The sequence below is a fragment of the Pseudorhodoferax sp. Leaf274 genome (genome assembly GCF_001422445.1).
Lineage (GTDB): Bacteria > Pseudomonadota > Gammaproteobacteria > Burkholderiales > Burkholderiaceae_C > Pseudorhodoferax.
In genome coordinates this window covers 1-54,202 of sequence record NZ_LMNA01000007.1, presented here as the reverse complement: position 1 = coordinate 54,202, position 54,202 = coordinate 1, and the positions used below count along the sequence as shown (strand labels likewise).

Annotated in this window: 56 protein-coding genes, 2 pseudogenes and 1 riboswitch (1 of these 59 cut by a window edge); of the genes and pseudogenes, 36 read left to right on the top strand and 22 right to left on the bottom strand. The window is 71.1% G+C overall.

Features of this window, described 5'->3' with window-relative positions; translation table 11 throughout:
* On the top strand, positions 1-603 hold the 3' portion of the coding sequence (locus ASF44_RS11470) for a malonyl-CoA synthase (RefSeq protein ID WP_056899361.1). The gene continues 948 nt to the left of window position 1, outside the view; the window shows 603 of its 1,551 coding nt (coding positions 949-1,551); the start codon falls outside the window, past its left edge; its stop codon occupies positions 601-603.
* Positions 604-657: 54 nt separating this feature from the next.
* Here ASF44_RS11470 and ASF44_RS11465 read toward each other — a convergent pair whose 3' ends face one another.
* On the bottom strand, positions 658-2,202 hold the full coding sequence (locus tag ASF44_RS11465) for a transporter associated domain-containing protein (RefSeq protein WP_056899450.1): 1,545 nt from the start codon (positions 2,200-2,202) through the stop codon (positions 658-660).
* Between the two features lie 236 nt (positions 2,203-2,438).
* A pseudogene (locus ASF44_RS32840) lies at positions 2,439-3,047 on the bottom strand (aminotransferase class I/II-fold pyridoxal phosphate-dependent enzyme); the annotation flags it as partial.
* Between ASF44_RS32840 and ASF44_RS32835 the strand changes: the two are divergent.
* Positions 2,976-3,473, top strand: a pseudogene (locus ASF44_RS32835) (AraC family transcriptional regulator); the annotation flags it as partial. The pseudogenes ASF44_RS32840 and ASF44_RS32835 sit on opposite strands and share 72 nt — an antisense overlap.
* A gap of 52 nt (positions 3,474-3,525) precedes the next feature.
* Positions 3,526-4,293 (top strand): SDR family NAD(P)-dependent oxidoreductase, encoded by a 768-nt coding sequence (locus ASF44_RS11450; RefSeq protein ID WP_056899360.1) that lies wholly within the window; start codon positions 3,526-3,528, stop codon positions 4,291-4,293.
* A 15-nt stretch (positions 4,294-4,308) separates the two neighbouring features.
* On the opposite strand, the gene ASF44_RS11445 is transcribed toward ASF44_RS11450, so the two are convergent.
* The 3 genes from ASF44_RS11445 to ASF44_RS11435 all read right to left on the bottom strand — a co-directional run bounded on the left by ASF44_RS11445 (position 4,309) and on the right by ASF44_RS11435 (position 7,795).
* Complete coding sequence (locus ASF44_RS11445; RefSeq protein WP_056899359.1) at positions 4,309-5,493, bottom strand: helix-turn-helix transcriptional regulator; 1,185 nt, start codon at positions 5,491-5,493, stop codon at positions 4,309-4,311.
* A 218-nt stretch (positions 5,494-5,711) separates the two neighbouring features.
* Positions 5,712-6,782, bottom strand: coding sequence for a maleylacetate reductase (locus tag ASF44_RS11440; RefSeq protein ID WP_056899358.1), 1,071 nt, complete (start codon positions 6,780-6,782; stop codon positions 5,712-5,714).
* Entirely contained in the window at positions 6,779-7,795 is a 1,017-nt protein-coding gene (locus tag ASF44_RS11435) for a tripartite tricarboxylate transporter substrate binding protein (RefSeq protein ID WP_082524698.1), read from the bottom strand. Before ASF44_RS11435 ends, ASF44_RS11440 begins: the two co-directional genes overlap by 4 nt.
* Before the next feature lie 98 nt (positions 7,796-7,893).
* Between ASF44_RS11435 and ASF44_RS11430 the strand changes: the two genes are divergently transcribed.
* A complete protein-coding gene (locus ASF44_RS11430) occupies positions 7,894-8,829 on the top strand; it encodes a LysR family transcriptional regulator (protein WP_056899357.1) in 936 nt (311 codons plus the stop codon).
* Positions 8,830-8,868: 39 nt separating this feature from the next.
* Here the strand turns inward: ASF44_RS11430 and ASF44_RS11425 are convergent, their stop codons facing one another.
* Positions 8,869-9,312 carry a universal stress protein gene (locus ASF44_RS11425; protein WP_056899356.1) on the bottom strand — a complete coding sequence of 148 codons (444 nt, stop codon included), beginning with the start codon at positions 9,310-9,312 and terminating at the stop codon, positions 8,869-8,871.
* Between the two features lie 102 nt (positions 9,313-9,414).
* Between ASF44_RS11425 and ASF44_RS11420 the strand changes: the two genes are divergently transcribed.
* Entirely contained in the window at positions 9,415-11,751 is a 2,337-nt protein-coding gene (locus tag ASF44_RS11420; protein WP_056899355.1) for a cation-translocating P-type ATPase, read from the top strand.
* Positions 11,751-11,885, top strand: a complete 135-nt coding sequence (gene ccoS / locus ASF44_RS11415; protein WP_056899354.1) for a cbb3-type cytochrome oxidase assembly protein CcoS — start codon at positions 11,751-11,753, stop codon at positions 11,883-11,885. Before ASF44_RS11420 ends, ccoS begins: the two co-directional genes overlap by 1 nt.
* Before the next feature lie 9 nt (positions 11,886-11,894).
* Here ccoS and ASF44_RS11410 read toward each other — a convergent pair whose 3' ends face one another.
* A complete protein-coding gene (locus ASF44_RS11410; protein ID WP_056899353.1) occupies positions 11,895-12,152 on the bottom strand; it encodes a DUF2442 domain-containing protein in 258 nt (85 codons plus the stop codon).
* Complete coding sequence (locus ASF44_RS11405; RefSeq protein WP_056899352.1) at positions 12,124-12,363, bottom strand: DUF4160 domain-containing protein; 240 nt, start codon at positions 12,361-12,363, stop codon at positions 12,124-12,126. Before ASF44_RS11405 ends, ASF44_RS11410 begins: the two co-directional genes overlap by 29 nt.
* Positions 12,364-12,533: 170 nt before the next feature.
* Between ASF44_RS11405 and ccoN the strand changes: the two genes are divergently transcribed.
* The 7 genes from ccoN (at position 12,534) to ASF44_RS11370 (ending at position 18,009) form a co-directional block, all read left to right on the top strand.
* Positions 12,534-13,970, top strand: a complete 1,437-nt coding sequence (gene ccoN / locus ASF44_RS11400) for a cytochrome-c oxidase, cbb3-type subunit I (protein ID WP_056899351.1) — start codon at positions 12,534-12,536, stop codon at positions 13,968-13,970.
* Between the two features lie 16 nt (positions 13,971-13,986).
* The gene (gene ccoO / locus ASF44_RS11395) at positions 13,987-14,610 is read left to right on the top strand and encodes a cytochrome-c oxidase, cbb3-type subunit II (protein WP_056899350.1); all 624 of its coding nucleotides are present in this window, start codon (positions 13,987-13,989) and stop codon (positions 14,608-14,610) included.
* 10 nt (positions 14,611-14,620) lie between these two features.
* On the top strand, positions 14,621-14,758 hold the full coding sequence (locus ASF44_RS11390) for a CcoQ/FixQ family Cbb3-type cytochrome c oxidase assembly chaperone (RefSeq protein WP_056899349.1): 138 nt from the start codon (positions 14,621-14,623) through the stop codon (positions 14,756-14,758).
* A gap of 9 nt (positions 14,759-14,767) precedes the next feature.
* Positions 14,768-15,667: a cytochrome-c oxidase, cbb3-type subunit III gene (gene ccoP, locus ASF44_RS11385; protein WP_056899348.1), complete on the top strand. Its 900-nt coding sequence runs from the start codon at positions 14,768-14,770 to the stop codon at positions 15,665-15,667.
* Between the two features lie 250 nt (positions 15,668-15,917).
* On the top strand, positions 15,918-17,321 hold the full coding sequence (ccoG, locus tag ASF44_RS11380) for a cytochrome c oxidase accessory protein CcoG (RefSeq protein ID WP_056899347.1): 1,404 nt from the start codon (positions 15,918-15,920) through the stop codon (positions 17,319-17,321).
* 174 nt (positions 17,322-17,495) lie between these two features.
* Positions 17,496-17,753, top strand: coding sequence for a hypothetical protein (locus ASF44_RS11375; protein ID WP_082524697.1), 258 nt, complete (start codon positions 17,496-17,498; stop codon positions 17,751-17,753).
* A gap of 10 nt (positions 17,754-17,763) precedes the next feature.
* Positions 17,764-18,009: a hypothetical protein gene (locus ASF44_RS11370; RefSeq protein ID WP_156374456.1), complete on the top strand. Its 246-nt coding sequence runs from the start codon at positions 17,764-17,766 to the stop codon at positions 18,007-18,009.
* Here ASF44_RS11370 and fnr read toward each other — a convergent pair.
* Positions 17,987-18,706 (bottom strand): fumarate/nitrate reduction transcriptional regulator Fnr, encoded by a 720-nt coding sequence (gene fnr / locus ASF44_RS11365; protein ID WP_056899344.1) that lies wholly within the window; start codon positions 18,704-18,706, stop codon positions 17,987-17,989. The genes ASF44_RS11370 and fnr overlap by 23 nt on opposite strands.
* 113 nt (positions 18,707-18,819) lie before the next feature.
* On the opposite strand from fnr, the gene hemN reads away from it, so the two are divergent.
* The 4 genes from hemN (at position 18,820) to ASF44_RS11345 (ending at position 22,791) form a co-directional block, all read left to right on the top strand.
* The gene (gene hemN / locus ASF44_RS11360; RefSeq protein WP_056899343.1) at positions 18,820-20,232 is read left to right on the top strand and encodes an oxygen-independent coproporphyrinogen III oxidase; all 1,413 of its coding nucleotides are present in this window, start codon (positions 18,820-18,822) and stop codon (positions 20,230-20,232) included.
* A 10-nt stretch (positions 20,233-20,242) separates the two neighbouring features.
* Positions 20,243-20,953, top strand: a complete 711-nt coding sequence (locus ASF44_RS11355) for a sulfite exporter TauE/SafE family protein (RefSeq protein ID WP_056899342.1) — start codon at positions 20,243-20,245, stop codon at positions 20,951-20,953.
* Positions 20,954-21,097: 144 nt separating this feature from the next.
* Entirely contained in the window at positions 21,098-22,393 is a 1,296-nt protein-coding gene (locus ASF44_RS11350) for an HD-GYP domain-containing protein (protein ID WP_056899341.1), read from the top strand.
* A gap of 65 nt (positions 22,394-22,458) precedes the next feature.
* Positions 22,459-22,791, top strand: a complete 333-nt coding sequence (locus ASF44_RS11345; RefSeq protein WP_162243801.1) for a hypothetical protein — start codon at positions 22,459-22,461, stop codon at positions 22,789-22,791.
* Between the two features lie 60 nt (positions 22,792-22,851).
* Here the strand turns inward: ASF44_RS11345 and ASF44_RS11340 are convergent, their stop codons facing one another.
* From ASF44_RS11340 to ASF44_RS11300, 9 genes are all read right to left on the bottom strand, one after another.
* A complete protein-coding gene (locus ASF44_RS11340; protein ID WP_056899339.1) occupies positions 22,852-23,343 on the bottom strand; it encodes a flavodoxin family protein in 492 nt (163 codons plus the stop codon).
* Entirely contained in the window at positions 23,258-24,802 is a 1,545-nt protein-coding gene (locus tag ASF44_RS11335; RefSeq protein WP_156374455.1) for a UdgX family uracil-DNA binding protein, read from the bottom strand. The genes ASF44_RS11340 and ASF44_RS11335 overlap by 86 nt, the downstream gene beginning before the upstream one ends.
* Positions 24,789-26,063 (bottom strand): putative DNA modification/repair radical SAM protein, encoded by a 1,275-nt coding sequence (locus tag ASF44_RS11330; protein WP_056899338.1) that lies wholly within the window; start codon positions 26,061-26,063, stop codon positions 24,789-24,791. The genes ASF44_RS11335 and ASF44_RS11330 overlap by 14 nt, the downstream gene beginning before the upstream one ends.
* Before the next feature lie 58 nt (positions 26,064-26,121).
* Positions 26,122-27,081: a glycerophosphodiester phosphodiesterase family protein gene (locus tag ASF44_RS11325; RefSeq protein WP_082524695.1), complete on the bottom strand. Its 960-nt coding sequence runs from the start codon at positions 27,079-27,081 to the stop codon at positions 26,122-26,124.
* Positions 27,082-27,118: 37 nt separating this feature from the next.
* The gene (locus ASF44_RS11320) at positions 27,119-28,090 is read right to left on the bottom strand and encodes a choice-of-anchor A family protein (protein ID WP_056899336.1); all 972 of its coding nucleotides are present in this window, start codon (positions 28,088-28,090) and stop codon (positions 27,119-27,121) included.
* Between the two features lie 203 nt (positions 28,091-28,293).
* The gene (locus ASF44_RS11315) at positions 28,294-29,136 is read right to left on the bottom strand and encodes a cyclopropane-fatty-acyl-phospholipid synthase family protein (RefSeq protein ID WP_056899335.1); all 843 of its coding nucleotides are present in this window, start codon (positions 29,134-29,136) and stop codon (positions 28,294-28,296) included.
* Positions 29,133-29,942 (bottom strand): sulfite exporter TauE/SafE family protein, encoded by an 810-nt coding sequence (locus ASF44_RS11310; RefSeq protein ID WP_056899334.1) that lies wholly within the window; start codon positions 29,940-29,942, stop codon positions 29,133-29,135. Before ASF44_RS11310 ends, ASF44_RS11315 begins: the two co-directional genes overlap by 4 nt.
* 271 nt (positions 29,943-30,213) lie before the next feature.
* Complete coding sequence (locus tag ASF44_RS11305) at positions 30,214-30,519, bottom strand: cell division protein ZapA (protein ID WP_056899333.1); 306 nt, start codon at positions 30,517-30,519, stop codon at positions 30,214-30,216.
* A complete protein-coding gene (locus ASF44_RS11300) occupies positions 30,516-30,764 on the bottom strand; it encodes a hypothetical protein (RefSeq protein WP_056899332.1) in 249 nt (82 codons plus the stop codon). The genes ASF44_RS11305 and ASF44_RS11300 overlap by 4 nt, the downstream gene beginning before the upstream one ends.
* Before the next feature lie 56 nt (positions 30,765-30,820).
* A riboswitch (cobalamin riboswitch) is annotated at positions 30,821-31,060 on the top strand.
* Between the two features lie 67 nt (positions 31,061-31,127).
* On the opposite strand from ASF44_RS11300, the gene ASF44_RS11295 reads away from it, so the two are divergent.
* The 8 genes from ASF44_RS11295 to cbiB all read left to right on the top strand — a co-directional run bounded on the left by ASF44_RS11295 (position 31,128) and on the right by cbiB (position 39,133).
* Positions 31,128-32,996 carry a TonB-dependent receptor domain-containing protein gene (locus ASF44_RS11295; protein WP_056899331.1) on the top strand — a complete coding sequence of 623 codons (1,869 nt, stop codon included), beginning with the start codon at positions 31,128-31,130 and terminating at the stop codon, positions 32,994-32,996.
* On the top strand, positions 32,981-34,318 hold the full coding sequence (locus ASF44_RS11290; RefSeq protein WP_056899330.1) for a cobyrinate a,c-diamide synthase: 1,338 nt from the start codon (positions 32,981-32,983) through the stop codon (positions 34,316-34,318). Before ASF44_RS11295 ends, ASF44_RS11290 begins: the two co-directional genes overlap by 16 nt.
* Positions 34,306-34,866 carry a bifunctional adenosylcobinamide kinase/adenosylcobinamide-phosphate guanylyltransferase gene (locus ASF44_RS11285; protein WP_056899329.1) on the top strand — a complete coding sequence of 187 codons (561 nt, stop codon included), beginning with the start codon at positions 34,306-34,308 and terminating at the stop codon, positions 34,864-34,866. The genes ASF44_RS11290 and ASF44_RS11285 overlap by 13 nt, the downstream gene beginning before the upstream one ends.
* Positions 34,863-35,726: an ABC transporter substrate-binding protein gene (locus tag ASF44_RS11280; RefSeq protein WP_056899328.1), complete on the top strand. Its 864-nt coding sequence runs from the start codon at positions 34,863-34,865 to the stop codon at positions 35,724-35,726. The genes ASF44_RS11285 and ASF44_RS11280 overlap by 4 nt, the downstream gene beginning before the upstream one ends.
* Positions 35,727-35,746: 20 nt before the next feature.
* Positions 35,747-36,730 carry an iron ABC transporter permease gene (locus tag ASF44_RS11275; RefSeq protein ID WP_056899447.1) on the top strand — a complete coding sequence of 328 codons (984 nt, stop codon included), beginning with the start codon at positions 35,747-35,749 and terminating at the stop codon, positions 36,728-36,730.
* Positions 36,727-37,488 carry an ABC transporter ATP-binding protein gene (locus tag ASF44_RS11270; RefSeq protein WP_056899327.1) on the top strand — a complete coding sequence of 254 codons (762 nt, stop codon included), beginning with the start codon at positions 36,727-36,729 and terminating at the stop codon, positions 37,486-37,488. Before ASF44_RS11275 ends, ASF44_RS11270 begins: the two co-directional genes overlap by 4 nt.
* Before the next feature lie 170 nt (positions 37,489-37,658).
* Complete coding sequence (gene cobO, locus ASF44_RS11265) at positions 37,659-38,228, top strand: cob(I)yrinic acid a,c-diamide adenosyltransferase (protein ID WP_056899326.1); 570 nt, start codon at positions 37,659-37,661, stop codon at positions 38,226-38,228.
* Positions 38,225-39,133, top strand: coding sequence for an adenosylcobinamide-phosphate synthase CbiB (gene cbiB, locus ASF44_RS11260; RefSeq protein WP_056899325.1), 909 nt, complete (start codon positions 38,225-38,227; stop codon positions 39,131-39,133). The genes cobO and cbiB overlap by 4 nt, the downstream gene beginning before the upstream one ends.
* 62 nt (positions 39,134-39,195) lie before the next feature.
* On the opposite strand, the gene ASF44_RS11255 is transcribed toward cbiB, so the two are convergent.
* Positions 39,196-39,801 (bottom strand): helix-turn-helix domain-containing protein, encoded by a 606-nt coding sequence (locus tag ASF44_RS11255; RefSeq protein WP_056899324.1) that lies wholly within the window; start codon positions 39,799-39,801, stop codon positions 39,196-39,198.
* Between the two features lie 75 nt (positions 39,802-39,876).
* Here ASF44_RS11255 and ASF44_RS11250 point away from each other — a divergent pair, with 75 nt between their 5' ends.
* The 9 genes from ASF44_RS11250 (at position 39,877) to lpdA (ending at position 48,769) form a co-directional block, all read left to right on the top strand.
* Positions 39,877-40,653 (top strand): aldolase, encoded by a 777-nt coding sequence (locus tag ASF44_RS11250; protein WP_056899323.1) that lies wholly within the window; start codon positions 39,877-39,879, stop codon positions 40,651-40,653.
* A gap of 43 nt (positions 40,654-40,696) precedes the next feature.
* Positions 40,697-41,773, top strand: coding sequence for a TRAP transporter substrate-binding protein (locus ASF44_RS11245; RefSeq protein WP_056899322.1), 1,077 nt, complete (start codon positions 40,697-40,699; stop codon positions 41,771-41,773).
* 69 nt (positions 41,774-41,842) lie between these two features.
* Positions 41,843-42,823, top strand: a complete 981-nt coding sequence (locus ASF44_RS11240) for an aldo/keto reductase (RefSeq protein WP_056899321.1) — start codon at positions 41,843-41,845, stop codon at positions 42,821-42,823.
* The gene (locus ASF44_RS11235) at positions 42,820-43,218 is read left to right on the top strand and encodes a cytidine deaminase (protein ID WP_056899320.1); all 399 of its coding nucleotides are present in this window, start codon (positions 42,820-42,822) and stop codon (positions 43,216-43,218) included. The genes ASF44_RS11240 and ASF44_RS11235 overlap by 4 nt, the downstream gene beginning before the upstream one ends.
* A gap of 11 nt (positions 43,219-43,229) precedes the next feature.
* Entirely contained in the window at positions 43,230-43,595 is a 366-nt protein-coding gene (locus tag ASF44_RS11230) for a 5-carboxymethyl-2-hydroxymuconate Delta-isomerase (protein ID WP_056899319.1), read from the top strand.
* Positions 43,596-43,724: 129 nt separating this feature from the next.
* Positions 43,725-44,960 carry a 3-methyl-2-oxobutanoate dehydrogenase (2-methylpropanoyl-transferring) subunit alpha gene (locus tag ASF44_RS11225; RefSeq protein WP_056899318.1) on the top strand — a complete coding sequence of 412 codons (1,236 nt, stop codon included), beginning with the start codon at positions 43,725-43,727 and terminating at the stop codon, positions 44,958-44,960.
* Positions 44,961-44,962: 2 nt separating this feature from the next.
* Positions 44,963-46,033, top strand: coding sequence for an alpha-ketoacid dehydrogenase subunit beta (locus ASF44_RS11220; protein WP_082524693.1), 1,071 nt, complete (start codon positions 44,963-44,965; stop codon positions 46,031-46,033).
* A 1-nt stretch (position 46,034) separates the two neighbouring features.
* The gene (locus ASF44_RS11215; protein ID WP_056899317.1) at positions 46,035-47,357 is read left to right on the top strand and encodes a dihydrolipoamide acetyltransferase family protein; all 1,323 of its coding nucleotides are present in this window, start codon (positions 46,035-46,037) and stop codon (positions 47,355-47,357) included.
* A 2-nt stretch (positions 47,358-47,359) separates the two neighbouring features.
* On the top strand, positions 47,360-48,769 hold the full coding sequence (lpdA, locus tag ASF44_RS11210; protein ID WP_056899316.1) for a dihydrolipoyl dehydrogenase: 1,410 nt from the start codon (positions 47,360-47,362) through the stop codon (positions 48,767-48,769).
* A 35-nt stretch (positions 48,770-48,804) separates the two neighbouring features.
* Here lpdA and ASF44_RS11205 read toward each other — a convergent pair whose 3' ends face one another.
* On the bottom strand, positions 48,805-49,035 hold the full coding sequence (locus ASF44_RS11205) for a DUF1653 domain-containing protein (RefSeq protein WP_056899315.1): 231 nt from the start codon (positions 49,033-49,035) through the stop codon (positions 48,805-48,807).
* A gap of 253 nt (positions 49,036-49,288) precedes the next feature.
* Here ASF44_RS11205 and ASF44_RS11200 point away from each other — a divergent pair, with 253 nt between their 5' ends.
* A complete protein-coding gene (locus ASF44_RS11200) occupies positions 49,289-51,067 on the top strand; it encodes a methyl-accepting chemotaxis protein (protein ID WP_056899314.1) in 1,779 nt (592 codons plus the stop codon).
* An 84-nt stretch (positions 51,068-51,151) separates the two neighbouring features.
* Here ASF44_RS11200 and ASF44_RS11195 read toward each other — a convergent pair whose 3' ends face one another.
* Together ASF44_RS11195 and ASF44_RS11190 are read right to left on the bottom strand one after the other, a co-directional pair.
* Positions 51,152-51,961 carry a THxN family PEP-CTERM protein gene (locus ASF44_RS11195; protein WP_056899313.1) on the bottom strand — a complete coding sequence of 270 codons (810 nt, stop codon included), beginning with the start codon at positions 51,959-51,961 and terminating at the stop codon, positions 51,152-51,154.
* A 306-nt stretch (positions 51,962-52,267) separates the two neighbouring features.
* On the bottom strand, positions 52,268-53,194 hold the full coding sequence (locus ASF44_RS11190) for a ketopantoate reductase family protein (RefSeq protein ID WP_235579194.1): 927 nt from the start codon (positions 53,192-53,194) through the stop codon (positions 52,268-52,270).
* Positions 53,195-53,316: 122 nt separating this feature from the next.
* Here ASF44_RS11190 and ASF44_RS11185 point away from each other — a divergent pair, with 122 nt between their 5' ends.
* The gene (locus ASF44_RS11185) at positions 53,317-53,985 is read left to right on the top strand and encodes a YceI family protein (protein WP_056899312.1); all 669 of its coding nucleotides are present in this window, start codon (positions 53,317-53,319) and stop codon (positions 53,983-53,985) included.
* The last annotated feature ends 217 nt before the right edge of the window (positions 53,986-54,202 follow it).

Sequence of the window (54,202 nt, the reverse complement as noted above, 5' to 3'; positions counted from 1 at the left end):
GCCATGCTGACCTCCAACCCCTACCGTGCCGAAGACGGCGAGCGCCGCGGCGGCACGGTGGGCTTCCCGCTGCCGGGCGTGGACCTGCGCGTGGTCGGCGATGCCGGCCAGGCCATGCCGCCCGGCGAGATCGGCGGCATCCAGGTGCGCGGTCCCAACGTGTTCCAGGGCTACTGGCGCATGCCCGAGAAGACGGCCGAGGAGTTCACGGCGGACGGCTTCTTCAAGACCGGCGACGTGGGCCGCGTGGATGCCGCCGGCTACGTGACCATCGTGGGCCGCAGCAAGGACCTCATCATCAGCGGCGGCTACAACGTCTACCCGGCCGAGATCGAGGGCTTCCTGAACGACATGCCCGGGGTCGCCGAGAGCGCCGTGGTCGGCGTGCCGCACCCGGACTTCGGCGAGGTCGGCGTGGCCGTGCTGATCGCCAAGCCCGGCGCGGCGCTGGACGGCGATGCGCTGCTGGCCGCGCTGCGCCAGCAGCTGGCCAACTTCAAGATCCCCAAGCGGGCCTTCGTGGTGGAGGCGTTGCCGCGCAACACCATGGGCAAGGTGCAGAAGAACCTGCTGCGCGACCTGCACCAGGGCCTGTTCGGCTGAGCGGCGGCAGGGCGCCATGCGCCCGCGCCCCGGTCCGCGCCGCGGCCGGCCCGCTCAGGCCGCCGCCTGCGCGCGCGCGACCACCGCGCTGCGGATGCGTTGCGCATCGACCTGCTCGACCGTGAAGGTGTAGCCCCGGTGCGCATGGGCTTCGCCGTGCAGCGGCAGGCGGCCGAAGGCCTGCAGCAGGAAACCGGCGACCGTGTCGGCCGCGCCGTCGCGCACCAGGCCGTCGACCGCCAGCTGGCGCTCCAGCAGGTGCAGGTCGGCCGTGCCGGCCACCTTCCAGCGGCCGTCGTCCAGCGGCTGGATCTCCAGCGTCTCGTCCTCGTCGGGGAATTCGCCGGCAATGGCTTCCAGAACGTCGATGGGCGTCACGATGCCGGTCAGCAGGCCGTGCTCGTCGGTGACCAGCAACAGCTGGCCGCGCGCGCCGCGCAGCACGGCGATGGCGTCCAGAACTGGCATGGCCTCGGGCACGAAGACCGGCTGGCGCAGCCAGCCATTGGGTTCCAGCCAGCCCTTCTCGGCGATGGCGCCCAGCAGGTCCTTGGCCCGCGCCACGCCCAGCACCTGGTCCAGCGCGCCGCGGCACACCGGGTAGATGCCGTGCGGCGCGGCCAGCAGCTTGCGCCGGTTGGTCTCGCCGTCGTCTTCCACGTCCACCCAGGAGATGTCGGCGCGCAGCGTCATGATCGAGCGCACCTTGCGCTCGGCCAGGCGCAGCACGCCGCCCACCATGTGGCGTTCTTCGGCCGCGAAGGCCGGGGCGGCTGCGGCACCTGCGGCATCGTCCGGCTGCGCCGTGGCCTGCGCCGGCGTGCGGTGGCCCAGCAGGCCCAGCACGCGCTCGGCCGTGCGCTGGCGCAGCGGCAACCGGGCCTCGTGCCGGTCCGCACTGCGGCGCGCGCGCTGGTTGAAGAACTCGATCAGGATGGAAAAGCCGATGGCCGCGTACAGGTAGCCCTTGGGCAGGTGGAAGCCCAGGCCCTCGGCCACCAGGCTCAGGCCGATCATGAGCAGGAAGCTCAGGCACAGCACCACCACGGTCGGGTGCGCGTTCACGAAGCGCGTGAGCGGCCTGGCGGCCAGCAGCATCACGCCGATGGAAATGACCACCGCGGCCATCATCACGGGCAGCTGGTCCACCATGCCCACGGCGGTGATCACGGCGTCCAGCGAGAACACCGCGTCCAGCACCACGATCTGCGCCACCACCAGCGAGAAGCTGGAGTAGGCGACCGTGGCCGTGGCCCGGTGCTGCACGCCCTCCAGCCGCTCGTGCAGCTCGGATGTGGCCTTGAACAGCAGGAACAGGCCGCCGAGCAACAGGATCAGGTCGCGGCCCGAGAAGCCCATGCCGAACACGCTGAACAGCGGCGTCGTCAGCGTGACCAGCCAGGAGATCACCGACAGCAGGCCCAGGCGCATGAGCAGCGCCAGCGACAGGCCGATCACGCGCGCGCGTTCGCGCTGGTGCGGCGGCAGCTTCTCCGCCAGGATGGCGATGAAGATCAGGTTGTCGATGCCGAGCACGATCTCCAGCACGACCAGGGTGGCCAGCCCGATCCAGGCGGCCGGATCGGTCAGCAGTTCCAGCATGGCGTGCTCCGGCCACGGTGTTCAGCCGTGCCGTCGGGGCGTGGGGAGGGAAGGGGGAGGGGAGCCGCGACGCGGGCGTCGGGCGGTGTGGCCGGTGCGGTCAGGGGCCGACTGGGAGGCTCCGGATCGCAGGGCTCTGAGGCTGAGTCCATGCGGGCACTCTAGCGGGCAACGATGGCCAACGCCCGCATTCCGCCCCGCACGGCAGGGCGATGCCGCGCGTCAGCCGCAGGTCAGCCAGGCTGTGCGTCGATCACGCGGCGCACCGTGGCCAGGGCCGTGCCCAGCGCGTCCAGCGGCACCGAGCCCAGTGCGATGCGCAGGGCATGCGGCACCTGCGCGGAGGTCGCGAAGGGCTCGGCCGTGGACACCGCCACTCCTGCGTGCAGCAGCGCCTGCGCCACCTTGTCGGCCCGCAGTTCCGGCGCCAGCGGCAGCCAGACGAAGTAGCCGTTCGGATGCCGCACCGGCTGCAGCCCGGCGAAGGCCTGGCCGGCCAGCGCCTGGCGCGCGGCGGCATCCACGCGCTTGCCGGCTTCGAGCCGCAGCACGGTGCCGTCCGCGATCCAGCCGCAGGCGATGGCCGTCATCACGCCGGGCGTGTTCCAGGTGGTGGCGCGGATGGCGCGCTCGATGCGCGGCATCCAGTCGGCGGGCGTGGCGACGAAGCCCACGCGCAGGCCGGTCGCCACGCTCTTGGACAGGCCGCAGACGTAGACCGTGCACTCGGGTGCCAGCGCGGCCAGCGGCGCGGGCGCGTCCGGTGCGAGAAAGGCGTAGGCGGCGTCCTCGATGAGCAGCAGGCCATGGCGGCGCGCGGTGGCCACCAGCTGCCGGCGCCGGCCGATGCCGTGGTCATTGGCAGCGGGGTGCGCACGCGCGAGGTGGTGGCCGATGCCGCGCTGATGGCGCAGCTGCGGCTGGACCCTGCGCGCCAGCTGCTGGCCGCGCAATGCTCGGGCACGCTGGTGCTGGCCAGGCTCGGCCTGCTGCAGGGCCTGCCGGCCTGCACCGACCTGACCACCAGGCCCTGGGTGCAGGAAGCCGGCATCGCCGTGCTGGAACAGGCCTTCGTTGCGCGCGGCAACCTGGCGACGGCCGGCGGTTGCCTGGCCTCGCAATACCTGGCGGCCTGGCTGATCGCGCGGCTGCAGGGCGAGGCCGCCGCGCGTGAGGCCATGCACTACGTGGCGCCGGTCGGCGAGAAGGAGGACTACGTGGAGCGCGCCATGCGCCACGTCGCACCGTCGCTGGCCCCGGCTGCGTGACGCACAGATGGCGTCGCTATCATCGCCGCCACTCCAGAGACAAGGACCTGCGATGACAGCGCCAGCCAGCCTCGATCGATTCCGTGTGGACGGCCAGGTGGCCGTCGTGACGGGCGGTGCCAACGGCATCGGCCTGGCCTGCGTGCAACTGCTGGCCGCGGCCGGCGCGCGCGTGGTGGTCGTCGACCGCGATGCCGAGGCGGCCGCCAGGGTGGCGGCCGGCATCGCGGGCGCACGGGCCTTCGGGCTGGACGTGGCCGATGCTGCGGCCGCGGCACAGGTCTTCGGCGCCATCGCGCAGCAGGCCGGGCGCATCGACATCCTCGTCAACAACGCCGGCACGGCGATCCGCAAGCCCACGCAGGAACTGGACATCGCCGAGTGGAACCAGGTCGTCGCCGTCAACCTCACGGGCGCCTTCGTCTGCGCGCGAGAGGCCGCTCGCCACATGCCGGCGGGCAGCGGCAGCGTGGTCAACATGGCGTCGATCATGGGCCTGTCGGGCGGCGGCCTGTACCCCAACATCTCCTACCAGACCACCAAGGGCGGGCTCGTGAACATGACGCGCGCGCTGGCGGTGGAGTGGGCCGGGCAGGGCATCCGCGTCAACGCGGTGGCGCCGACCTGGACGCGCACCAACTTCATCGGCCCGCTGGCGTCCTCGCCCGAACTGATGGACCGCATCCGCGCCGTGACGCCGCTGGGCCGGCTGGCCGAGCCCGACGAAGTGGCGCATGCCGTGCTGTTCCTGGCCAGCCCGGCAGCGTCCATGGTCACGGGCCACGTGCTGGCGGTGGACGGGGGCTTCCTGGCGCAGTGAGCGGCGGGCGCGGCCTCAGCGCCACAGGTCGGCCGGGCGGGACAGCGCCGCCGGCCCCAGCAACACCGTGCGCACCAGGTCCACCTGCCGGCGTGCGCCCACCTTGGCCGTGGCGGTCCTGATCTGCGTGCGCACCGTGGAGATGGACACATCGGCCAGCGCGCAGTATTCCTTGGGCGACAGGCCGTTGACCAGCGCCTCGGTCAGGCGGCACTCGGCCGGCGTCATCTGGTAGACCTGCCGCAGGGCCTGGGCCAGCGATCCGGCGTTGCCGTCGGGCCGGCTCAGGAAGACGGCCGCGGCGGCGCGCAGCCCGAACGGCCCGGACCACGAGGGCAGGGGCGTGACGAACAGGTGCAGCGTGTCGCCGCTGGAATGCTGCAGCCGCACGGCGCCACCGGCACCGCCGTCGCCGCCAGGCTCGGCCAGGCCCGTGCGCAGGGCAGCGCGCAGCAGCGCGGCCAGCTTGTCGTTCTCCCGCGGGCGGCTGCAGACCAGCCGGCCGCCGCGCACGGCCACCATGTCGGCCGCACCGTCCAGCAGCTGTCTGGCGCGCGCGTTGTGGTGGACCATGGTGCCGGACTCGTCGAACAGCGCGACGCCCAGCGGCATCCGGTCCAGCACGGCGGTGGAGGCGCCGGCCAGCACGTTCAGGTCGCGCAGCCTGCGGTGCAGCGCGAAGCCCGCCTGCAGGTGCGGCATCAGTTCCGCGAGGATGCCCAGTTCCCCTTCGCTGTAAGGGCCGGCGGCCTCGGGCCGGCACACCGTGGCGTTGAGCGAGCGGTCCGGCGTGCGTTCGACGATGGCGGCCGAGGTGTGGAAGATGTCCTGCGGCCGCAGCCAGTCGGTCCAGTACTCGGTGTTCTTGAGCCGGCTATTGGGGAACATCATCTCGCCATGGACCACGGTGCCGCCGACGTGCCGGGCCGGGTCCTGCAGCCAGACGTTCAGCGCGCCGTAGTGGGCCTCGAACTGCGCCAGGGCCTGGCCGGAGAAACCGACGGAGCAGAACAGCGTGTCGCTGGTCTGGCCCGGCACGGTGACGGTGCGCTGGCTGAAGTCGTGGCCCCAGATCATGCCGGCGGTGGAGCCCATCGCGAACACCAGTTCCGACAGGAAGCCGCTCCAGCGGGAGGGTTCGAGCGCGGCGTCGTACACGCTCGCCACCAACTGTGTGCGCTGCAGACCCAGAACCGGCATGCCCGTGGACTCCTTGTACCGCCACGGTGGCGGACGCGCCCGAATCTAATGCAGCCGCATGGCATCCAGGCGCCGCGGCCGCGGCGCCGCACGGCCGGCCGATGGCGATCCGTCCACCAAACAGATGAAAGCGCGGGCGCTGCCGGGGAACGCCTGGCGGTCGGGCGGGTGCTGCGTTCCTGCGGCTGCGCGAGAAGGCCCAGTGCCTGCCGTGCAGGTCAGGCCGCCGGCGGTGCGCCGTCGAAGGCGTTCTGCAGCAGCTGGCGCAAGGCCTTGGCCTCGACGGGCCGGGGGTTGGGGTACTCGTTGGCCAGCGCGATCGCGCAGGCGCGGTCGAGGTCGCCGGCCTGCAGGCCGATGTCCTTCAGCGCCAGTGGCGCCCCGTTGTCGCGGGCCAGCGCGTACACGGCCTGCGCGGCGTCGGTGGCGTCCAGCGCGCGGGCGATGCGTTGCATCGCGTGGGCTGCGGCGCCGGCGTTGTAGGCCAGCACGTGCGGCAGCACGATGGTGTGCGTCTCGGCGTGCGGCAGGTTGAAGCTGCCGCCCAGCGTGTGGCACAGCTTGTGGTGCAGGCCCATGCCCACGCTGCCCAGCACCTTGCCGCACAGCCAGGTGCCGTACAACGCATCGGCGCGCGCCTGCACGTCGCCCGCATCGCGCCGGATGGCCGGCAGCGCGCGGCCCAGGGCGGCGATGCCTTCCTCGGCCAGCAGGCTGGCCACCGGGTTGCCGTCGGCCGCATACAGGCCCTCGGCCGCATGCGCGATGGCATTGATGCCGCTGACCACCGACATGCGGACCGGCAGCGCCAGCGTGAGCTGCGGGTCGTAGATCACGGTGCGCGGCAGCACGCGCAGGTCGCGCCCAGTGCGCTTGATGCCGGCCTCGGTCAGTCCGTAGATCGGCGTCATCTCCGAGCCGGCGTAGGTGGTGGGGATGGCCAGGATCGGCAGGCCCGAGTCGAAGGCGATGGCCTTGCCCAGGCCGACGGTGGAGCCGCCGCCGATGGCGACCGCGCAGTCAGCGCCGTGCTGCGCGGCGAAGCGGCGCGCCTCGCGGGCGGTCTCGATCGGCACGTGCATGACGGCCGCGTCGAAGATGCCGGCCGCGCGCCCGCCCAGCAGCGCCGCCACCTGCTCGGCCTGCGCGCGCTGGTGCGGCGTGCACAGCACGATGGCCTTGTGTGCGCCGATGGCGTCGAGCTCCGGTGCGGTGCGCTGCAGCGTGCCGGCGCCGAACAGCACGCGCTGTGCGTGGCTCTGGAAGGTGAAGGCTTGCACGGCGGTCATTCCGCGACGATGTTGCGGGCCTTGATCACACGGCCCCAGCGTTCGCTTTCGGACTGGATGAGCTGGTTCATCTGCGCGCGCGAGCCGGCCACCACCTCGAAGCCGCCTTCGGTCAGGCGCCTGGCCACGTCGGGGTCGTGCAGCGTGGCGGCCATGTCGGCGGCCAGCCGGTCGAGCACGGGCGCCGGCGTCCTGGCCGGGGCCACCATTCCGACCCACGAGTACACCTCGAAGCCCTTGTACGACTCGGCCACGGCGGGCACCTCGGGCAGGGCGGCGGCGCGTTGGGGCGAGGTGATGGCCAGGGCGCGCAGCTTGCCGGCCTGCACCTGCGGCAGCACCAGCGGCAGGCTGGCGATCATCGAGTCCACATGGCCGCCCAGCAGGTCGGTGATGGCCGGGCCGCCACCCTTGAACGGCACGTGCGTGCCGCTGGTGCCGGCCGTCTCGTGGAACAGCTCGGCCGCCAGGTGGTTGGAACTGCCGGCGCCGACCGAGGCATACGACACGGCGCCCGGCTTCCTGGCGGCGGCCACGTAGTCCTGCAGCGTCCTGTAGGGCGAGGCGGCCGGCACCACCAGCACCATGGGCGAACGCGCCACGTACGAGACGCCGGTCAGGTCGCGCAGCGTCACGTAGGGCAGCCTGGGGTAGATGTGCTGCTCGGTGGCGTAGGAGTCGAACACCAGCGCCACGGTGTAGCCGTCGGGCGCAGCCTTGGCCACGGCGGCCATTCCGATGGTGCCGCCGGCGCCGCCCTTGTTCTCGATGACCAGCGGCTGGCCCAGCCGGGCGCGCAGCGGCTCCTGGATCTGGCGGGCCACCTTGTCGACCGTGCCGCCGGCCGCGAACGGCACCACCAGCGTCACGTTCCTGGAGGGGTAGTCCTGCGCCATGGCGGCGCCCGCCCAACAGGCGCACAGCGCCAGGGCGGTGCGCAGCCGGCGCAACGTTGCGCCGGCGTGGCGGCGCAGCGGACGGGCGGGGGGCCTGAGGGTGGCCTGCGGGTGCATCGTCGTCTCCTTGGTGGGGCGTTGCGCCGATGGTATGGTTTGCGTGGCGACGGTGGAATCACCGTCGTTTGCCAAACGCCTTTGCGCAGGTTGCACAGATGGAATCGATCAAATTTGCCGAGAACCTGGCCATGTTCGTGGACGTGGCCCAGGCCGGGAGCTTCTCGGCCGTGGCCCGGCGCAAGGGCCTGGTGGCCTCGTCGGTGGCGCGCCAGATCGGCGCGCTGGAGCAGGACCTGCAGGTGACGCTGTTCACGCGCTCCACGCGGGCGCTGGTGCTGACCGACGCGGGCAGCCTGCTGTTCGACCGCGCAGTGCGCATCCTGCACGACATGCGTGCGGTGCGCAGCGAAGTGGTGGCCGCCGAACAGACCGTGCAGGGGCTGCTGCGCGTGAGCTGCGTGCCGGCCTTCGGCCGGCGCCATGTGGTGCCGCACCTGGGCAGCCTGGCCGAAAAGCACCCGGGCCTGCGCGTGGAGCTGGAGCTGACCGAACGCGCCGTGGATGTGGTGGTCGAGCGCGTGGACCTCGTCATCCGCCTGGGCCAGCAGCCCGACAGCAGCCTGGTGGGCCAGCGCATCGGCTACCAGCGCTACATCATCGGCGCGGCACCGGCCTACCTGCAGCGCCACGGCCACCCCAGGCGCTTCGACGAACTCGCGCAGCACCGCCTGATCGACCGCCAGCACAGCACCAGCACGCGCGGCTGGCGCGAGATCAGCGGCGCGCAGGCCTGGCTGCCCGAGCAGTTCGCCTTCGAGTGCGACGACTGCGATGCGCGGCGCCTGTCGGCCGCGCAGGGCCTGGGCATCGCGCTGATGCCGAACTGGGCGATCGGCGAAGACCTGGCCGCAGGCCGGCTGGTGGCGCTGGACCTGCAGGGCGCGCCGCCGCTGGAGGCCACGGGCATCTACCTGTTGCGCGCCGCGGCGCGTGCCAACAGCAAGACGCGGGCGTTCACGCAGCACCTGATCGACAGCATCGGCCGGTCGGCCAGCTGGGTGCAGGACGCCGAAACCGCCATGCCGGCCTGAGACGGCTTGCCAGCGCCGGCGCCCGCGCCGCGCGGGGGCTCAGCGCAGCACCAGCACCGGGATGTGCGAGTGCGTCAGCACATGCTGCGTCTCGCTGCCCAGCAGCAGGCGGCTGACACCGCGGCGGCCGTGCGAGGCCATCACGATCAGGTCGCAGTGGTGCTTCTGCGCGGTGGCGATCAGCGCCTCGGAGACCTGGTCGCCGCGCACCACCACCGGGGTGACCGTGACCTTCTTCGGCAGCGCGGCGGCCTGCACCGTTTCCAGCTCCTTCAGCGCGGCGGCGCTCCAGTTCGCCTCGGTGCGCTCGACCTCCTTCAGGTCGATGGCCATCGCGCCATCGAAGTAGCTCTGCGGGTAGGGCGGAACGACCTTCACGGCGACCACGGACGCGCCGAGCTTGGCGGCCAGGTCCAGTGCGCTGTTGACGGCCTTTTGCGACAGCTCGGAACCGTCGGTGGCAACCAGGATGCGGTGGTACATGGTGATCTCCTTGGAAGTGGTGGATTCAGCATAGGCCGGCTGCGCCGGATTGCATTGATATACGTCAAGGTGGTGGGGGCAGGCGCTGGATACGCTCGTGCCATGCAAGCCAGCCTTCCTTCCGCCGAGCCCGCGCCGCACGGGGCCGCGCGCGGCCTGGACTGGATCGACGACCCCGAAGAATGGGCCGCGTTCAGCCGCCCGTCAGCCGAACATGGCAGCGGGGCGTGGGCGTCGAGCATGGCCGTCGAAGGGATGACCTGCGCCGCCTGCGCGCTGACGGTCGAGGATGCGCTGCGCGCCGTGCCCGGCGTGCTGTCGGCCGAGGTCGGCGCCGCCAGCCGGCGCGCGCGCGTGGTCTGGCGTGCAGGCCAGGTGCGGCCCTCGCAGTGGCTGGCGGCGGTGCGGCGGGCGGGCTACCGCGGCCTGCCGCTGGCCGACCTGGCGTTGCGTGCCGAGCGCCGCCGCCAGGCCCGCCTCGTGCTGTGGCGCTGGCTCGTGGCGGGCCTGTGCATGATGCAGGTCATGATGTACGCGTGGCCCGCGTACACCGCCGCACCGGGCGAGATCTCGGCCGACGCGCAGGCGCTGCTGCGCTGGGCCTCCTGGGTGCTGAGCCTGCCGGTGATGCTGTTCTCGTGCGGGCCGTTCTTCCGCGCTGCGCTGCGCGACCTGCGGCTGCGCCGCGTGGGCATGGACACGCCCGTCACGCTGGGCATCGGGATCACCTTCGCCATCAGCAGCTGGGGCACCTTCGAGCCGGGCGGCATCTTCGGTGCCGAGGTCTACTTCGATTCGCTGACCATGTTCGTGTTCTTCCTGCTCGGCAGCCGCTGGCTGGAAGAGCGCCTGCGCGGCCGCACGGGCGGTGCGCTCGACCTGCTGCTGCAGCGCCTGCCCGACGGGGTGGAGCGCGAAGCGGCCGGCGGGCGCCGCGAGCAGGTGGCCGCGCACCGCGTGGCCGTGGGCGACGTGCTGCATGTGCGCCCTGGCGAGGCCTTCGTGGCCGACGCGCTGGTGCTCGACGGCGAGACGCTGGTCGACGAGGCCCTGCTGTCGGGCGAGTCGCGGCCCGTGGCGCGCGGCCCGGGCGCGACCGTGCTGGCCGGCAGCCACAACCTCGCGGCGGCCGTGCGCGTGCGCGTGACGGCGGCCGGCACCGACACGCGCTTCGCCGAGATCGCCGCGCTGATGGACGAAGCCGCACGCGCACGGCCGCGGCTGGCGCAACTGGCCGACCGCATCGCGCGGCCCTTCCTGCTGGGGGTGCTGCTGGCGGCCGCGGGCGCCGCGCTGTTCTGGTGGCGGCACGACCCTGGCCATGCGCTCATGGTGGCGGTGGCCGTGCTGATCGTCACCTGCCCTTGCGCGCTTTCGCTGGCGACGCCGGCCGCCATGCTCGCATCGGCCGGCATGCTGGCCCGCCACGGCGTGCTGGTGCGGCGGCTGCAGGCGCTGGAGGCGCTGGCCAAGGTCGACACCGTGGTCTTCGACAAGACCGGCACGCTGACGCGCGATGCGTTGGGCTTGGGCGAAGTGCGCACGCGCGCCGGCGTCGACCGCGCCCAGGCGCTGGCCATGGCTGCGGCACTGGCGGCGCACTCGCTGCACCCCGCTGCGCGCGCCATTGCCGCTGCCGGCCGCGACGGCGCGAACGAAGTGCAGTGGCAGGTGACCGAACTCGTCGAGGAGGCCGGCCTGGGCCTGCGCGGCCGCCTGTCGCGCGACGGCCGGCCCTGGCCCGGCCAGCTGCGCCTGGGCTCGGCCGCCCACTGCGGCCTGGTTGGCCCGGACGGCAGGGGCACCACGGTCTGGCTGGCCGACGGCCAGGGCATGCTGGCCTCGTTCGCACTGCAGGAGGATCTGCGTGCCGATGCTGCCGCCACCGTGCGCAGGCTCGCGCAGATGGGCGTGGCGGTGCGGCTGCTGTCGGGCGACGCCGACGCGGCTGTCGCACGCGTGGCGGCGCAGCTGGGCATCGCGCAAGCGCGCGGCGGCTGCTCGCCCCTGCACAAGCTGCAGGCGCTGCGCGCGTTGCAGGAGCAAGGCCGCCACAGCGCCATGGTCGGCGACGGCCTCAACGACGGCCCGGTGCTGGCCGGCGCCGACGTGTCGTTCGCCTTCGGCCAGTCCGTGCCACTGGCGCAGGCACAGGCCGACTTCGTGGTGCCGGGTGGCGCGCTCATGCGCGTGGCCGACACGTTGGCGCTGGCCCGCAAGACCATGGCCGTGGTGCGCCAGAACCTGGCCTGGGCCGCGCTCTACAACGCCGTCAGCGTGCCGCTGGCCGTGGCCGGCTGGATGCCAGCCTGGCTGGCCGGCCTGGGCATGGCGGCGAGTTCGCTGCTGGTGGTGCTCAACGCGCTGCGCCTGTCGGCCGCGCTGCCTGCCCGCGGGACCGCTGCGGTCAGCGTGCGGCTGGCCACCGAGGCCGCCTGATGGACATCCTGTTCCTGCTGATCCCGCTGTCCGTGGTGCTGGTGTTCTGCATCCTCGGCGGCCTCTGGTGGGCCATCGAACGCGGCCAGTTCGAGGACATCGAGGCCGAGGGCGAGCGCATTCTGCGGGATTGACCGGACGCGTCAGGCGTCCAGTACCGAGACGCGGGGAAAGTCCTGCGGATTGCGCAGCGATTCGACGGACAGGTCGATGTCCAGCAGCGGCCAGTACAGGTGGTTTTCCGTCGGCCGTTCCACAGCAACGATCTGCTCGATCGTGGCCTTCTTGAACCAGGGGAACTCGGCGTAAGGCACAGCAAGCTCCTCGTCGCCGAGCAGCAGCCAAAGGCCGTGGGCCGAGACATGGGTGACTTCAACCGCCAAAGTGTCGGTACCAGGCATCTTGGATCTCCTGCAGATGTGCGCTGACGACGGCCTGCGCTTGCCGGACCTGGGTGGGTGACAGCCCGATGTTCACAGCGAGGTGCACTTCCGGCGTGAGCCAGAACTTGGCCTCTCCCGCGGGATGGGCCACATGCACATGGATGCGCGACTCTTCGCGTGAAAAGAAGAACAGCCGGAATGGACCGTCGCGGACGATGGTGGGCGCCATCGGTGCACTGTAGCCGATGGTCCGAGACCACAGCCCTTGACGTGGATGGGGGACGTCCCGTCGCGCGGTGTGCACGCCCCAGCACCCCGCTTGACCTGCATCAAAGCGCGCTTGCCACCCCCGTCCGACACTGCCTTCCAGTGCTGATAAAGCTTTCAACAGAGGCAGCGATGAACCAACCGAAGAGCCCGGCCACGGTCTACAACGACGCCGTCGTGCGCCAGTTTTCCGTGATGGCCGTGGTGTGGGGCGTGGTGGGCATGCTGGTCGGCGTGGTCATCGCCGCGCAGCTGACCTGGCCCGAACTGAACCTGGGCATTCCATGGCTCAGCTACGGCCGCCTGCGGCCGCTGCACACCAACGCGGTGATCTTCGCGTTCGGCGGCTGCGCGCTGTTCGGCACGGCCTACTACGTGGTGCAGCGCACCTGCCAGGTCCGGCTGTTCGGCGGCTGGCTCGCGTCGTTCACGTTCTGGGGCTGGCAGGCCGTGATCGTGGCGGCCGCCATCACGCTGCCGCTGGGCTACACCACGGGCAAGGAATACGCCGAGCTGGAGTGGCCCATCGACGTGCTGATCGCCGTGGTCTGGGTGTCCTACGCCATCGTGTTCTTCGGCACCATCGGCACGCGCCGTGTGCGCCACATCTACGTGGCCAACTGGTTCTACGGCGCCTTCATCATCGCCGTGGCGCTGCTGCACATCGTCAACAGCGCGGCCATGCCGGCCAGCTTCTGGAAGAGCTATTCGGCCTACGCCGGCGTGCAGGACGCCATGGTGCAGTGGTGGTACGGCCACAACGCGGTGGGCTTCTTCCTCACGGCAGGCTTCCTCGGGATGATGTATTACTTCATCCCCAAGCAGGCCGAGCGCCCGGTCTACAGCTACCGGCTGTCCATCGTCCACTTCTGGGCGCTGATCTTCACCTACATGTGGGCCGGCCCGCACCACCTGCACTACACGGCGCTGCCGGACTGGACGCAGTCGGTCGGCATGGTGTTCTCGCTGATCCTGCTGGCGCCTTCGTGGGGCGGCATGATCAACGGTGTGATGACGCTGTCGGGCGCCTGGCACAAGCTGCGCGACGACCCCATCCTGCGCTTTCTGATCGTGGCCCTGTCGTTCTACGGCATGAGCACCTTCGAGGGCCCGATGATGTCGATCAAGACCGTCAACGCGCTGAGCCACTACACCGACTGGACCGTGGGCCACGTGCACTCCGGCGCGCTGGGCTGGGTCGGGCTCATCACCATGGGCAGCCTGTACTACCTGATCCCGCGGCTGTTCGGCCAGAAGCAGATGTACAGCGTGAGCGCCATCGAGCTGCACTTCTGGAGCGCCACCATCGGCATCGTGCTCTACATCGCCGCGATGTGGATCGCCGGCGTGATGCAAGGCCTGATGTGGCGCGCCGTGAACCCCGACGGCACGCTGACCTACACCTTCGCCGAGTCCGTCAAGGCCACCTGGCCGTTCTACGCGGTGCGCCTGCTGGGCGGCCTGCTGTACCTGGGCGGCATGCTGGTGATGGCCTGGAACATGGTGATGACCATGCTCAACGCGCGGCCCGCCACGGTCGTGATTGCGCAACCGGCCGCGGCCCACTGATCCCACGAGAACCACCATGTCGCACAACCTCGACAAGCCCGGTGCGCACGAGCGCATCGAGACCAACAACTTCCTGATGATCGTGCTGATCCTGCTGGTGCTGCTGGTCGGCGGCCTTGTGGAGATCGTGCCGCTGTTCTTCCAGCGCACCACCACGGTCGCCATCGAAGGCGTCAAGCCCTACACCGCGCTGCAGCTGGCCGGCCGCGACGTCTACCTGCGCGAGGGCTGCTACAACTGCCATTCGCAGATGGTCCGCCCGCTGCAGGCCGAGACGCTGCGCTACGGCCACCACTCGCTGGCCGGCGAGTTCGTCTATGACCACCCGTTCCAGTGGGGCAGCAAGCGCACTGGCCCCGACCTGCACCGCGTGGGCGGCAAGTACAACGACGAGTGGCACCGCATCCACTTGATGAACCCGCGCGACGTGGTGCCCGAATCCAACATGCCGGCCTACGCCTGGCTGGACAAGGCCACCATCGATGGCGAGCAACTGGCCGCCAACATGCGCGCGCTGCGCCGCCTGGGCGTGCCCTACACGGATGAGGAGATCGCCAAGGCGCCTGCGGACGTGAAAGGGCGGACCGAGATGGAGGCCACGATCGCCTACCTGCAGTCGCTCGGCCTGGCCGTCAAGTGAGGAGAGCGCCATGGACATCAACGTACTGCGCTCCCTGGCCACGGTGGTCTCGTTCATCACCTTCATCGGCATCCTGGCCTGGGCCTGGTCCCGGACCAACAAGCAGTCATTCGACGAGGCAGCGCAGCTGCCCTTCGACCAAGAGTAAGAGGACACCATGAGCGATTTCACAAGCGGCTTCTGGTCCATCGCGATCATGGCCGTGACCCTGGGTGGCATCCTCGGCTGCGTGCTGCTGCTGTGGGGCGCCGGCAAGGCGCGCGTCTCGCCTGCCGGCGACAACACCACGGGCCATGTCTGGGACGGCGACCTGCGCGAGATGAACAACCCGCTGCCGCGCTGGTGGGTCTGGATGTTCGTGATGACCGTGGTGTTCGGTGTGCTCTACCTGGTGCTGTACCCGGGCCTGGGCGACAAGCCGGGCACGCTCCGCTGGAGTTCGGTGGGCGAGCACGCGGCCGATGTGGCCAGGCACAAGGAAGCCACGGCGCAGGTCTACGCGAAGTACGCCGCGATGCCTGTGCCCGAGATCGCGAGGGACGCCCAGGCCCGCGCCATCGGCGAGCGCTTGTTCATGAACAACTGCGCCCAGTGCCATGGCTCGGACGCGCGCGGCAGCAAGGGCTTCCCGAACCTGGCCGATGGCGACTGGCTGTGGGGCGGCGAGCCCGAGAGGATCGCCGAGACCATCGCCAAGGGCCGCACCGGCACCATGCCGCCGATGGCCGCGGCCGTGGGCACGCCTGACGACGTGCGCAACGTGGCGCACTACGTGCTGAGCCTGTCGAACGGCCCGCACGACTCGGTGCGCGCTGCGCTGGGCAAGTCGAAGTTCTCGGCCTGCGCCGCCTGCCACGGCAGCAACGGCAAGGGCAACCCGCTGCTGGGCGCGCCCAACCTGACGGACGACATCTGGCTGCACGGCTGGGGCGAGGAGGCCATCGTGGCGATGGTCAACAACGGCAAGAGCAACCAGATGCCGGCGCAGGACGCCAAGTTCAGCGCGGAGCAGATCCGGGTGTTGGCCTCGTATGTCTGGGGTTTGTCGAACAGGTGATGCGGTGGTGAAGGCCAGCTGTTCCATCGTCGTGGGGTCGGGCTTGAGGGGCGTCAAGGCGGCGGCAGCGTGCCTGCGTTCTCCGGCCCACGCTCGCGAAACCGGCAGTGGCGATGCCGCCAGCACGCCCTTGACCGCCCGATGCGAAGGTGGCGCGCCAGTGCGTGCGCGCGGGTTGTGCGCCTTCGCATCTGCGCCGCCTGCCGTCTGGGCCGCAACGCTCGCGCACAGCAACAATTGAAACCATGACATGAGCGCCGAACGCAAGGTCATCGAGCTGGTCCCGCTGTTCGAAGCCCAGAAGACGGTCTACCCGCGCACCGTCGCCGGCCTCTTCCAGAACTGGCGCTGGGCGTTGGTCTGGCTCACGCAGCTGGCCTTCTACGGAACCGCCTGGCTGCAGTGGGGCGAGCGCCAGGCGCTGCTGTTCGACCTGGAGGCGCGGCGTTTCTACATCTTCGGCCTGGTGCTGTACCCGCAGGACTTCATCTACCTGGCGGGCCTCTTGGTCATCTCGGCCCTGGCGCTGTTCCTGTTCACCGCCGTGGCCGGCCGGCTGTGGTGCGGCTTCAGCTGCCCGCAGACCGTCTACACCGAGATCTTCCTGTGGATCGAGCGCCGGATCGAGGGCGACCGCGGCGCGCGCATGAAGCTCGACGCGGCGCCACTGTCGATGGAGAAGCTCGTCAAGAAGTGGTTCAAGCACATCGCCTGGATCGTCTTCGCACTGTGGACCGGCTTCACCTTCGTGGGCTACTTCACGCCGATCCGCGCACTGGCCATGTCCTTCGTCACCACCCGCATGGGGCCGTGGGAGGTCTTCTGGGTGCTGTTCTACGGGCTGGCCACGTATGGCAACGCGGGCTTCCTGCGCGAGCAGGTCTGCAAGTACATGTGCCCCTACGCCCGCTTCCAGAGCGCGATGTTCGACCGCGACACGCTGGTCGTGAGCTACGACGCAGCGCGCGGCGAGCCGCGCGGCAGCCGGCCGCGCCATGCCGACCCGGCCACGCGCGGCCTGGGTTCGTGCATCGATTGCACGCTGTGCGTGCAGGTCTGCCCGACCGGCATCGACATCCGCCAGGGCCTGCAGTACGAGTGCATCGGCTGCGGCGCCTGCGCCGACGTCTGCGACGGCGTGATGGACAAGATGGGCTACGCGCGCGGCCTCGTCAAGTTCACGACGCAGCAGGGCTTGGCCCGGCGCTGGAGCCGCGCGCAAATCTGGCGCAGGGTGTTGCGGCCCCGCGTGCTGGTCTATGCCGGCGTGCTGCTCGCGATCTCGCTCGGCCTGGCCGTGAGCCTGACGCTGCGCACGCCCTTCAAGGTGGACGTGGTGCGCGACCGCGGCGCCATGGCGCGCACCGTGGCGGGTGGCGCGATCGAGAACGTCTACCGCTTGCAGATCATGAACGCCACGGAGTCGCACCAGCGCTTCGCCATCGGCGCGACCGGTCTGCCTGGCCTCGTCGTCACGTCCGAGACCGAGGTCGACGTGGAACCCACGGCCTCGCGCTGGGTCGCCGTGCGCCTGCAGCTACCGCACCAGTGGGGCGCGGCGGCCGGTGGCTCGCACCCCATCCATTTCGAACTGCGCATGCTGGACAGCGGTGCCCAAGTGCGCGAGAAGTCCGTGTTCCTGATTCCCCGGTGAAGGAGACTGAAATGAGACCACCCCGTTTGAATGGCGCACTGCGTGTAGCCATTCCATCCCCCTCCAGGGGCGCCGCCAGCGGCCTGGCAGAGCCAGTTCCGCGGCGTCTGCTGGCATGGCCAGCTCCGCGGCCTTTGGAACAACTGGGTGCGCGTGGCGCCGTGGGCAACTGACATGCAGCCGCAACAACAGGCCCCACAATCCAGAGCTTCACGCCCCTGGTGGCGCTACGGCATGGTCTGGATGGTGATTGGCGGCCCGCTGGCGGTCGTGGTGGCCGGCATCGCCACGGCAGTGATCGCGTTCCGCGGGGCCGACCCGGTGGTCACCGCGCCGCAGGCACCGGTCGCGGCCGAAGAGGCGTTCGAACTGCAGCCCGCGCTGGCCGGGCGCAACCATGCGGCGATCGGCAGCGTGCCGGCGCGGCGATGAGGGTGGCACGGTGCCGGACCGCCGCCTGATGTGGATCGTTTGGCCGGCCTTCCTGGCCGCCTGCGTGCTGGAGACCATGGTCTTCGCGCTCGTCGACCCGCACGATCTGCACTGGCTGGGCCGTGCGCTCGACTGGTCGGCGATGGCGGTCTACACCGCCAGCTTCTTCGGCTTCTGGGCCGTGGCCATGGCCTGCAGCGCGCTCACGCTGCTGCTGGCCACGCCGGAGCCGGTCAGTGGCAGACCTGGGGATTGACGATGCGCTGCAAGGCATCGGCATCGAGGATGCGCAGGTGCCGCTGCTTGACCTCGACGATGCCCTCCTCGACGAACTTGGAGAAGGTGCGGCTCACGGTCTCGAGCTTGAGCCCCAGGTAGCTGCCGATCTCCTCGCGCGTCATGCGCAGCACCAGTTCGCTGCGCGAGAAGCCGCGCGCATGCAGGCGCTTGACCAGGTTCAGCAGGAAGGCCGCCACGCGCTCTTCGGCCCGCATGCTGCCCAAGAGCAGCATGACGCCGTGCTCGCGCACGATCTCGCGGCTCATGATCTTGTGCACATGGTGCTGCAGCGCGTTGACCTCGCGCGAGAGTTCCTCGAGCCGGTCGAAGGGCATCACGCAGACCTCGGCGTCTTCGAGCGCCACGGCGTCGCAGCTGTGCTTGTCGTTGACGATGCCGTCCAGGCCGATGATCTCGCCGGCCATCTGGAAGCCCGTGACCTGCTCGCGGCCATCGTCGGTGGCCACCGTGGTCTTGAAGAAGCCGGTGCGGATCGCATAGAGCGAGGTGAACTTCTCGCCGCTGCGGAACAGCGTGGCGCCGCGCTTGATGGACTTGCGCGTGGCGACCACTTCGTCGATGCGCTCCAGTTCGCGCGGGTCCAGCTGCATGGGCATGCACAGCTCACGCAGGTTGCAATTGGAACAGGCGACTTTGATGGTGTGCGGGAGCATGGCGTCCTTTCATGACGTGGCACAAATTGTCGCAGTGCCCACGGCCCGAAGACTTGATCCTGGTCAAGGTCTGGACGCATCGAACCCGGCACAGTGGCAGGCAGAGGACTCACATGACTGTTGCCGCTCCCGTTCCTGTTCCCGACTGCCGGATCCCCGCCGACGTGCTGCAACGCTTCGACCGACCCGGCCCGCGCTACACCTCCTACCCCACGGCCGACCGCTTCGTCGAGGCCTTCGGCGAGGGCGACCTGCAGCAGGCCTTGCAGCAGCGCCGCCATGGCGGGGCAGGGAAGGCGCTGCCGCTGTCGCTGTACGTGCACATCCCCTTCTGCGAGTCGCTGTGCTACTACTGCGCCTGCAACAAGATCATCACCAAGCGCTATGGGAAGGCCGCGCCCTACCTGGACTACCTGGCGCGCGAGATCGACCTGTACGTGGCCGCGCTCGGCGAAGGGCAGCCGGTGTCGCAGCTGCACCTGGGCGGCGGCAGCCCGACCTTCCTGGACGACGGCGAGCTGGCCCGGCTCATGGACCTGCTGCGCAGCCGCTTCGCGCTGGCGCCGGGCGGCGAGTACGCCATCGAGATCGACCCGCGCACGGTGGATGCCGCGCGGCTGCAGCGCCTGGCCGGCCTGGGCTTCAACCGGCTCTCGTTCGGCGTGCAGGACTTCGACCCCGCCGTGCAGAAGGCCGTGCACCGCGTGCAGCCCCATGCGCAGGTGGCGCAGCTGGTGCACAGCGCGCGCGGCATGGGCTTCGGATCGATCAACGTCGACCTGATCTACGGCCTGCCGCTGCAGACGCCGGCATCCTTCGCGCAGACGCTGGAGCAGGTCGTCGCCCTGCGGCCCGAGCGCATCGCGCTGTACGGCTATGCGCACCTGCCCGAACGCTTCAAGCCGCAGCGCCGCATCCACGCCGGGCAGCTGCCCGATGGGCCGGCGCGGCTGGCCATGCTGGGTGCGGCGCTGGCGCGCTTCGACGCGGCCGGCTACGTCTACGTGGGCATGGACCATTTCGCGCTGCCCGGCGACGGACTGGCCGTGGCCAAGCGCCAGGGCCGGCTGCACCGCAACTTCCAGGGCTACAGCACGCAGCCCGATTGCGACCTGGTCGCGCTGGGCGTTTCCGGCATCGGCAAGATCGGCGCCAGCTACACGCAGAACGCCAAGACCATGGAGCAGTACTGCGACCTGCTGGACCAGGGCCGGCTGCCCGTGGTGCGCGGCCTGGCGCTCACGCGCGATGACCTGCTGCGCCGCAGCGTGATCATGGCGCTGATGTGCCAGGGCGCGCTGCAGTTCGAGGCCATCGAGCTGGCCTGGCTGGTCGACTTCCGCCAGACCTTCGCGGCCGAGCTGGAACAGCTGCGCGCGTTGCAGGACGACGGCCTGGTGCAGGTCGACGGCCAGGGGCTGCAGGTGACGGCGACCGGCTGGTACCTCGTGCGCGCCGTGGCCATGGTGTTCGACCGCTACGTGCAGGCCGACCGCACGCGCGCGCGCTTCTCGCGCATCCTCTGACGCAGCGCCAATGGCCACCGAACTCGGCATGGCGGCGCTGCTGATGGGCCTGGCGGGCGGCCCGCACTGCGCGCTGATGTGCGGCGCGGCCTGCGCCGGCATCGGCCGGGCGGCGGGGCCGCATGGCGGGCGTGCGCTGGCGCAGTTCCACACCGGCCGGGCCGCAGGCTACGCGGCGATGGGCGCGCTGGCCGCCTGGTCGGTGCAGGGCCTGGGCTGGCTGGGCGGCGCCAGCGTGGCGCTGCGGCCGGTCTGGAGCTTCGTGCACCTGGCGGCTATGGCGCTGGGCATGGTGCTGTTGTTGCAGGCACGCCAGCCGGCCTGGCTGGAGCGCCATGGCCGGGCCGTGTGGCAGCGCGTGCGCGCCCTGGCGCCGCGGCGCGGCGGCAGCTTCGCGGTGGGCCTCGCGTGGTCGGCGATGCCCTGCGGCCTGCTGCAGGCGGCGCTGCTGACGGCCGCGCTGGCAGGCGATGCGGCGCGCGGCGCCGGCGCCATGCTGGCCTTCGCGGCCGGATCGGCCCTGTCGCTGTGGGCCGCGCCACGGCTGTTGCTGCGCCTGCCGGCGCTGCGCGGCGGCGCGCACGGTGTGCCTGCCGGGCGGGCCGGGGTGCTGGCGGCCTGGGGCACGCGCGCGGCGGGCCTGGGTCTGCTGGCCAGTTCGTGCTGGGCGCTGTGGCACGGGCTCGTGCACGCGCAGGCGCCCTGGTGCCTGCCGCGCTGAGCGGCTGGGCATCCGCGCTGCACCTGCGCGGCAGGCGCCATCGCGCTGCCGCTGGATGACCTGACGGCCCGCGCAGCGTGTGCCGCCGCATCGCGCGATGGCGGCGACATAATGGCCCGATGCCCGGCCGCGTGCTGTTCCGCCATGGATGACAAGACCTCGCAGCTGATCGATGTCGGTCAACTGCGTCGCGGCCTGTTCATCCAGCTCGACCTGGGTTGGATGGACCACCCGTTTCCGCGCGGCAGTTTCAAGATCACCTCGAGCGACCAGATCCGCACCATCCGCGCACTGGGCCTGCGGCAGGTGCGCTACTTCCCCGACCGCAGCGACCCCGAAGAGCCGCACTCGGACTTCGGCGGCGAATCCGGCTTCGGCGCCGCCAGGTCCGAGCAGGACGTGCAGGACCGGCTGCAGGCCGAAGCCCGCGCCCTGCAGGCGCAGCGCCGCCAGCAGCTGGCCGCCCAGCAGGCCAGCCTGCGCCACTGCGAGCAACGCTTCGGTGAGGTCGTGCAGCTCTACCGGCGCGTGGTCGACGAGGCACCGGTGCGCCCGGTCGCGATGCGCGAACAATGCGAGGCCCTGGTGGCCGGCTGCGTGGCCGAGATCCTGGTCGATGGCGAGGCCACGATCCGCCTGCTGTCCGAAGGCGCGGGCGAGGGCCAGGCAGCGCATCCGGCCAACACCATGGTGCTGGCCCTGCTGCTGGGCCGGGCGCTGGGCCTGCCCGTGCATGGCCTGGCCGACCTGGGCATGGCCGCGCTGCTGCACGACCTGGGCAAGCAGCAGCTGCCCACGCACCTGCGCATGCGCGACGAGCGGCACAGCGCGCAGGAGATGGCGCTCTACCAGAGCCATGTGCACGAGAGTGTCAAGGCCGGGCGGCGCATGGGCCTGTCGGCCTGGGCACTGCAGTCCATCGCGCAGCACCACGAGATGGCCGATGGCAGCGGCTTTCCGGCCGGACTGCAGGGGCCAGACATGGGCACGGGCGGCAAGGTGTTGGCGCTGGTGAACCGCTACGACCGCCTGTGCAATCCGCCGCTGGGGACGCAGGCGTTGACGCCGCACGAGGCGCTGGCGCTGATGTTCGCGCGGCACAAGGCCTGTTTCGACGGCGAGGTGCTGGGCGCCTTCATCCGCATGATGGGCGTGTACCCGCCGGGCTCGGTCGTGCAGCTCTCCAACGAACGGTTCGCACTGGTGGTGTCGGTCAATTCCACGCGCCCGCTGAAGCCGCGCGTGCTGGTGCACGACCCGGCCGTGCCGCCCGAACAGGCGCTGATCCTGGACCTCGAATCGGCGCCCGAGCAGGGCATCCGGCGCAGCCTCAAGCCGGCGCAGCTGCCGGCCGCTGCGCGCGCCTACCTCGCGCCAGTGGCGCGGGTGCGCTGCTTCTACGAACACCAGCCGCCCACCCCTGCGCCGGTGGCGGCCTGAGGCCCCACACGCCCGCGCGGCGCCGGCCCACACGGCTGCTCCGCGGGCAGGGGCACCATTCCGACATGCGCCATCCACCGTCCGCCATTGCCTTGCTGGTCCTGCTGGGAAGCCTGGGGCCTGCTTGGGGGCAGTCGAACGTGGCCGAGCAGGTCTACCAGAGCGACCTGGCGATTTGCAACAGCGGCCAGCTGTCGGCCCCCGCACGCGATGCCTGCGTGCGCGAGGCCGGCCGCAGGCGCGATGCCGCACGCGGAGGGCCGCCGCCGGAGATCCCGCAGACCACGCCGGACGGGCGGGCCACGGTGATCACGCCGGAAGGCGCGGCCACGCCGCCCACCTCGTCCGACGCCGTGCCTTCGCGCGATGGCCGGGCCAATGTGGTGCCGGCGCGCTGAGCACGCCCGCGGGACACGCGCCCAGGCGCGCGCATTCGGACCACGCGCTCGAGACGAGCGCTAGAACACGCCCAGGGACAGCCCCGCCGCGAGGGCCGCGCCCAGTTCCTCCGCGCTGCGCAGGTCGCTGGCGCCGATGTGCTTGGGCGCGAGGATTTGCTCCGGCGTCTGCGCGTGCGTGCAGACGATCAGCGGCTCTGCCGCGGCCCTGAGCCGCCAGCCGGTGGCGATGCGCGCGATCTGCCGCGCCGCGTTGTGGCCGTCGCTGCCGGCACAGACCATCGTGGCGTAAGGCCGGCCCTGGATGTGGTCCAGCGCCGGGTAGTAGCAGCGGTCGAAGAAGTCCTTCATGAGGCCGGCGACGGCGGCCAGGTTCTCGGGCGTGGCGAACAGGTAACCGTCGGCGGCCAGCAGGTGGCCGGGGCCGGCGTCCACGGCGTTCAGCAGCTGCGTGCGAACCCCGCTCTCAGCCTGGGCGCCGCGCAACGCCGCCTGGGCCAGTTGCGCGGTGCCGCCCGTCAGGCTGTGGTGGACGATCAGCAGGTTCTTCATCGCCGGCCATGATAGGCGCCGCTGCGCGCAGGTCGGCCAGCCAGTCGGCGAAGGCGGCCTCGGGATCGGGCGCCTCCATGCGCAGGAGCGCGGCCGGGTGCAGCGTGACCAGCACGGGCAGGCCGTCGGCGCGGCGCAGCCACTGGCCGCGCGATGCGCCGATGGCCACCGGGCGGCCGAGCAGCGACCGCGCCGCGGTGGCGCCCAGCGCGATGGCCGCGCGGGGCTGCACCAAGGCGATTTCGCGTTCCAGCCATTGGCTGCAGATCGCGGCTTCCTTCTGGCCGGCGGTCTTGTGCAGCCGGCGCTTGCCGCGCAGCTCGTACTTGAAGTGCTTGACGGCATTGGTGAGGTACAGCGCATCGCGCGACCAGCCGAGCTGCTCGAGCGCCCGCCGCAACAGCTGGCCGGCCGGGCCGACGAAGGGCTGGCCGCGCAGGTCTTCCTGGTCGCCGGGCTGCTCACCGACCAGCATCAGCGCCGCGCCGGGCTGGCCTTCGCCATGCACGGCCTGGGTGGCGTGCTGGCCGATGGGACAGGCGCGGCAGGCGGCGGTGGCCAGGCGCAGGGCGTCGAGCGTGCCGGGCGCGGCGGTCTCGGCCGGGCGCTGGTCCAGCCGCAGCGCGATGGATGCGGCAGGCCGGCGGTGCTGCGGATCGCTGGCGGCTTCCTCCACCATGCGGCCGCTGCGTTGCATGGCCTCGTGCATGAGCGGGGCGATGAGCTGGGCTTCCGGCAGGTTCTTCCAGTAGCGGCGCGGCATCTCCTTTTGCATCATGGCGGGCTTGAGCCGCGCGGGATTGAAGATGTGGGCGTAGTAGGTCAGCCAGAGCTGCTCGCCGGCGTCGGGGCCCGGCGCGTCCTCCCGGCGCGCACCGGGGCCGAAGGCCAGCGCATGGCCATCCCATGTGGCGCTGCGCCCGGGCGTGAGGATGGCCCAGTGCATCTGCGCGAAGCGCCGCGCGAAGAAGGGTGCGGTGGCAACGAGCGTGTGGTGCTCGGGCTCGAACCAGGCCATGTGGCGGTTGCCCGGCAAGGGGCGGAAGCGCACGAAGGCCGTCATCTTGTGCATGTCGCGGCGCACCGCGCGGGCCATGCGCTCGGCCAGCAGGCGGTCGGCGTCCAGCGGGTCGTCGCGCAGGCCGGGCTCGGCCAGCAGGCGCCAGACCAGGCGGTACAGCAGGGCGAAGCGGCCGGGGTCGGCGTGCAGGGCGGCGTTGTCGAACAGCGAAACCATCTCGGCGGGCAGGCGGAACGGCGCAGCGGCGGCCGTGCCGCGCCCGGGCTGGATCTCTGGAAGGGATCCATCGTCGAACAGGTCGCCGTCGCCTGCCATCTGCCACTGGACGGACTGCGGCGCCAGTTGCTGCGCGACGAGGCGGCGCACCGCGGCCTTGAAACCGGCCAGGTCGTCGGGCGCGGACAGGCGCTCGGTGTGCACGCGTTCAAGCGTCGGCATGGGCGTCGAACAGCGAAGCCTGGCGCGGCTGGGGCTTGAGCTGCGCCGCCAGCTGCGCACTGTCCAGCCCGCGGCCAGCAGCGCCCGGCACGCTGACGAAGGGCAGCAGCTTGCGCAAGGGCACACCGAGCCGGCCCAGGTCGTCCACGCGCAGCACGCGCTGGCGGCGCGCCATCAGCAGCCGGTCGACCGACTTCACGCCCAGGCCCGGCACGCGCAGCAGCAGCTCGCGCGGGGCACGGTTCAGGTCGACCGGAAAGCGCTCGCGGTGCGCCAGTGCCCAGGCCAGCTTGGGGTCCATGTCGAGCGCCAGCATGCCGTTGCCGCCGCCGGTGATCTCGTCGTGCGCGAAGCCGTAGAAGCGCATCAGCCAGTCGGCCTGGTAGAGCCGGTGCTCGCGCACCAGCGGCGGTGCGGCGGGCGGCAGCTGGCGCGATGCGTCGGGGATCGGGCTGAAGGCCGAGTAGTACACGCGCTTGAGCCGGTAGGCGCCGTACAGCGTGGCGCTGGTGGCCAGGATGCTGCGGTCGCTGGCGGCATCCGCGCCCACGATCATCTGCGTGCTCTGGCCCGCCGGGGCGAAGCGGGGCGCCTCGGCCGGCCTGGGGCGCGCCGCGGGCAGTGTGGTGGGCCGCAGGGCCGCGCGCTCGCCCTTGGCGTCGTCGATGTGCACGCGCAGCCGCGCCATGGAGCGCCGGATGGCCTGGCCGTCTTTCTCGGGCGCCAGGGCCACCAGGCCTTCGGAGGTCGGCAGTTCGATGTTGATGCTGAGCCGGTCGGCGTAGCGGCCGGCGCGGGCCAGCAACTCGGGGCTTGCCTCGGGGATGGTCTTCAGGTGGATGTAGCCGCGAAAGTCGTGGTCTTCGCGCAGGCTGCGCGCCACCTCGACCACCAGCTCCATGGTGCGGTCGGGGCTCTGGATGATCCCGGAACTCAGGAACAGGCCCTCGATGCAGTTGCGCCGGTAGAAGTCCAGCGTGAGCTGCACCACCTCGTCCGTCGTGAAGCGGGCGCGCGGCACGTTGCTGCTGACGCGGTTGACGCAGTAGAGGCAGTCGTACAGGCACCAGTTGGTCAGCAGCACCTTGAGCAGCGAGATGCAGCGGCCGTCCGGCGCGTAGCTGTGGCAGATGCCGGCGCCCTCGGTGGAACCCATGCCGCGCCCACCGATGGAATCACGCGTGGTGGTGCCGCTGGACGCGCAGGAGGCGTCGTATTTGGCGGCATCGGCGAGGATGGCGAGCTTGCGGTCCAGTTCCATGGCAGCGCCATGATACTGGATGGATCAACAGTTTCGAAGGAAGGGGCTTTGCGGCCCTTCAGCGCAGCCGGGCTTCCGCGGCACGCGCCTGCAGCGCCAGGTCGGGGTAGTTGCTGAACACCCCGTCCATGCCCCAGCCCATGAACTTGCGGTACTCGGGCAGCGCAGTGGCCGGGCGGGCCTCGTTGAAGGTGTAGCCGTGCACCGTGAGGCCAGCCGCGTGGGCCATCTCGATGAAGCTGCGCGACATGCCCTCGCCTCGGATGTTCACGCCCACGCCGCTGGCGAAGCTGGCGACCTGCGCCAGCTCCATGCCGAGCAGCCGGTTGGCCGAGCCGCTCAGCAGCACCAGGCGGAAGTCCAGGCCCAACGCCTGCTGGCGCCGCCGCAGGTTGCGCACCGTGTCGACGTCGAAGGACTGCAGGAACACCTTGTCGCTGCCCACATAGCCCGCCGCGGCCAGCACGCTGAGCAGGTGGCTGGCCAGGCGCGGGCCGGCCTGCTTGGCCTCGGGGTACAGGCCGATGGGTCGCGCGCCTTCGGCCTCCAGCCGGCGCGCCAGCAGGATGATCTCTTCCAGCGTGGGCACGCGCAGCGGGTGGGCCGCGCTGGGCTTGAACCCGTGGAAGCTCAGCGCGGCACTGCCCTGGGGCCGCATCGCGAGCGTGCGCACCTCTTCCAGCGAGAAATCGGCCACCCGCCAGCCGCCGTTGCGCGCCGCAAAGCGCGTGGCGGCGTCGGTGGTGCGTTCCAGCGTGGCGTCGTGCATGGCCACCAGCTGGCCATCGCGCGTGAGGTGCAGGTCGGGCTCGATGCAGTCCGCCCCCATGCGCACGGCCAGCTCGTAGCCGGCCAGGGTGTGTTCGGGCAGGTAGCCCGAGGCGCCGCGGTGGGCGATGACGAGCGGGGCGTGGCCATCGCGTGTGGGCCAGGCGGGCCGGGTCTGTGCGTGGACCGGCAGGCAGCTTGCCGCTGCCAGCGCCATGGCGGTGCGCCGGGAAACCAGGGGTGTTCGCATGGCCCCATGTTAGGGCAAGGCTGCCGCCTGCCCGGCGTCAGGCCTGGTGTGCGGCCTTTCGCCGGCGGCCCGCCAGGCCGAGCATCGCCAGGCCGACCGCGAACAGCGCCAGCTGGTGGGGCTCGGGCACTTCGCCGGCCACCGCGGCAGGCAGCGCGCTGGCCGGGAACAGGTCGGGGCGCGCGGGCTGGATCGGCTCGGGCAGCACGTAGCCGGCCACCTCGGTGCCCTGGAAGCTGCGCGTGCCGAGCAGCGTGAGCTGCGACTGCCAGTCGCCCACCACCACGTTGCCGCTCACGGTGCCGTTGCCGCCCTTCACGGTGGCGTGGGGGGCGAGGATGCTGGCGTCCAGGCTGATGCCGTTGAAGGAGAGGGTTTGCGCTTCGTAGAAGTTCAGCAGCACGTTGTAGCTGGACAGGCCGCCCAGCATGCCGTTGGACAGGCTCACGCTGCTGCCGCCGATGTTGAAGATGACGGTGCTGCCGGACGCCAGCCTGGCCAGGTTGCTCCAGCCATTGCTGGAGAAGTCGCCGGCGGTGAGCTGGAACACCTCGACCGCGCTGTTCGTGCCCGACAGGTACAGGCCGCCCCATTGGCTCTGGCTGCTGCCCGTGGCGGCCAGGCCCGCCAGCCCGCTGGACAGGCTGCCCATCTGCTGGCCCAGGGCCGAGAAGGCCAGCGGCGCGCTGCCGCTCTGCCATTGGCCGTTGATCTGCACGCCGCTGGTGCTGCGCGTGCCGCCCACGTAGGCATTGCCGGCGATGGAGCCGTTGCTGTAGGAAAGATTGCCGCCGACCACCAGGCTCTTGCCGTTCAGCGAATAGCCCGTGGCCGAGAGGTTGCCCGCCACCGCGACACTGCCGCCGATGCTGTTGTTGCTGCTCTGGAAGCCGCCGAAGCTGACCAGGCTGTACGGCGTGGCCAGCCCCAGGCTGACCGGCGCGGCGAACGACGCCGAGGCACCGCACAGGGCGGCGATGCAGAGCAGGAACTGGGACGATTTGAACATTCTGAATCCTGAAACCCGTGCCGGAATCGGCGTGAAACTGAGCGAGTGGGCAGGATTGTGTTCAGCAATTGGCACCGTTTTGGCGACTGCGCTTGCAACCGCGCGCAAAGTGCCGAGTAGTTCACGGGCCCGTGCAAACGGCCCGCGTTTCGCGCAACTACGTCACACCCGGGATGCGGCCCTGGTGCAACAGAAGGGTGGGATCAGCCTTCGCACTGCGCGCCGCTGGCGCGCGTGAGTGCTGCGCCCTTGAGCAGGCCCAGCGCCCCGTCGGCCTGCGCCAGCACCAGCTGGTCGCCCTGCAGCCGCAGCTGCATCTGCGTGCGCGCGCCGGGCAGCGAATGCAGCGTGTCGCCCTGGATGCGGCCGTCGTATTCGCGCACGCGCTGCCCGCGCGTCATCGTGGCCGTGAACTCCTGGTACTTCTGCTGCACCGCGAACTGCATGCCCTGCAGCATGCCGGCGCCGCACCACAGGCCGTGCACCTGGGCCGGCACGGTCCACATCTGCACCTTGCTGGTCTTCTCCAGGCCGACCTTCTTGTCGGGCACGGGCAGCACGGTGGCCTGGTCGGGCTTCCAGTCGCCCATGTCCCAGTCGTGCGAGACGATGCGCGTGCCGGGCTTGAGCGCCAGCAGGCGCGGGCGCAGCGCCAGGTTCACGTCGGGCAGCAGGTACATGGTGATGACGCTGGCGCCCGACAGGTCGGTCTTGAAGATGTCCTCCACGCGGAATTGCACACGCTCTGCCACGCCGGCGATGCGTGCGTTCTCCTGGCTCTGGCGCACGAGGTCGGGCACGATCTCCACGCCCAGGCCGCTGGCACCGAAGCGCTGCGCGGCCACGATCACGATGCGGCCGTCGCCCGAGCCCAGGTCGATCACATGGTCCTGCGGGCCGACCTGCGCGATGCGCAGCATCTCCAGCGTGACGTTGTCGGGCGAGGTGACGAAGGGCACCTCCTCGAGCGCACGGGCCGGCGTGGCCAGCGCGGCGAGCCAGGCCGCGCAGGCCAGGGCGGTACGGGAGCGGAGCAGGGCGTTCAAGCGGTCAGACCTTTGTAGAGCATGTAGGCGGCAAGCCCGTACAGCACGCTGGCGAACATGCGCTTGAGCATGGCCACGGGCAGCGCATGCGCCGCGCGGGCGCCGAACGGCGCCGTGAAGAAGCTGGCCAGCGCGACCACCGCCAGCGCCGGCAGCCAGACGTAGCCCAGCGCGCCGGGCGGCAGGTCGGCCACACCCTGGCCGGCCACCACGTAGCCCGCCACGTTGGCCACGGCGATCGGAAAGCCCAGCGCCGCGCTGGTGGCCACCGCGTTGTGGATGGCCACGTTGCACCAGGTCATGAAGGGCACGCTGATGAAGCCGCCACCTGCGCCCACCAGGCCCGACAGGAAGCCGATGGCGCCACCGGCCGCCAGACGGCCGGGCGTGCCCGGCAACTGGCGCGTGGGCTTGGGCTTCTTGTCCAGGAACATCTGCGTGGCCGAGAAGCCCACGAAGAGGCCGAAGAAGATCGCCAGCCAGGAGCCCTTGAGCAGCGCGAACACGCCCAGGCTGGCCACCAAACTGCCCAGCACGATGCCGGGCGCCAGCGTCTTGACGATGTCCCAGCGCACGGCGCCGCGCTTGTGGTGGGCACGCACGCTGGCGACCGCGGTGAACATGATGGTGGCCATCGACGTGGCGATCGCCATCTTCACGGCCAGGTCGGCCTGCACGCCCTGCTTGGACAGCAGGAAGGTCAGGAACGGCACCATCAACATGCCGCCGCCGATGCCGAGCAGGCCGGCGAGGAAGCCACTGCCCACGCCCAGCAGCACGAGCTCGATCACCAGCACAAGCGACATGGAAGGGACGCGGGAGGGGAGGGGAAAAAGGTGTCTGCAAGTGCCACCGGGCCGCAGCCTGAACCGGGGGTTCAGGTGGGCGAGGTCAGCCTGAAGTTGGGATCATCTGACGCGAGACGTTCACGCTCCTCAGGAAATGTTCCAAGCCCGTGCTCAGATGAGCATTGGTTCAAGGACATAAAAGCCCGGCGTGCACCGCAGACGCTTTCATTCTAGGACGAATGCGCGCACTCGGCTGCGCAAAGAGCGTACGGTCTGCGGTGTTGAGGCTTTACAAAAGCCTGCCGTCGTCGCCCAGCGCCGCGTCGAGCTGGGCGAGGATGGCCGACAGCTGCGCATCGGCGGGCAACGACGCGGCCGGCGCGGCACTGGCCACCGGCGGCTCGGTCTGGTCGAACGCCAGATTCAGCGCGGCCAGCACGGCGATGCGGTCGCGCGCGCGGATCTTGCCGGCATCGCGGATCGCGCACATGGCGCTGTCCACGCGGTGCACGGCATCGAGCATGCGCTGCTCGCCGCCATCGGGGCAGCCGAGCAGGTAGCTCTGGCCCAGGATCTTGACTTCGAGTTGTTTCATGGCGCTTCGATGTCCTTGCGGTAGGCCGGTGCCGGCGCCACGCTGGTGGACTCGGGCAGGCGTTCGAGCAGGGCATCGATGCGCGCGCGGGCCGCGCCCAGGCGCGACTTGAGCGAATCGCGCTCGTGGGTGAGCAGGGCCACCTGCTCGGTCAGCAGCGCGTTGGTGCGCTGCAGTTCACGGTGGCGGACCAGCAGCCGCTCCGTGCGTTCGGCGATCTGCTGGATTTGCGTGGCTTGGTCCATGGCGGGGCGCATTGTAGGAGCCTGCCGGCCCCGGCCATCGCCACGCGTTGCGTGCACTTAGAATCCGCGCCGTTGGTGCTCGCGGCGTGGTTCACATGCCGCAGTTCAACGGGAAGCAGGAGGGTGCAGCGCCGCAACGGGCGCACCTAACCTGCGCTGCCCCCGCAACGGTAAGCGGCCGAAGCCCCCAACAGGGCTTTCCTCCATCACGACGCCACTGCGAGCCCTGCGCTCGCGGGAAGGCATTGGAGTGTGCGCCGCCAGCCCGGATACCGGCCAACGAGGTGGCTGCGCGTTGCGCAGCCTGTGTGCCCATCGCCGGCGGGGAAGCTGGCGCGGGTAGTTTTTGATCGGCTCCGTTCCATGAAGATCCCTACGTCCCACGTGCGCCTTGCCGCGCTCCCCCTGGCCCTGTCCGTCTGCTGGCCGCTTGCCGCCTCGGCACAAGGCGCGCCTGCGCTGCAGGACACCGTGGTCACTGCCACGCGCAGCGCCCAGCCGCTTGCCGACCTCGTGGGCGATGTGTCCATCCTCGACCGCACGGCCATCGAGCGCAGCGGCGCGACCGGCGTGGCCGACGTGCTGGCGCGACTGCCCGGCGTGCAGATCGCGCGCAACGGCGGCCAGGGCACCAACACCAGCGTGTTCGTGCGCGGCGCCGAATCGCGCTACACCGCCGTCTACCTGGACGGCGTGCGGCTGGACTCGCAGTCCACGGGCGGCGTGCAGTGGGAACAGATACCGCTGTCGCAGATCGACCGCATCGAGGTGCTGCGCGGCCCGGCCGCTGCCGTCTACGGCTCCGACGCGGTCGGCGGCGTGATCCAGCTGTTCACGAGGAAGGGCGAGGCCGGCAAGCCCGCGCCCTATGTGGGCGTGGGCGCCGGCAGCCACCGCACCTGGCAGCTCGAGGCGGGCATCAGCGGGCGCACCGGCACCGACAGCGCGATCGACTATTCGTTGGGCGTGAGCAAGGAGCGCAGCGATGGCTTCAATGTGCAGCCGCAGAACCTGCGCCGCGCAACCGACGGTGTACGCAATCCGGACGACGACGGCTACGCGCGCCTGTCCGGCAACGCGCGCGTGGGCCTGCAGATCAACAAGGCGCACCGGCTCGATGCCACGCTGCTGGCCAGCCAGCTGGAATCGCAGTACGACAACTTCATGACAAGCGCCTCGGCCCCGCGCGTGGACGACCGCAACCACAACCGCCTGCGCACCGCCGGCCTGACCTGGGCCGGCCAGTGGACCGAGGCGTACAGCACGCGCGTCCAGGTCACGGACTCGCATTCGCGCTACGCCACCACGCCGTCCTACTACCGCGCGGAGACCGACCTGCGCGGCTACCTCTGGCAGAACGAATACCGCATCGGCGCCCACCTGCTGAGCGCGACGCTGGAGCGGCGCGAGGACGCGCTGGTCAACGGCGGCATCGACCGCGACCGCAGCCAGAACGCGTTGGCACTGGGCTACGGCCTGAACAGCGGCCCGCACGCGCTGCAGCTGAACCTGCGCCGCGACGACGACAGCGAGTTCGGCGGCCACACCAACGGCAGCGCGGCCTACGGCTACGCCATCACGCCGGCCTGGCGCGCCACCGTCTCGGCGGGCACCTCGTTCCGCGCGCCCACGCTGTACCAGCGCTTCAGCGAGTACGGCGTCGGCAGCCTGGAGCCCGAGGAAGGCCGCAATCTGGAAGCCGGCCTGCGCTGGACGCAGGGCGCCACGAGTGCCGGCGTGGTGGTCTACCGCAACCGCGTGCGCAACATGATCGTCTTCGGCGGCGCGGGAGCTTGCGCGTCGACCTTCGGCTGCTACGAGAACGTCGGCCGCGCGCAGTACGAGGGCGTCACGCTGTCGGCCAGCCATGCCGTGGGCAATGTGCAGCTGCGCGGCTCGGTCGACTTCCAGGACCCCAAGGACCGCATCACCGACCGCCAGCTCGCGCGCCGGGCCAAGCGCTACGCGAGCTTCGGCGCCGACACGCAGGTCGCGGGATGGACACTGGGCGCCGAGTTGCAGGCCACGGGCCAGCGCTACGACAACGCGGCCAACACCAACGTGCTGGGCGGCTACACGCTGGTGAACCTGTACACCAGCACCCAGATCGCGCGCGATTTCACGCTGACCGCGCGCGTCGACAACCTCACCGACAAGCAGTACGAGACCGCGCGGCTGTACGCCAACGCCGGCCGCGCGCTGTGGGTCGGCCTCAAGTGGGCGCCGAACTGACGCAGCGCTGCCCGGCCATCCTGGTCGCCGCCCCGGCCTCGGGCCAGGGCAAGACCACGGTGGCCTGCGCCCTGGCGCGGCTGCACGCGCGCCAGGGCCGGCGCGTGCGCGCGTTCAAGTGCGGGCCGGACTTCCTCGACCCGTTCTGGCTGGCCCAGGCCAGCGGCGCGCCCGTGCACCAGCTCGATCTCTGGATGACGGGCGAGGACGATTGCCGCGCGCGGCTGCACGCGGCGGCGGCCGGGGCCGACCTCATCGTCGTCGAAGGCGTGATGGGCCTGTTCGACGGCGAGCCCAGTGCGGCCGACCTCGCACGCCGCTTCGACCTGCCCGTGCTGGCGGTGGTCGACGCCAGCGCCATGGCCGGAACCTTCGGCGCACTGGCCTTCGGGCTGCAGCACTACCAGGGCGGCCTGCGCTGGGCCGGCGTGCTGGCCAACCGCGTGGGCAGCGCGCGCCATGCCGAGATGCTGCAGGCCGGCCTGCGCGCGCCCGCGGACTGGCGGGGCGCGCTGCCGCGCGATGCGGCCCTGCGCCTGCCCGAGCGGCACCTGGGCCTGACGGTGGCCACCGAACTCGACGACGCGCCGGCCCGGCTCGATGCGGCGGCCGATGCCCTGGCCGCGACGCCGCTGGGCCGCATGGACGCGGCGGCACTGCAGCACTGGGCCGTCGACTTCGCCGCACCGGCCGTGGCCGCGCCAGTGGGGCGCCCGCTCGCCGGCCGCACCGTCGCCATCGCGCGCGACGCGGCCTTCTGCTTCGTCTACGCCGCCAACCTGGACTGCCTGCGCGCGCTCGGTGCCGAACTGTGCTTCTTCTCGCCGCTGGCCGATGCCGCGCTGCCGGCCTGCGACGCGCTCTGGCTGCCCGGCGGCTATCCCGAACTGCATGCGGCCCGCCTGTCGGCCAACGCCGGCCTGCGGGCCAGCCTGCACGCGCATGTGCAGGCCGGCAAGCCGGTCTGGGCAGAATGCGGCGGCATGATGGCGCTGTTCGACACCCTGCTGGACGCCCAAGGCCGGGCGCACGCGCTGTGGGGCCTGCTGCCCGGCCGCGTGCAGATGCAGCCGCGGCTCGCGGCCCTGGGGCCGCAGCAGCTGGCGCTGCCGGCCGGCACACTGCGCGGCCACACCTTCCACTACTCCACCTGCGAGACGCCGCTGCGGCCCGTGGCGCGCACGGCACGGCCCGGGCAGACGCCCATGCCGGACGCGGGCGAGGCGCTGCTGCAGCGGGGCAGCATCCGCGCGAGCTACTTCCACGCCTGGTTCGCGTCCAGCCCGCTGGCCGCGGCGAGCCTGTTCACATGGCCGAACTGATCCTGGGCGGCCAGAAGAGCGGCAAGTCGCGCCGCGCCGAACTGCTGGCGCGCGACTGGCTGGCCGGCGATGCCGCCCGCAGCGCCGTGCTGATCGCCACCGCGCCCGGCCACGACGACGAGATGCGCGCGCGCATCGCGCGCCACCGCGCCGACCGCGCCGCGCGCGTGCCCGGCCTGGCGACGGTGGAGGAGCCGCTGCGGCTGGCCGAGACCATCGTGGCGTTGAGCACGCCGCGCACGCTGCTCGTGGTCGACTGCCTCACGCTGTGGCTCACCAACCGGCTGATGCCGCTGGCCGGCCCGTCCTGCACGGCGCAGGCACTGGAGGCCGACCTGCAGGCGCTGGAAGAGGCCGTGCGCCGCGCCGGCGGGCCGCTGCTGCTGGTCGGCAACGAGATCGGCCTGGGCGTGGTCCCCATGGGCCGCGAGGTGCGCGCCTTCGTGGACGCGCTGGGCCTGCTGAACCAGCGCATGGCCGCCTGCTGCGCGCGCGTGACGCTGATGGCGGCCGGGCTGCCACTGGTCCTGAAGGACGGCACGGCATGAGCTTTCTTCGCCTGCTGCTGGCGCTGGCCTGCTGCTGGAGCACCCTGGCCGCGGCCTACGAGATCACCGACGAGACGGGTACGCGCGTGCGCTTCGACGCAGCGCCCGCGCGCATCGTCTCGCTGCTGCCGTCGCTGACCGAGACGGTCTGCGCGCTGGGCGCCTGCGCGCGCCTGGTCGGCGTGGACCGCTTCTCCAACTGGCCGCCGGAGGTGCGCCAGCTGCCGCAGCTGGGCGGCGGTGTGGACCCCAACATCGAGGCCGTGGTGCGCACGCGGCCCGACCTCGTGCTGGTCTCGCACAGCGGCCGCGTCGCCGAACGCCTGCGCGGCCTGGGCCTGAAGGTCGTGGTGCTGGAGCCCAAGAACCACGCCGACGTGCGCCGCGTGCTCGGCACCGTCGGCCGCCTGCTGGACCTGCCCGAGAGCGCGCCGGCCGGCGTGTGGCAGCGCATCGCGCGCGGCCTGGACGAGGTGGCGGCCACGCTGCCGGCCAACGCGCGGCGGGCGCGCGTGTACATCGAGGTCAGCCGCGGCCCGTATGCGGCCAGCGAAGGCTCCTTCATCGGCGAAACCCTGGCGCGGCTGGGCGTGGCCAACGTGGTGCCGGCCAGCCTGGGGCCGTTTCCCAAGCTCAATCCCGAATACGTGGTGCGCGCCGACCCCGACCTCATCATGCTGGCCAACCGCACCATGCAGGCCGAGATCGACTACCCGGGCTGGCGTGCCATGCGCGCCGTGCGCGAGCAGCGCATCTGCCTGTTCTCGCTGGACGATGCCGAGATCGTGGTGCGGCCGGGTCCGCGCATGGACCAGGCGGCGCGCGTGATGGCCGATTGCCTGAAGCAGAGGGCGCCGTGAACCAGCGCCGCGCCACCTGGCTGGCCCTCGCGCTGGCACTGCTGACCGCGGCCCTCGTGCTGCTGGGCGCCAGCGTGGGCAGCACCGGCTTCGATTGGCCCTGGCGCTTGCGCGACGACCCCATGGGCTGGCAGATCGTCTGGGACATCCGGCTGCCGCGCACGCTGGGCACCTGGCTGGCGGGCGCTCTGCTGGGCCTGGCCGGCGCCATCGCGCAGGGCCTGTTCCGCAATCCGCTGGCCGACCCCTACCTGCTCGGCAGCGGCTCGGGCGCGCTGCTGGGCGTGGCGGCCAGCATGGCCGCGCTGGGCGGCTCGCCGTTCGCGCTGTCGTGGATCGCGCGCATGGGCCTGGCCGGCGCGGCCTTCGTCGGTGCCGTGGCCGGCGTGCTGCTCACGCTCACGCTGGCGCAGGGCGTGCAGCACACGCTGCGCCTGCTGCTGGCCGGCGTGATCGTGGGCGTGGTGCTGAGCGCGTTCACATCGCTGCTGATGCTGCTCTCGCCCGAGATCATGCAGGCGCTGCAGGCCTTCATGCTGGGCAACACCAGCACGGTGGGATGGTCCGCCTGCGCCCTGATGGCCGCGCCGCTGGCGCTGGCCGCGCTGGTGGCCTGGGCCTTGTCGCCCACGCTGGACGCGCTGGCGCTGGGCGAGGCCACCGCCACCAGCCTGGGGCTGCCGCTGCCGGCGATGCGCATGGCACTGGTCGCCACGCTGGGCCTGGCCACGGGCGCGGCCGTGGCGCAGACCGGGCTCGTGGCCTTCGTCGGCCTGGCGGCGCCGCACCTGGCGCGCTCGCTGGTCAAGGTCACGCACGGCCGGCTGATCCTGCTGGCCGCCGGCATGGGCGGCGTGCTGCTGCTGGCGGCCGACATCCTGGCGCGCTGGCTCATCGCGCCGCAGGAGTTGCCCGTCGGCGTGCTGACGGCCGTGCTGGGCGGCACCTACCTGCTGTGGCTGATGCGCCAGCGCACACGCGCGGGCGCGGGTGGCGTGCTGTGACCCTCTCGCTCGAAGCCCGCAACCTGCATGCGTCGCAGGGCCTGGCGCAGGTGCTGCATGGCATCGACCTGCGCCTGCCGGCCGCCTGCTGGACCGCCGTGGTCGGCCCCAACGGCGCCGGCAAGTCCACGCTGCTCAAGGCGCTGGCCGGCCTGCTGCCCAGCACCGGCCAGCTGCTGCTGGATGAAAGGCCGCTGGCCGAATACAGCGGCCGCGAGCGTGGCCGCCGCATCGCCTGGCTGGGCCAGAACGAGGCCGCGGCCGACGACCTCTCGGTCTACGACGTGGTCATGCTGGGCCGGCTGCCGCACCGCGCCTGGCTGGCCGCGCCGGGCGCGGCCGACCACGCCGCCGTGGAGGACGCACTGCGCGCCACCCACGCGCTGGCCTGGGCGGCACGGCCGCTGGGCCGCCTGTCGGGTGGCGAACGCCAGCGCGTGCTGCTGGCGCGCGCGCTGGCCGTGCAGGCGCCCGTGCTGCTCATGGACGAGCCGCTGGCCAACCTCGATCCGCCGCACCAGGCCGACTGGCTGGCCATGGCGCGTGCGCTCGCGCGTGCAGGCCGCACCGTGGTCAGCGTGCTGCACGAGCTGCCGGCCGCGTTGCAGGCCGACGCGCTGGTCATCGTCGAGCGCGGCCGCATCGTGCACCACGGCGCCAGCGGCGACGCCACCACGCACCGCGCGCTCGAGACGGTGTTCGCCCAGCGCGTCGCGGTCCATTGCGTCGCCGGCCAATGGATCACCATCCCAAGATGAAGAACAACCCCCTAGGCCGCTGCGTGGCTTCCGCCTTCTGCTGCGCGAAGGAGGGCGCATCCAGCGGCCTGGCAGAACCCACCCCGCCGCTGCCCGCAGCGTGCGCGACGGGCCGCCGCGGCGGGCGTGTCGGCGTGCGGCGCGCGCCGTGATCAGCCAGGAGAACCAGCATGCAGATCGAAACCCCACCCACCACCAAGCCCTACGAGAAGCCCGAGGGCGAGCGCCGCGGCATCGTCATCGTCAACACCGGCGATGGCAAGGGCAAGAGCACGGCCGCTTTCGGCCTGGCGCTGCGCGCGCACGGCCGCGGCAAGCGCGTGAAGGTCTACCAGTTCATGAAGGTGCCCACGGCACGCTTCGGCGAGCACCGCATGTTCGAGCACCTGGGCATGCCCATCGAAGGCCTGGGCGACGGCTTCAGCTGGAAGAGCCAGGACCTGGAACGCTCCGGCCAGCTGGCGCGCGAAGGGTGGGAGAAGGCCAAGGCCAGCATCCTGTCGGGCGAGTACTTCATGGTCACGCTGGACGAGATCACCTACCCGCTGGTGTACGGCTGGCTGCCGCTGGACGATGTGCTGCAGACCCTGCGCGCGCGGCCCCGGCAGGTGCACGTGGTGCTGACCGGCCGGCGCTGCCCGCCCGAGATCATCGAGATCGCCGACACCGTGACCGAGATGGCGCTGGTCAAGCATGCGTTCAAGGCCGGCATTCCGGCGCAGCGCGGCATCGAGGATTGACTGCCGCCGCTGCGCTGTGGTTTGCGCTGCTGGTGGACCGCCTGTGGGGCGAGCCGCCGGTGGCCGTGCATCCGGTGGTGGCCATGGGCCGCTATCTGGGCTGGACCGGCAAGCGCCTGCCGAGCGCCCCCTTCGCCGCCTTCGTGGCCGGCGCGCTGGCCTGGTGCGCCGGTGCCGCGGTGGTCGGGCTGCTGGGCGCCGCGCTGCAGTGGGCGTTCGTGCGCTGGCTACCGGCCTGGGCCGTTTTCCTGGCGCTGGGCCTGGCGCTCAAGCCCCTGCTGGCCTGGCGCATGCTGCGCGAAGAGGTGGCGGCGGTCGACGCCGCCCTGGGCCACTCGCTCGAAGCGGGCCGTGCACGGCTGGCGATGCTGGTCAGCCGCGACGTCGACGGGCTGGACGCCGGCACCGTGCGCGAGAGCGCGATCGAATCGCTGGCCGAGAACCTCAACGACTCGGTGGTGGCGCCGCTCTTCTGGTTCGCACTGCTGGGCCTGCCCGGCGCCGCGGTGTTCCGCTTCGCCAACACGGCCGATGCGATGTGGGGCTACCGCGGCCTGCGCGGCGGCCGCGATTGGGAGTGGGCCGGCAAGTGGGCCGCGCGCGCCGACGATGTGCTGGGCTGGGTGCCCGCGCGCATCACGGCGTTGCTGCTGTGCCCGGTGCGTGCCCATGCCGCCCTCGCGCGGGAAGCCGGGCGAACGGCTTCGCCCAACAGCGGCTGGCCGATGGCGGCCATGGCCTTGCGTCTGGGCGTGCGGCTGCGCAAGCCGGGTGTCTATGCGCTCCACGCGCTGGCGAGGGCGCCGCAGGCGGATGACGTGGCGCGCGCGCTGCGCATTGCCGGCCGCGCCGTGTGGGCCGCGGCGGGTATCGCCGCCGTGGCCCTGCTCGTTGCCACACACTGAAGCCGAATGCCGCGCCTGCGGCCTGGCGCGTTCGCGCGCGCCCCGGCCGCGGCGCGCACCGCCTATGAATCCGTCGAGAGCACCAGCAGCGCCCGCGCGCGTGCGCGGCCGACCCGCGCGATGCGGTGTTCCAGGTGGCCCGGGAAGTGGATGCAGTCGCCGGCCTGCAGCCGTTCCGTGCGGTCCGCGAAGCTGACGTCGATGGTGCCCGCCAGCACGTAGAGCATCTCCTGGCCGCCGTGCTGGGTCTGCGTGCTGCCCGCGCTCTGGCCGGGGTAGACGACGAAGGCCTCGAACGAGCCGACCGAATGGCCGTGCAGCAGCGGCGTGAAGCGGTGCTCCATCGGCTCGTCCACGGCGAAGCGCGGCGCGGCTTCCTCGGCCCGCGTAATCTTGATGTCGGTCTTGTCCAGGGTTTCACCGGCCAGGTGGCCGATCGTGGTGCCCAGCGCGGTGGCCAGCCGCGCCAGCATGCCGATGGATGGGGTCTTGAGCCCGCGCTCCAGCCGCGAGACATGCGCCTTGTGCACGCCGGTCGCGTTCGCGAGCTCCTCCACGGTCATCTGGCGCTGCCGGCGCATGGTCTTGATGCGCGGGCCCAGGCGCGTGAAGGCGATGTCGGGGGGGCTGTCAGGGGCGGGTGAAGTGGAAGCTGTGCGCGAAACCATGGGGCCATATTGACACAGGTCAACTTGTTGATCATAGTCGGTCAACAAGTTGACCTGACCACGCAAGGAGCACGCATGCAATCCGAACAGGACCTGAAGAACGCCGTCTACCGCGACCTTCAACACAAGACCACCCGGTCGTCGCACACCCCGCTGCAGCAGCTGGTGCTGGCCTCCCGCATGCTGGCTGCGCAGGGCCACTGGGCCAACGGTCTGGCTGGCCAGATCACCGCGCGCGGCGAGGAGCCTGGCACGTACCGGACACTGAAGTTCGGCATCGGCGCGGACGAGGCCACGCCCGACAGCTTCATCCTGACCGACGACGACCTGCGCCCGCTCGACGGGCATTCGCTGCCCAACCCGGCCACGCGCTTTCACCTGTGGGTCTACCGCCACCACCCGGAGGTCAACTGCATCGTGCACACCCATCCGGCCGCCGTCAGCGCGCTGTCGATGATCGGCCAGCCGCTGGCCATCGCCTGCATGGACGCGACCCCGTTCTACGAGAACTGCGGCTACCTGGCCGATTGGCCCGGCCTGCCGATCACCAACGACGAGGGCCGCATCATCTCGGGCGCGCTGGGCAGCAACAAGTCGCTCCTGCTGGCACACCACGGCCTGCTGACGGCCGGCGCCACCGTGGCCGAGGCGGCCGTGCTGGCGATCTGGATGGAGCAGGCCGCCGCCGTGCAGCTGCGCGCTGCCGCGGCCGGAACCATCCGCCCGGTGCCGGGCCATCTGGCGCGCGAGTCGCGCGACTTCCTGTTGCGGCCCGAGATCACCGACCTGACCTTCCAGTACTTCGCGCGCCAGGCGCTGCGCAACGCACCCGACTGCCTGGCCAGCGCCTGAAGCGCTCCGTCCGCCCGCTTTCCATTGCCCTCGAAAGGTCTCCATGCAACGACGTTCCATCCTGGCCGGCGCTGCCGCCACCGCCGTGGCCGCGCCTGCCATCGCGCAGAGCCAGCCCGCCATCCGCTGGCGCATGCCGTCCAGCTTTCCGAAGTCGCTGGACACGGTCTTCGGTGGCGCCGTGGCGATCTCCAACATCGTCAAGAACCTGACCGATGGGCGCTTCACCATCACGCCGTTCGCCGCCGGCGAAATCATGCCGCCGCTGGCCGTCCTGGACGGTGTGCAGAGCCGCAGCGTGGAATGCGGCCACACGGCGGGTTTCTATTACGTCGGCAAGGAGCCAGCGCTCGCGTTCGACACCGGCGTGCCTTTCGGCATGACGCCGCGCCAGCACGCGGCCTGGATGAACCAGGGCGGAGGCCTGGCGCTCATGCGCGAGATTTACGACCGCTTCGATGCCGTGCAGATTCCGTGCGGAAACACCGGCGCGCAGATGGGCGGCTGGTTCCGCAAGGAGATCAAGCGGCCCGAGGATTTTCAGGGCCTGCGCATGCGCGTGCCCGGGCTGCTCGGCCGCGTCTATGCCAAGCTGGGCGCGACGCCGCAGCAGTTGCCGGCGTCCGACGTGTACCCCGCCCTGGAAAAGGGCATCCTGGACGCTGCGGAGTTCGTGGGGCCGTACGACGACGAGAAGCTGGGCCTGGCCCGCGTCGCGCGTTACTACTACGGGCCGGGCGTGATGGAACTCGGAGCCTCGTTGTGCTTCATCGTCAACAAGAAGGCTTGGGCCGAGCTGCCCGAGGGCTACCGCGCCGTGCTCGAGGCGGCCTGCGCACAGGCGTCGGCGGAGATGCTGGCCAAGTACGACGTGGGCAACGTGGCGGCGCTCAAGCGCATCGTGGGCGGCGGGGCCAAGCTCAGCTACTGGCCGCGGCCCGTGATGGACGCGTTGCACAAGGCCACGCGCGAGGTGTTCGAGGAGGAGGCCGCCACCAACGCGGTGTTCCGCGCGGTCTACACGCAGTGGCGCAGCTTTCTGGACGACCAGCTGACGTGGGCGTCGGTCAACGACGGCGCGGCCGAGCAGTACATGCTTGGCACGCAGCGCAAGCGCTGAGCGCGGCCCGCTGCGCGGGCAGGGCCGCCGCTATCATGGCCCGCTCCTGTCTTGCTGCGAGCTGATTCCATGGACCACATTCGTTTCGGCCGTACCGGCCTGCAGGTCTCGCGCCTGTGCCTGGGCTGCATGAGCTACGGCGCCCCCGACCAGGGCAACCATGCCTGGACCCTGCCCGAGGCCGCGAGCCGGCCCTTCCTCAAGAAGGCGCTGGACCTCGGCATCAACTTCTTCGACACCGCCAACGTCTACTCGGCCGGCACCAGCGAGGAGATCGTCGGACGTGCACTGGCCGCGTACGCGCCGCGCGACGAGGTGGTGGTCGCCACCAAGGTGCACGGCCGCATGCGGCCCGGGCCCAATGGCGCAGGCCTGTCGCGCAAGGCCATCCTGGCCGAGATCGACCACAGCCTCAAACGCCTGGGCATGGACCACGTGGACCTCTACCAGATCCACCGCTGGGACTACGGCACGCCCATCGAGGAGACCATGGAGGCGCTGCACGACGTGGTCAAGGCTGGCAAGGCGCGCTACATCGGGGCCTCGTCCATGTACGCCTGGCAGTTCGCCAAGGCCCAGGCCGTGGCCGAGCGCCATGGCTTCACGCCCTTCGTCTCCATGCAGAACTACCTGAACCTGCTGTACCGCGAAGAGCAGCGCGAAATGCTGCCCTTGTGCCGCGACCAGGGCGTGGCCGTGATTCCCTGGAGCCCCATGGCGCGTGGCCGCCTCACGCGCGACTGGGACAGTGCCAGCAGCCGGGCCGAGACCGATGCCTTCGGCCGCACGCTGTATGCCAGCACCGCCGACGCCGACCGCAAGGTGGTCGAGGCCGTGGCCGGCGTCGCGGCGGCCCGCGGCGTGCCGCGCGCCCAGGTGGCGCTGGCCTGGGTTCTGCAGCAGCCGGGCGTCACGGCGCCCATCGTCGGCGCGACGCGGGTGGAGCACCTGGACGATGCCGTGGCGGCGCTGTCGCTGAAGTTGACGCCCGAGGAACTGGCGGCGCTGGAGGCGCCCTACGTGCCGCACGCCGTGGTCGGCTTCACGTGACCGAGGCCCTGCTGGCCGCTGCGCGCGCGGCGCAGGCCAACGCGCATGCGCCGTACTCGCGCTACCGGGTCGGCGCCGCGCTGGCCACGCCGGACGGGCGCGTGTTCGCGGGCTGCAACGTCGAGAACGCGGCCTATCCAAGCGGCACCTGTGCCGAGGCCGGGGCCATCGCGGCCATGGTGGTGGCCGGCGGGCGCGCCATCGCCGAGATCCTGGTCGTGGGCGATGGGCCCGAGCCCATCACGCCATGCGGCAACTGCCGCCAGCGCATCCGCGAGTTCTCAAGTCCGGCCACGCGCGTGCACGCGGCGGGCGCGGCCGGCGTGCTGGCCAGCTTCACGTTGGACGAACTGCTGCCGGCCTCTTTCGGCCCCCAACACCTGCCATCTGCCTAGACGCTTTTTCCATGCCCCACATCGTCATCGAGTACACCCCCAACCTCGGCGACCTGCCGTTCGACGCCATGCTGGCGGCCACTACGCAGGCGCTGTCGGAGAGCCCCGAGGTCCAAGACGAAGCCGACCTCAAGGCGCGCGTGCTGCGTGCCGAGCATTTCCGCGTCGGCCTGCAGGACAGCGGCCGCGGCTACCTGCATGTGCAGCTGCGCATCCTGGCCGGCCGCACGCCGGAGGCGAAAACGGACCTGAGCCGCCGCGTGGCGGATGCGCTGCGTAGCCATCTGAACGCCTTGCCGTCGGGCCTCGAGGCCTACCTCAGCGTGGAGGTCGTCGACATGGACCGCGGCAGCTACACCAAGGTCCGCCTGGCCTGAGCTTGTCGCGCACCGTCTTCCCGTAAACTGGTTGGGCCGCGCCTACCCGCGCAGCGCCCAGGGGCCTGCCACTTACCCGTGGCCGTGCCCTGTACCAACCCAGGCACGCCACCGCGTGCGGAGACAACGATGCGCGAGCACCCAGCCCTGCGGCTGCATGTGCCGGAGCCCACTGGGCGACCTGGCTGTGCCACCGACTTTTCCTTCCTGCAGATTTCCGGCGCGGGCACCGTCCGCAAACCGCCGGTCGACACCTCCCACTTCGAAACCGCGGACCTGGCCTACGCCTTGATCGGCGTGCTCGACCGCGAGGGCCAGGCCGTCGGCCCCTGGGCGCCGGAGATCGACGGCACGCAGCTGCGCCGCGGCCTGCGCGCGATGATGAAGACGCGCATCTTCGACGCGCGCATGACGGTGGCCCAGCGCCAGCGCAAGACCTCGTTCTACATGCAGTGCCTGGGCGAGGAGGCCATCGCCGTGGCGCACGGCATGGCGCTGCGCAAGGGCGACATGTGCTTTCCCACCTACCGCCAGCAGGGCCTGCTGCTCTGCCGCGACGACGTGTCGATGGTCGAGCTGATCTGCCAGCTGCTCAGCAACGAGGCCGACCCCATGAAGGGGCGCCAACTGCCCGTGATGTATTCGTTCAAGCGGGCCGACTTCTTCAGCATCTCGGGCAACCTGGCCACGCAATACCCGCAGGCGGTGGGCTGGGCCATGGCCTCGGCCATCAAGGGCGACACGCGCATCGCCTCGGCCTGGATCGGCGACGGCGCGACGGCCGAGTCGGACTTCCACACCGCGCTGACCTTCGCCCACGTGTACCGCGCACCGGTGATCCTCAACGTGGTCAACAACCAGTGGGCGATCTCCAGCTTCCAGGCGCTCGCGGGCGGCGAGTCGACCACCTTCGCCGCGCGCGGCGTGGGCTGCGGCATCGCCTCGCTGCGCGTGGACGGCAACGACTTCCTGGCGGTCTATGCCGCCTCGCAGTGGGCGGCCGAGCGCGCGCGCAGCAACCAGGGCCCGACGCTGATCGAATGGGTCACCTACCGCGCCGGCGCGCACTCGACCTCGGACGACCCGTCCAAGTACCGGCCCGCCGACGACTGGGAGCGCTTCCCGCTGGGCGACCCGATCCTGCGGCTCAAGACCCACCTGGTCCACCTGGGCATCTGGTCCGAGCAGGAGCATGAGCAGGTGCACAAGGAACTGGAGGCCGAGGTGGCCGCCGCGCAGAAGGAGGCCGAGAGCCACGGCAGCCTGCTGGACGGCCACATCCCGAGCGCCGCGACGATCTTCGAGGATGTCTACGAGACCATGCCCGAGCACCTGCGCCGCCAGCGGCAGGAACTGGGAGTCTGAAGATGCTGACCGAAACCGAGAACCCGGCCGTGGAGACGGCAGAAGCGGCAAAGATGGCCAGCAAGCCCATGACCATGATCCAGGCCCTGCGCTCGGCGCTGGACGTGGTGATGGCGCGCGACCCCGACGTGGTCGTGTTCGGCCAGGACGTGGGCTACTTCGGCGGCGTGTTCCGCGTCACCGAAGGCCTGCAGGCCAAGTACGGCAAGACGCGCTGCTTCGACACGCCGATCAGCGAAGGCGGCATCGTCGGCGTGGCCGTGGGCATGGGGGCCTATGGCCTGCGCCCGGTGGCCGAGATCCAGTTCGCCGATTACTTCTACCCGGCCTCGGACCAACTGGTGTCCGAGGCGGCGCGGCTGCGCTACCGCTCGGCCGGCGACTTCACCTGCCCGATCACGGTGCGCATGCCCTGCGGCGGCGGCATCTACGGCGGGCAGACGCACAGCCAGAGCCCCGAGGCGCTGTTCACCCATGTCAGCGGCCTGCGCACCGTGTTGCCCAGCAACCCGTACGACGCCAAGGGCCTGCTGATCTCGGCCATCGCGTGCAACGACCCGGTCATCTTCCTGGAGCCCAAGCGGCTGTACAACGGCCCGTTCGACGGCCGCCACGACCGGCCTGTCGTGCCGTGGTCCAAGCACGCCATGGGCATGGTGCCCGAGGGCTACTACACCGTGCCGCTGGAGTCGGCCGCGGTGTTCCGGCCCGGCAACCAATTGACCGTGCTGACCTACGGCACCATGACCTGGGTGGCCGAGTGTGCCGCGCGCGAGACCGGCATCGACGCGGAGATCATCGACCTGCGTTCGATCTGGCCACTGGACCTGGACACCATCGTCGCCTCGGTCAAGAAGACCGGCCGCTGCGTGATCGTGCACGAGGCCACCAAGACCAGCGGCTTCGGCGCCGAGCTGTCGGCGCTGGTGCAGGAACACTGCTTCTACCAATTGGAGGCGCCCATCGAGCGCGTGACCGGCTGGGACACGCCGTATCCGCATGCGCAGGAGTGGGCCTATTTCCCGGGCCCCGACCGCGTCGGTGCCGCCTTCCAACGCGCGATGGAGAGCTGACATGGGCCAATACACCATCAAGATGCCCGACATCGGCGAGGGCATCGCCGAAGTGGAACTGGTCGAGTGGCGCGTCAAGCCCGGCGACCCGGTGGCGGAGGACCAGATCCTGGCCGACGTGATGACAGACAAGGCGACGGTGGAGATTCCCTCGCCCGTGGCCGGCACCGTGCTCGAACTCGGCGGACAGCCGGGCGCGCTGCTGGCGGTGGGCGCCGAACTGATCCGGCTGGAGGTCGAGGGCGCGGGCAACGTGGCGGCGAAAGCCGCGCAGCGGGCCAGCGTCGCGGCGCCGGTTGCCGCGGCGCCAGCCGTCGAGCCCGCAGCGGCCGAGCCCGCCGCTGCGGCGCCCGCGACCACCGGGCCCGCCGCCGTGGTGCCGGGCGCGCCGAGGGTGCCGGCACAACGCCCACCCGTGGCCGCCCCGGTGGCCATGCGCGCGCCGGGCGAGAAACCCGTTGCCTCGCCGGCCGTGCGCCAGCGCGCCTGGGAGCTTGGCATCGAACTGCAGTTCGTGCATGGCAGCGGCCCGGCCGGCCGCATCACGCACGAGGACCTGGACATCTACCTGGTCGCAGGCGGCCAGCCGCGCACGCCCGTTGCCGGCAGCGGCTATGCGCAGCGCCATGGCGAGGAGTCCGTCCCGCTGATCGGCCTGCGCCGCAAGATCGCGCAGAAGATGCAGGAGGCCAAGCGCCGCATCCCGCACTTCAGCTATGTGGAGGAGGTCGACGTCACCGACATCGAGGCCCTGCGCGCGCAACTGAACGAACGCTACGGGCCGGCGCGCGGCAAGCTCACCTTGCTGCCGCTGCTGGCGCGTGCGCTGGTGCTCGCGCTGCGCGACTTCCCGCAGATGAACGCCCGCTTCGACGACGACGCCGGCGTGGTCACGCGCTACCAGCCCGTGCACCTGGGCGTGGCCACGCAGACCGATGGCGGGCTGCTGGTGCCCGTGCTGCGCCATGCCGAGGCGCTGGATCCCTGGGCCTGCGCGCGCGAGATCGCCAGGCTCGCCGAGGCCGGCCGCAGCGGCAAGGCCGGGCGCGAGGAGTTGTCGGGCTCCACCATCACCATCAGCAGCCTGGGCCCGCTGGGCGGCATCGTGACCACGCCGGTGATCAACCACCCCGAGGTGGCCATCGTTGGCGTCAACCGCATCGTCGAGCGCCCGGCCTTGCGCGGCGGCGCGGTGGTGGCACGCAAGCTCATGAACCTGTCGTCGTCCTTCGACCACCGCGTGGTCGACGGCATGGACGCGGCGCAGTTCATCCAGGCCGTTCGCGCGCTGCTCGAATCGCCGGCCCTGCTGTTCGTGGAGTGAAGATGGCATCGAGAAACACGACATTGCTCGTCATCGGCGGAGGCCCCGGCGGGTATGTGGCGGCCATCCGGGCGGCGCAACTCGGCGTTGCCACCACCTTGGTCGAAGGCATGGCGCCCGGCGGCACCTGTCTGAACATCGGCTGCATTCCGTCCAAGGCGCTGATCCATGCGGCCGACGCCTACGACCGCGTGCGCAGTGCCACGCCGGGCGCGCGCAGTTCGCCGCTGGGCATCCGCGCCGAGGCGGCCAGCATCGACCTGGCGGTCACGCAGGCCTGGAAGGAAGGCGTCGTGGGCAAGCTCACGGGCGGCGTCGCCGCGCTGCTGCGCAAGGCCGGGGTGCAGGTGGTCGCAGGCTGGGCCCGCATCGTCGACGGCAAGACGGTGGACGTGGCGTTGGACGACGGCGAAACGCTGCGGCTGCAGTGCGAGCACCTGCTGCTGGCCACGGGTTCGGAGCCCATGGCGCTGCCGCAGCTGCCGTTTTCGGAACCCGGGGGCACCGTGCTCTCGTCCACCGAGGCGCTGGCGCTGACCGCCGTGCCGCGGCACCTGGTCGTGGTCGGCGCCGGCTACATCGGGCTGGAGCTGGGCATGGCCTGGCGCAAGCTGGGGGCCGAGGTCACCGTCGTCGACGTGGCCGAGCGCGTGCTGCCCGGCTACGAGGAAGACCTGGGCAAGCCGGTGCTGGCCGCGCTCAAGCGCATCGGGATCGTGCTGCACCTGGGCTGCACGGCCGAGGGCCTGACGGCGGACGGCAGCGGCCTGCGCGTGCGCAGCCGCCATGCCGACGAATTCGTGCTGCCGGCCGACAAGGTGCTGGTGGCCGCGGGCCGGCGCCCGCGCACGGCCGGCCTGCAGACGCTGCAGCTGGACATGGACGGCCGCGCCGTGAAGGTCGACGCCACGGGGCGCACTTCCATGCGCCAGGTCTGGGCGGTCGGCGACCTGACCGGCGAGCCCATGCTCGCGCACCGGGCCATGGCCCAGGGCGAGGTGGCGGCCGAGTGCATCGCCGGACACCGGCGCCGTTTCGCGCCGTTGGCGATCCCGGCCGTGTGCTTCACCGACCCGGAGGTGGTGGCCGTCGGCCAGACCCAGGCCCAGGCCGCGCAGGCCGGCACCGAGACGCTTGTCGCGCAGTTCCCGTTCGCGGCCAATAGCCGGGCGCTGACCATGGAGGGCGGCGAGGGTTTCGTGCGTGTGGTGGCGCGCCAGGACAACCACCTCGTGCTGGGCTGGCAGGCCGTGGGCCATGGCGTGTCCGAACTCGCGGCGGCCTTTTGCTATGCCATCGAGATGGGGGCGCGGCTGGAGGATGTGGGCGGCATCGTCCACGCCCATCCCACGCTGGGCGAGGCGGTGCAGGAGGCCGCGTTGCGCGCGCTGGGGCGGGCGATCCACCTGTAGCCAAGGCGCGCCCGCCGGGGCGGCCCGGCCCCGGCTCAGTCCAGCCGCTGGAACCGGGGCTGCTGCCGACCGTCGACCTCGACGCCGCCGACAAACATGGCGTGGGGCCGCACCCACCAGCCCGTGCCGTTGTAGAGCGGCCGGTAGACCACCAGCGGCTCCAAAGTCTCGCTGTGCCGTGCGACGGCGAGCACCTCGTACTCGCCGCCCTTGTAATGGCGGTAGCGGCCGGGGGTGATGGTGGGCAGGGGAGGCAGGTCGTCCATGGCGGGGCGCTGGTGGTGGGAGAGCCGCCGAGCTTGCCAGATCGTGCCTCCGCGGTGCGGCGCGTGTGACGGCGTGCCGTCGTGTGCCGAGGTCAGCGCTGGCCGGACGGCCGGGCGGACAAGCGTCCGGGTTTGCCCTATGAGTGGCAAATTCCGTGCGAATTATGGGGATGATTCGCGCCAATAATGGACGGATCATCGGGGCGTTCCGCTACAGCGCCCCCCATCCATCCACCTTCACGCGACTCCGTTCATGAAGAACCTCCGCATCGGGACCCGCCTGGGAGGCGGCTTTGCGCTCATCCTGCTCGTCATGGCGCTCATCACGGCCGTCGGCCTGTGGCGGCTGCAAACGGTGGCCAGCGCGACCAGCGACATGACCCAGCAGCCGCTGGCCATGGAACGCATGATCAGCGACTGGTACCGCTACATCTACAGCGGCGCGCGCCGCACCACGGCCATCGTCAAGAGCAGCGACCCATCGCTCGGCCAGTTCTTCGCGGCCGATGCCGCCTTCAGCACCAAGGAGTCGGCCGAGCTGCAAAAGCGCATCGAGCCGTTGCTGGACGAGCCGCAGGAAAAAGCGCTGTGGGAAGAGATCCAGAAGGCGCGCGCGGTCTACCTGTCCTCGCGCGATGCGGCGGTCAAGGCCAAGGGCGAGGGCCAGGCCGACGAGGCCGAACGCCTGCTGACCCAGGTCTTCCTGCCGGCCACCGAGAAGTACACGGCGCTGATCCAGCAGCTGCTGGACCTGCAACGCGCCAGCATCGACGCCACGGCCACCCGCATCGACGGCATCTACGGCGAGAGCCGCCTGCTGATGCTGGGCCTGGGCCTGCTGGGCCTGCTGGCCGGAGGCCTGTTCGCCTGGCGCCTGACTGCGGGCATCACGCAGCCGCTGGCCGAAGCCGTGCGCGTGGCGCGCGCCGTCGCCGCCAACGACCTCACCAGCCGCGTGACCGTGCAATCGCGCGACGAGACCGGCCAGCTGCTGCAGGCGCTGCAGGACATGAACGCGAGCCTGTCCGGCGTCGTGGCCAGGGTGCGTTCGGGCACCGACGGCATCGCCACCGCATCGAGCGAGATCGACGCGGGCAACCAGGATCTGTCCTCGCGCACCGAGGAGCAGGCCAGCTCGCTGCAGCAGACCGCGGCCTCGATGGAGCAGCTGACCAGCACCGTGCGCCAGAACGCCGACAACGCGCGCCAGGCCAACCAGCTGGCGGCGTCTGCCTCCAAGACGGCCGTGCAGGGCGGCCAGGTGGTGGCCGGGGTGGTGGGCACCATGGGCGCCATCAACGACAGCAGCCGCAAGATCGCCGACATCATCGGCGTCATCGACGGCATCGCGTTCCAGACCAACATCCTGGCGCTGAACGCCGCCGTGGAAGCCGCCCGGGCTGGTGAGCAGGGCCGCGGCTTCGCGGTCGTTGCGGGCGAGGTGCGGGCGCTGGCGCAGCGTTCGGCCGCCGCGGCCAAGGACGTGAAGCAGCTCATCGGCGATTCGGTGGCCAAGGTCGAGGAGGGCAGCGCACAGGTGGCCGAGGCCGGCCGCACCATGGATGCCATCGTGCAGAGCGTGCAGCGCGTGAGCGACCTGGTGGCCGAGATCACCGCTGCCAGCCAGGAGCAGAGCCAGGGCATCGAGCAGGTGCACCAGGCGGTCTCGCAGATGGACACGGTGACGCAGCAGAACGCTGCCCTGGTCGAGGAAGCGGCTGCCGCCACGGGCGCCTTGAAGGCCCAGGCCGGCCAGCTGGCCACCGCCGTGAGCGTGTTCCGCATCGAAACAGGGGGCGTGCTGCCGCACGGCACGCCCGCCGCGGCGCCGGCGCAGCGGCCCGTGCTGGCGGCGCCCGCCATGCTTGCCACGCCGGCCCGACCGGCCAGGCCGTCGATCGCGCCGGCCACCCGCCGCGCGGTGCCGGCCGCCAAGGCCGCAGCGGCCCCGCACAAGACTCCAACGAAGGCCGCGGCGAAGGAGCCGGCGCTGGCCGGCGCGCGCGGCGACGACGACTGGGAAAGCTTCTGAACTGCGGCGCCATTTGCACCGCGGGCCGGTTGCGCCCAAGAAAAAGCCCCGCCGGGGCGGGGCTGGATCGGTGCAGGACGGCGCTCAGGCCTTGTTCTGACGGCGACGGCGCACGCCGGCCAGGCCCACGAGGCCGGCGCCCAGCAGCGCGATCGATGCGGGTTCGGGCACCTCGACCACCAGCGGCGTGCTGGTCACCTTCACCAGGAAGTTGACGGCGTTCTCCTGACCTTCGATGGTGGTGAAGCCGATGCAGCCGTCGTCCGCGTTGGCGGCTTCGCAGACGGCGTTGGGCAGCGTCGCCAGCGCCGGCGAGGCGAAGAAGCTGAAGAAGTACTGCTCGCCACCCAGGTCGATCGACTTGTTCAGCGAGCCGTCCAGCACCCAGATGTCGTTGCAGGGGTTGCCCACGGGGCTGGCGGCCGCACAGGTGCCCGCCACGTTGGGCGTCTCGGCAAAGCGGATCTTGTAGGTGGCCGTCTGGTAGACGTAGGCGTCGCTGGTGCCCGAGGCCCGCAGGCCGAGCGTGGCAGTGATGGTGGCCCCGGTCAGCGTCGCGTAGCCGGAGTTCACGGCGTTGTTGCTGTGGGTATAGGTGTTGGCGCCTTGAGCGGCGCCGTTGGTGGTCAGCATGCCGGACTGCGGGCTGTTGCTGATGCCGATGCCGCTGCGGCCGACGCCTGCGGGACCGCTCGGACAGACGCCCCAGGTGATGGCCGAACCCGACACGGACTGGCAGCCCGCCCCGCTGGTGAAGGTGGTGTCGCCAGCGCCGGTGGCAAACGCGCTGCTGACGGTGTAGTCCCAGTTGATGGGCGCGGCGGCAGCGCTGCCGCTTGCAACGGCGATGGCCAGGCCGATGGCGCTCAGGGTGCTGAAGGGTGCGACTCGCATGGTTTTCCTTTTTGAATGCAATAAAACTGTTTCACAAATCAGTCGACCAAAGATCGACCTGTTGGAAACAGCAGCATGCGTGCCAAGAGAAGGAACACAGTTGTTTTTAACCGATGTTTTGTATGGAATTCAATCGACGTAGAACAGGTCTGCAAAGTCTGTCGACAGCAATTGGCTACGGAAAAGAAACAATAAAATCAATGGCTTGTATCGCGCACGAATGTAGAGTTCCATTGGTCCGCGGGCAGCACATGTCGTGTGTACACGTTGCGGCCTGCCATGTGGCAGTGCTCCGCGGGCGCGCGCTCAGCGCTGGGGTGCCTGCTCGATCAACTTGACCAGGGCCCACAGGGCCCGGTTCACCGGCGTGGGGATGCCCAGCGCTTCGCCGCGTCGCACGACCAGGCCGTTCAGGTGGTCGATCTCGGTCGGTTTGCCGCGCGCCAGGTCCTGCGCGGTGGACGAGCTCTGCGTGGGCATGGTCTGGGCCAGCCGATCCACCGCCTGTGCGAGATCGGCCGGCAGCACGACGCCCTCCTCAGCGGCGACGGCCAGGCATTCGGCCACCACGTCGGCCATGACCTGCGGCACCCCGGCACCCTGCACCATGCGGCCGTAGGGCAGCTGCGCGATGGCCGAGAGCGCGTTGTAGGCGCAGTTGAGCACCAGCTTGGACCACAGCGCACTGCGCGCATTGGCCGACACCTCGGTCGGCACGCCGGCCGCGCGCAGTGCCTGTGCCAGCGCTTCGCTGCGCGGCCCGGGCTCGATGACGAGTTCGCCGCGGCCGTGGTGGCGCATGTGGCCCGGGCCGGCCATTTCGGTGGCCACGTAGACCACGGCGGCGGCCACCTCGTGCGGCAGCACGGTGCGCAGGCGCTCGGCGTTGTCCACGCCGTTCTGCAGCGTGAGCACCAGCGCCTGCGCGGGCAGGTGCGCGAGCAGCTGCTGCCCGGTGCTCTCGGTGTCGGGCGACTTGACGCTGAACAGGACGAGGTCGGCGCCGGCCACGGAGGCGGGCTCGGTGCTGGCCTGCACGCGCACCTGCTCGTCGAACGCCAGCGTCTGCATGCGCAAGCCATGGGCGCGGATGGCGTCCACGTGCTGCGGCCGGCCGATCAAGGTGACGGCGTGGCCGGCCCGCGCCAGCATGCCGCCGTAGTAGCAGCCGACGGCACCTGCGCCGACGACGGCGACCTGCAGGGTGGAGGGGAGCGGTGCGGCAGTGGACATGCGGTGGGCCAAGAGAAGCTGCGAAGGAGCGCATTGTGGCGGCGCAGGGCGCGCGCCTCCCCCTGCTGTGGCCCGTACGGCGGCTGGCACGGCAACCGCTGCGCGCGCCTCTACACTGGGCCATGCCCATTGCAAGCCGTCTTCCGTTCCTGCGCCTGTGCCTGGCCGCGGCGCTGGCGTGTTCCGCCCCTGCCCACGCCCAGCAGCCTGCCCCCGGCGCCGCACCCGAGATGGCGGCCCGCCCCGCGGGGCCGCCCCAGGCCGGGGGCCGCTACGTGGTGGACCCGACCCACACCTTCGTGCTGTACGAAATGGGCCACTACGGCACCAGCACCAACCGGGGCCGCTTCGGCAGCCGCGACGGCCAGGTGGTGATCGACGCCAACGGCCAGTTGGCGCGCGTGGACGTGCACATCGACATGGCCAGCATCAACACCGGTGTGGACCTGCTCAACCGCCATGTGCAGAGCAGCGACTTCCTGAACGTGGCCGACTACCCGACCGGCCGCTACCAGGCCGAGGACGTGCGCATCGAGGACGGCCGGGTGCGCGCGCTGGCGGGCCGGCTCACGCTGCTGGGCCAGACGCACCCGGTCGAGCTGCGCGCCGTGCGCTTCAACTGCTATGTGAGCCCGCTGCACGGGCACCAGGTCTGCGGCGGCGATTTCGAGACCGAGATCCTGCGCAGCCAGTGGGGCATCAGCTGGGGCCTGCAGTTCGGCTTCGAGGACCGTGTGCGGCTGCTGGTGCAGGTCGAGGCGGTGCTGGTGCCGCCCGCGGCACCGCGCTGACGCCAGGGCGTTCCAGGTCTCGAAGGGGCCTGCCAGCGCCTGCTAGATGTCGTTTCCCAAGAGGTTGTTCACCCGAAGTAGTCGGGGAAGATGGAGGTTCTCACGCCAAACCATCAACCCAGAACAACCTCGGATGAACAGCCATAAAGTAGTCGGGGAAGATGGAGGTTCTCACGCCAAACCATCAACCCAGAACAACCTCGGATGAACAGCCATA

Bases quoted from the DNA above. Each gene is read 5' to 3' on its own strand.
- ASF44_RS11450 (WP_056899360.1), top strand. From the start codon at position 3,526: ATGACAGCGCCAGCCAGCCTCGATCGATTCCGTGTGGACGGCCAGGTG.
- ASF44_RS11445 (WP_056899359.1), bottom strand. From the start codon at position 5,493: ATGCCGGTTCTGGGTCTGCAGCGCACACAGTTGGTGGCGAGCGTGTAC.
- ASF44_RS11440 (WP_056899358.1), bottom strand. From the start codon at position 6,782: ATGACCGCCGTGCAAGCCTTCACCTTCCAGAGCCACGCACAGCGCGTG.
- ASF44_RS11435 (WP_082524698.1), bottom strand. From the start codon at position 7,795: ATGCACCCGCAGGCCACCCTCAGGCCCCCCGCCCGTCCGCTGCGCCGC.
- ASF44_RS11430 (WP_056899357.1), top strand. From the start codon at position 7,894: ATGGAATCGATCAAATTTGCCGAGAACCTGGCCATGTTCGTGGACGTG.
- ASF44_RS11425 (WP_056899356.1), bottom strand. From the start codon at position 9,312: ATGTACCACCGCATCCTGGTTGCCACCGACGGTTCCGAGCTGTCGCAA.
- ASF44_RS11420 (WP_056899355.1), top strand. From the start codon at position 9,415: ATGCAAGCCAGCCTTCCTTCCGCCGAGCCCGCGCCGCACGGGGCCGCG.
- ccoS (WP_056899354.1), top strand. From the start codon at position 11,751: ATGGACATCCTGTTCCTGCTGATCCCGCTGTCCGTGGTGCTGGTGTTC.
- ASF44_RS11410 (WP_056899353.1), bottom strand. From the start codon at position 12,152: ATGCCTGGTACCGACACTTTGGCGGTTGAAGTCACCCATGTCTCGGCC.
- ASF44_RS11405 (WP_056899352.1), bottom strand. From the start codon at position 12,363: ATGGCGCCCACCATCGTCCGCGACGGTCCATTCCGGCTGTTCTTCTTT.
- ccoN (WP_056899351.1), top strand. From the start codon at position 12,534: ATGAACCAACCGAAGAGCCCGGCCACGGTCTACAACGACGCCGTCGTG.
- ccoO (WP_056899350.1), top strand. From the start codon at position 13,987: ATGTCGCACAACCTCGACAAGCCCGGTGCGCACGAGCGCATCGAGACC.
- ASF44_RS11390 (WP_056899349.1), top strand. From the start codon at position 14,621: ATGGACATCAACGTACTGCGCTCCCTGGCCACGGTGGTCTCGTTCATC.
- ccoP (WP_056899348.1), top strand. From the start codon at position 14,768: ATGAGCGATTTCACAAGCGGCTTCTGGTCCATCGCGATCATGGCCGTG.
- ccoG (WP_056899347.1), top strand. From the start codon at position 15,918: ATGAGCGCCGAACGCAAGGTCATCGAGCTGGTCCCGCTGTTCGAAGCC.
- ASF44_RS11375 (WP_082524697.1), top strand. From the start codon at position 17,496: ATGCAGCCGCAACAACAGGCCCCACAATCCAGAGCTTCACGCCCCTGG.
- fnr (WP_056899344.1), bottom strand. From the start codon at position 18,706: ATGCTCCCGCACACCATCAAAGTCGCCTGTTCCAATTGCAACCTGCGT.
- hemN (WP_056899343.1), top strand. From the start codon at position 18,820: ATGACTGTTGCCGCTCCCGTTCCTGTTCCCGACTGCCGGATCCCCGCC.
- ASF44_RS11355 (WP_056899342.1), top strand. From the start codon at position 20,243: ATGGCCACCGAACTCGGCATGGCGGCGCTGCTGATGGGCCTGGCGGGC.
- ASF44_RS11350 (WP_056899341.1), top strand. From the start codon at position 21,098: ATGGATGACAAGACCTCGCAGCTGATCGATGTCGGTCAACTGCGTCGC.
- ASF44_RS11345 (WP_162243801.1), top strand. From the start codon at position 22,459: ATGCGCCATCCACCGTCCGCCATTGCCTTGCTGGTCCTGCTGGGAAGC.
- ASF44_RS11340 (WP_056899339.1), bottom strand. From the start codon at position 23,343: ATGAAGAACCTGCTGATCGTCCACCACAGCCTGACGGGCGGCACCGCG.
- ASF44_RS11335 (WP_156374455.1), bottom strand. From the start codon at position 24,802: ATGCCGACGCTTGAACGCGTGCACACCGAGCGCCTGTCCGCGCCCGAC.
- ASF44_RS11330 (WP_056899338.1), bottom strand. From the start codon at position 26,063: ATGGAACTGGACCGCAAGCTCGCCATCCTCGCCGATGCCGCCAAATAC.
- ASF44_RS11325 (WP_082524695.1), bottom strand. From the start codon at position 27,081: ATGCGAACACCCCTGGTTTCCCGGCGCACCGCCATGGCGCTGGCAGCG.
- ASF44_RS11320 (WP_056899336.1), bottom strand. From the start codon at position 28,090: ATGTTCAAATCGTCCCAGTTCCTGCTCTGCATCGCCGCCCTGTGCGGT.
- ASF44_RS11310 (WP_056899334.1), bottom strand. From the start codon at position 29,942: ATGTCGCTTGTGCTGGTGATCGAGCTCGTGCTGCTGGGCGTGGGCAGT.
- ASF44_RS11305 (WP_056899333.1), bottom strand. From the start codon at position 30,519: ATGAAACAACTCGAAGTCAAGATCCTGGGCCAGAGCTACCTGCTCGGC.
- ASF44_RS11300 (WP_056899332.1), bottom strand. From the start codon at position 30,764: ATGGACCAAGCCACGCAAATCCAGCAGATCGCCGAACGCACGGAGCGG.
- ASF44_RS11295 (WP_056899331.1), top strand. From the start codon at position 31,128: ATGAAGATCCCTACGTCCCACGTGCGCCTTGCCGCGCTCCCCCTGGCC.
- ASF44_RS11285 (WP_056899329.1), top strand. From the start codon at position 34,306: ATGGCCGAACTGATCCTGGGCGGCCAGAAGAGCGGCAAGTCGCGCCGC.
- ASF44_RS11280 (WP_056899328.1), top strand. From the start codon at position 34,863: ATGAGCTTTCTTCGCCTGCTGCTGGCGCTGGCCTGCTGCTGGAGCACC.
- cobO (WP_056899326.1), top strand. From the start codon at position 37,659: ATGCAGATCGAAACCCCACCCACCACCAAGCCCTACGAGAAGCCCGAG.
- ASF44_RS11255 (WP_056899324.1), bottom strand. From the start codon at position 39,801: ATGGTTTCGCGCACAGCTTCCACTTCACCCGCCCCTGACAGCCCCCCC.
- ASF44_RS11250 (WP_056899323.1), top strand. From the start codon at position 39,877: ATGCAATCCGAACAGGACCTGAAGAACGCCGTCTACCGCGACCTTCAA.
- ASF44_RS11245 (WP_056899322.1), top strand. From the start codon at position 40,697: ATGCAACGACGTTCCATCCTGGCCGGCGCTGCCGCCACCGCCGTGGCC.
- ASF44_RS11240 (WP_056899321.1), top strand. From the start codon at position 41,843: ATGGACCACATTCGTTTCGGCCGTACCGGCCTGCAGGTCTCGCGCCTG.
- ASF44_RS11230 (WP_056899319.1), top strand. From the start codon at position 43,230: ATGCCCCACATCGTCATCGAGTACACCCCCAACCTCGGCGACCTGCCG.
- ASF44_RS11225 (WP_056899318.1), top strand. From the start codon at position 43,725: ATGCGCGAGCACCCAGCCCTGCGGCTGCATGTGCCGGAGCCCACTGGG.
- ASF44_RS11220 (WP_082524693.1), top strand. From the start codon at position 44,963: ATGCTGACCGAAACCGAGAACCCGGCCGTGGAGACGGCAGAAGCGGCA.
- ASF44_RS11215 (WP_056899317.1), top strand. From the start codon at position 46,035: ATGGGCCAATACACCATCAAGATGCCCGACATCGGCGAGGGCATCGCC.
- lpdA (WP_056899316.1), top strand. From the start codon at position 47,360: ATGGCATCGAGAAACACGACATTGCTCGTCATCGGCGGAGGCCCCGGC.
- ASF44_RS11205 (WP_056899315.1), bottom strand. From the start codon at position 49,035: ATGGACGACCTGCCTCCCCTGCCCACCATCACCCCCGGCCGCTACCGC.
- ASF44_RS11200 (WP_056899314.1), top strand. From the start codon at position 49,289: ATGAAGAACCTCCGCATCGGGACCCGCCTGGGAGGCGGCTTTGCGCTC.
- ASF44_RS11195 (WP_056899313.1), bottom strand. From the start codon at position 51,961: ATGCGAGTCGCACCCTTCAGCACCCTGAGCGCCATCGGCCTGGCCATC.
- ASF44_RS11190 (WP_235579194.1), bottom strand. From the start codon at position 53,194: ATGTCCACTGCCGCACCGCTCCCCTCCACCCTGCAGGTCGCCGTCGTC.
- ASF44_RS11185 (WP_056899312.1), top strand. From the start codon at position 53,317: ATGCCCATTGCAAGCCGTCTTCCGTTCCTGCGCCTGTGCCTGGCCGCG.